This window comes from Blautia sp. CAG:237 (assembly GCF_000436615.1).
GTDB lineage: Bacteria > Bacillota > Clostridia > Lachnospirales > Lachnospiraceae > Blautia_A > Blautia_A intestinihominis.
This window is the reverse complement of sequence record NZ_FR886714.1, coordinates 11,260-52,756: the sequence shown is the minus strand read 5'-3', so window position 1 is coordinate 52,756 and position 41,497 is coordinate 11,260. Positions and strand designations below refer to the sequence as shown.

General features: G+C 47.1%; 29 protein-coding genes. 27 read left to right on the top strand and 2 right to left on the bottom strand.

What is annotated here, in order from left to right; all coding sequences use genetic code 11:
- Positions 1-302: 302 nt before the first annotated feature.
- The 10 genes from clpB (at position 303) to QZL69_RS05230 (ending at position 15,318) form a co-directional block, all read left to right on the top strand.
- Positions 303-2,885 (top strand): ATP-dependent chaperone ClpB, encoded by a 2,583-nt coding sequence (gene clpB / locus QZL69_RS05275; RefSeq protein ID WP_022214183.1) that lies wholly within the window; start codon positions 303-305, stop codon positions 2,883-2,885.
- 52 nt (positions 2,886-2,937) lie between these two features.
- The gene (locus QZL69_RS05270; protein WP_022214182.1) at positions 2,938-3,111 is read left to right on the top strand and encodes a DUF4250 domain-containing protein; all 174 of its coding nucleotides are present in this window, start codon (positions 2,938-2,940) and stop codon (positions 3,109-3,111) included.
- 351 nt (positions 3,112-3,462) lie between these two features.
- A complete protein-coding gene (locus tag QZL69_RS05265; RefSeq protein ID WP_227222012.1) occupies positions 3,463-3,924 on the top strand; it encodes a MarR family winged helix-turn-helix transcriptional regulator in 462 nt (153 codons plus the stop codon).
- On the top strand, positions 3,921-6,083 hold the full coding sequence (locus QZL69_RS05260) for an ABC transporter ATP-binding protein (protein ID WP_022214180.1): 2,163 nt from the start codon (positions 3,921-3,923) through the stop codon (positions 6,081-6,083). The genes QZL69_RS05265 and QZL69_RS05260 overlap by 4 nt, the downstream gene beginning before the upstream one ends.
- Entirely contained in the window at positions 6,080-7,924 is a 1,845-nt protein-coding gene (locus QZL69_RS05255; RefSeq protein WP_022214179.1) for an ABC transporter ATP-binding protein, read from the top strand. The genes QZL69_RS05260 and QZL69_RS05255 overlap by 4 nt, the downstream gene beginning before the upstream one ends.
- A 140-nt stretch (positions 7,925-8,064) precedes the next feature.
- Positions 8,065-10,128 carry a HelD family protein gene (locus QZL69_RS05250; protein WP_442852504.1) on the top strand — a complete coding sequence of 688 codons (2,064 nt, stop codon included), beginning with the start codon at positions 8,065-8,067 and terminating at the stop codon, positions 10,126-10,128.
- A gap of 199 nt (positions 10,129-10,327) precedes the next feature.
- The gene (locus QZL69_RS05245; protein ID WP_022214177.1) at positions 10,328-11,434 is read left to right on the top strand and encodes a hypothetical protein; all 1,107 of its coding nucleotides are present in this window, start codon (positions 10,328-10,330) and stop codon (positions 11,432-11,434) included.
- Between the two features lie 103 nt (positions 11,435-11,537).
- A complete protein-coding gene (locus QZL69_RS05240) occupies positions 11,538-12,296 on the top strand; it encodes a class I SAM-dependent DNA methyltransferase (protein ID WP_022214176.1) in 759 nt (252 codons plus the stop codon).
- 16 nt (positions 12,297-12,312) lie between these two features.
- Positions 12,313-13,191: an Hsp33 family molecular chaperone HslO gene (hslO, locus tag QZL69_RS05235; RefSeq protein WP_022214175.1), complete on the top strand. Its 879-nt coding sequence runs from the start codon at positions 12,313-12,315 to the stop codon at positions 13,189-13,191.
- Between the two features lie 15 nt (positions 13,192-13,206).
- The gene (locus QZL69_RS05230; protein ID WP_022214174.1) at positions 13,207-15,318 is read left to right on the top strand and encodes an NAD(+) synthase; all 2,112 of its coding nucleotides are present in this window, start codon (positions 13,207-13,209) and stop codon (positions 15,316-15,318) included.
- A gap of 58 nt (positions 15,319-15,376) precedes the next feature.
- Here the strand turns inward: QZL69_RS05230 and QZL69_RS05225 are convergent, their stop codons facing one another.
- On the bottom strand, positions 15,377-15,814 hold the full coding sequence (locus tag QZL69_RS05225; protein WP_022214173.1) for a hypothetical protein: 438 nt from the start codon (positions 15,812-15,814) through the stop codon (positions 15,377-15,379).
- A 132-nt stretch (positions 15,815-15,946) separates the two neighbouring features.
- Between QZL69_RS05225 and addB the strand changes: the two genes are divergently transcribed.
- A complete protein-coding gene (gene addB, locus QZL69_RS05220) occupies positions 15,947-19,273 on the top strand; it encodes a helicase-exonuclease AddAB subunit AddB (protein ID WP_022214172.1) in 3,327 nt (1,108 codons plus the stop codon).
- 1 nt (position 19,274) lies between these two features.
- Positions 19,275-22,982 (top strand): helicase-exonuclease AddAB subunit AddA, encoded by a 3,708-nt coding sequence (gene addA, locus QZL69_RS05215; RefSeq protein WP_022214171.1) that lies wholly within the window; start codon positions 19,275-19,277, stop codon positions 22,980-22,982.
- 187 nt (positions 22,983-23,169) lie between these two features.
- Here the strand turns inward: addA and QZL69_RS05210 are convergent, their stop codons facing one another.
- Positions 23,170-24,579 (bottom strand): RsmF rRNA methyltransferase first C-terminal domain-containing protein, encoded by a 1,410-nt coding sequence (locus QZL69_RS05210; RefSeq protein ID WP_022214170.1) that lies wholly within the window; start codon positions 24,577-24,579, stop codon positions 23,170-23,172.
- A gap of 328 nt (positions 24,580-24,907) precedes the next feature.
- On the opposite strand from QZL69_RS05210, the gene QZL69_RS05205 reads away from it, so the two are divergent.
- The 15 genes from QZL69_RS05205 (at position 24,908) to QZL69_RS05135 (ending at position 41,294) form a co-directional block, all read left to right on the top strand.
- Positions 24,908-25,231 (top strand): PadR family transcriptional regulator, encoded by a 324-nt coding sequence (locus tag QZL69_RS05205; RefSeq protein WP_022214169.1) that lies wholly within the window; start codon positions 24,908-24,910, stop codon positions 25,229-25,231.
- The gene (locus tag QZL69_RS05200) at positions 25,228-25,935 is read left to right on the top strand and encodes a DUF1700 domain-containing protein (RefSeq protein WP_022214168.1); all 708 of its coding nucleotides are present in this window, start codon (positions 25,228-25,230) and stop codon (positions 25,933-25,935) included. The genes QZL69_RS05205 and QZL69_RS05200 overlap by 4 nt, the downstream gene beginning before the upstream one ends.
- Entirely contained in the window at positions 25,932-26,801 is an 870-nt protein-coding gene (locus QZL69_RS05195) for a DUF4097 family beta strand repeat-containing protein (protein ID WP_022214167.1), read from the top strand. Before QZL69_RS05200 ends, QZL69_RS05195 begins: the two co-directional genes overlap by 4 nt.
- Positions 26,802-26,828: 27 nt before the next feature.
- Positions 26,829-27,014, top strand: a complete 186-nt coding sequence (locus tag QZL69_RS05190) for a PspC domain-containing protein (RefSeq protein WP_022214166.1) — start codon at positions 26,829-26,831, stop codon at positions 27,012-27,014.
- A gap of 69 nt (positions 27,015-27,083) precedes the next feature.
- Positions 27,084-27,284, top strand: coding sequence for a small, acid-soluble spore protein, alpha/beta type (locus tag QZL69_RS05185; RefSeq protein ID WP_022214165.1), 201 nt, complete (start codon positions 27,084-27,086; stop codon positions 27,282-27,284).
- Positions 27,285-27,385: 101 nt separating this feature from the next.
- Positions 27,386-28,099, top strand: a complete 714-nt coding sequence (locus QZL69_RS05180) for an ABC transporter ATP-binding protein (protein WP_022214164.1) — start codon at positions 27,386-27,388, stop codon at positions 28,097-28,099.
- Entirely contained in the window at positions 28,093-31,935 is a 3,843-nt protein-coding gene (locus tag QZL69_RS05175) for an FtsX-like permease family protein (protein WP_022214163.1), read from the top strand. The genes QZL69_RS05180 and QZL69_RS05175 overlap by 7 nt, the downstream gene beginning before the upstream one ends.
- 163 nt (positions 31,936-32,098) lie before the next feature.
- A complete protein-coding gene (locus QZL69_RS05170) occupies positions 32,099-34,753 on the top strand; it encodes a valine--tRNA ligase (protein WP_022214162.1) in 2,655 nt (884 codons plus the stop codon).
- A gap of 15 nt (positions 34,754-34,768) precedes the next feature.
- Positions 34,769-36,784, top strand: a complete 2,016-nt coding sequence (locus QZL69_RS05165; RefSeq protein ID WP_022214161.1) for an LTA synthase family protein — start codon at positions 34,769-34,771, stop codon at positions 36,782-36,784.
- A gap of 138 nt (positions 36,785-36,922) precedes the next feature.
- Positions 36,923-38,224, top strand: a complete 1,302-nt coding sequence (locus QZL69_RS05160; RefSeq protein WP_173906592.1) for a bifunctional folylpolyglutamate synthase/dihydrofolate synthase — start codon at positions 36,923-36,925, stop codon at positions 38,222-38,224.
- Between the two features lie 12 nt (positions 38,225-38,236).
- Entirely contained in the window at positions 38,237-38,389 is a 153-nt protein-coding gene (locus QZL69_RS05155) for a hypothetical protein (RefSeq protein WP_022214159.1), read from the top strand.
- A 35-nt stretch (positions 38,390-38,424) separates the two neighbouring features.
- Positions 38,425-39,645: a hypothetical protein gene (locus QZL69_RS05150; RefSeq protein ID WP_022214158.1), complete on the top strand. Its 1,221-nt coding sequence runs from the start codon at positions 38,425-38,427 to the stop codon at positions 39,643-39,645.
- 162 nt (positions 39,646-39,807) lie between these two features.
- Positions 39,808-40,152 carry an anti-sigma factor antagonist gene (locus QZL69_RS05145; protein ID WP_022214157.1) on the top strand — a complete coding sequence of 115 codons (345 nt, stop codon included), beginning with the start codon at positions 39,808-39,810 and terminating at the stop codon, positions 40,150-40,152.
- On the top strand, positions 40,136-40,561 hold the full coding sequence (spoIIAB, locus tag QZL69_RS05140; protein WP_022214156.1) for an anti-sigma F factor: 426 nt from the start codon (positions 40,136-40,138) through the stop codon (positions 40,559-40,561). Before QZL69_RS05145 ends, spoIIAB begins: the two co-directional genes overlap by 17 nt.
- Positions 40,562-40,571: 10 nt before the next feature.
- Positions 40,572-41,294, top strand: coding sequence for a SigF/SigG family RNA polymerase sporulation sigma factor (locus QZL69_RS05135; protein WP_022214155.1), 723 nt, complete (start codon positions 40,572-40,574; stop codon positions 41,292-41,294).
- Positions 41,295-41,497 lie beyond the last annotated feature (203 nt).

Below are 41,497 nucleotides of genomic sequence, written 5' to 3'. Positions count from 1 at the left end.
CATTTTGTTGAAGTTTCTTTATATTTTATTTTATCTAGTACAACAAGTTGAATTAGAAAAGTACATACCTGAAAATTAATGAGATTAAGGCTGGCAGTTATGACAAGAATTGAGAACTGTCAGCCTCGCGTTTTCTGTATAAACGAAAATAGAAAATTCACAGAATCTTCACAAAATAATTAGCACTCACATCTTTACAGTGCTAACAACATGTGTTATATTACCAGTATAACAAAGATAACCCAAAGGGTACGGAAAGAAATTTCGGTATCCTTTTCCTACGATATAGAGGAGGAAAGCCTATGAATATCAGTAAATTTACACAGAAATCCATCCAGGCTGTTCAGGACCTTGAGAAGGTTGCTTATGAGTATGGCAACCAGGAAGTAGAGCAGGAGCACCTTTTGTATGCGCTGCTGACACAGGAAGACAGCCTGATTCTCAAGCTGATTGAGAAGATGGAGATCAATAAAGATTATTTTATCAACGTAGTAAAGAAAGCCCTGGATGCGAAGGTTAAGGTATCCGGCGGTGATCTGAGATTTGGACAGTATCTGAACAAATCTCTTGTAAATGCAGAGAACGAAGCAAAGGCAATGGGAGATGAGTACGTTTCCGTTGAGCATCTGTTCCTGTCCCTGCTGACACAGCCGAGCCCGAGCATGAAGAAGATCTTCAACGAATTCGGTATCACCCGAGAAAGATTTCTCCAGGCACTTTCTACTGTGAGAGGCAACCAGAGAGTTGTCAGCGACAATCCGGAAGCAACTTATGATACCCTGAACAAATACGGAGAGGATCTTGTCGAGAAGGCAAGAAACCAGAAACTTGATCCGGTCATCGGACGTGATGCAGAGATCCGTAACATTGTCCGTATCCTTTCTCGTAAGACTAAGAACAACCCGGTACTGATCGGTGAGCCTGGTGTCGGTAAGACAGCAGCGATCGAAGGACTGGCACAGCGTATCGTTGCCGGTGATGTCCCGGAAGGTCTTAAGAATAAGAAGATTTTTGCTCTGGATATGGGTGCACTGGTCGCAGGTGCGAAGTACCGTGGTGAATTCGAGGAACGTCTCAAAGCCGTCCTTGAAGAAGTAAAGAAAAGCGAGGGAGAGATCATCCTCTTCATCGATGAACTTCACCTGATCGTCGGAGCCGGTAAGACAGACGGAGCCATGGATGCAGGCAATATGCTGAAACCTATGCTTGCCAGAGGTGAACTGCATTGTATTGGTGCCACCACACTGGACGAGTACCGTCAGTACATTGAGAAAGATGCCGCACTGGCACGTCGTTTCCAGCCGGTTATGGTTGATGAGCCGACCGTAGAAGATACCATTTCTATCCTTCGTGGACTGAAGGAAAGATACGAAGTCTTCCATGGTGTCAAGATCACAGACAGTGCACTGGTAGCAGCAGCTACACTTTCGCACAGATACATCACAGACAGGTTCCTGCCGGATAAGGCAATCGACCTGGTAGATGAGGCCTGTGCCCTGATCAAGACAGAACTGGATTCCATGCCGACAGAGCTGGATGAGCAGAGACGTAAGATTATGCAGCTTGAGATTGAAGAGTCTGCTCTTAAGAAAGAAACAGACAATCTGAGCAAGGAGCGTCTTGCAGAACTGCAGAAAGAGCTTGCAGAGATGCGTGACACCTTCAACACTCAGAAAGCTCAGTGGGACAATGAGAAACATTCCGTAGAGAAGCTCCAGAAATTACGTGAGCAGATCGAGGATATCAATAAACAGATCCAGAAAGCAAAACAGAACTACGATCTGGAAAAAGCTGCCGAACTGCAGTATGGTGAACTTCCGAAACTCCAGAAACAGCTTGAGATCGAGGAAAAACAGGTCAAAGAAAGCGACCGCAGTCTGGTACACGAAGCTGTCACAGATGATGAGATCGCAAGGATCATCTCCCGCTGGACCGGCATTCCGGTAACGAAACTGACCGAAGGCGAGAGAACCAAACTTCTCGGACTGGAAGACGAACTTCATAAACGTGTGATCGGACAGGATGAAGGTGTACGTCTTGTAACAGATGCGATCCTTCGTTCCAAAGCAGGAATCAAAGACCCGTCCAAACCGATCGGTTCCTTCCTGTTCCTTGGACCTACCGGTGTCGGTAAGACAGAACTTGCCAAGACTCTGGCAGCAACTCTGTTTGATGACGAGCAGAATATGGTACGAATCGATATGAGTGAGTACATGGAGAAATATTCTGTATCCCGTCTGATCGGAGCGCCTCCGGGATATGTTGGATACGAAGAGGGCGGTCAGCTTACAGAGGCTGTTCGTCGTAAACCGTACAGCGTTGTCCTGTTTGATGAGATCGAGAAAGCACATCCGGATGTATTCAATGTACTGCTGCAGGTTCTGGACGATGGTCGTATCACTGATTCTCAGGGCAGAACGGTAGACTTCAAGAATACGATCCTGATCATGACATCCAACATCGGTTCCCCGTATCTTCTCGACGGTATCGACGAGAACGGAAACATCAAACCGGATGCACAGGAACTCGTTATGAACGACCTGCGTGGACACTTCCGCCCAGAGTTTCTGAACCGTCTGGATGAAATTATCATGTTCAAACCATTGACAAAAGACAACATTGGCGGCATAGTAGACCTTATGGTACGCGAACTCAGCAACCGTCTGGCAGACCAGGAGCTTTCTCTGGAACTGACCGATGCAGCAAGGACTCAGGTAATTGAGAACGGCTACGACCCGGTATACGGTGCACGTCCGCTGAAACGTTATCTGCAGAATTATGTAGAGACACTTGCAGCCAAGAAGATCCTTTCCGGTGACGTTCATGCAGGTGATACACTTGTATTGGATGTCAGAGACGGCGAGTTTGTGATCAATACGAAATAAATTGCTGCTGTGTGAGAAGTGCTCAGCGGCAGGATACCACAGGAGGTAAAATATGATACCAAGAGATCCGGTGATGCTGTTGAGCTACGTCAACACACAGCTGAGAGATTTTTATTCCTCCCTGGATGCTTTTTGCGAAGACAAAGACATATCCAGAGAGGAACTGGTAGAGAAACTGTCATCAATTGATTATCAGTACGACACAGTGACAAACCAGTTTGTATAAAACAATAACGCGAAAAGGCATTTGCTTTTCCACAGATATAAGGTGGGAGGCAGATGCCTTTTTTGATGCATTGCATATCATATCGTGGAAACACAAGCAGTGTGTCTGCTGATTATCCAGATGATTAGCCTGACAAAATAATTTCCTTTCATTGTCAGGAAATTATTCCTTTGTAAAATCTAAAAAAAATGTGAAATCTACAAAAAACAGTTGCATTTTTTGTGCAAATACATATAATAAATAATTAGTCAACTAATCAATAGCTGGCTAACGAAATAAAACAGATATTTTAACGGAGGTGAAGATGTGTTTATAGACGAAGAACCAGGGTTCGCCCCTGAAGAGCATAGAATGAGTTTTTTGTCTATGTTTATGCGGATCGACCGCCGCTTTATGGGGAAGTGCTTTGGGCAGATGCAGGAACTTGGAATTTATCCGGGACAGATCCCGGTGCTTGGACTTCTGGCATATAAAGACGGATTGAGCCAGCGCGAGATTGCAGAACATTTGAGAATCAAACCGCCGACCGTCAATGTGACCGTCCAGCGGCTGGAAAAAGCAGGATTCCTTTTCCGCAAAGCAGATGAAAAAGACCAGCGTGTCTCCAGAATCTACCTGACAGAGAAGGGCAAACAGGCCAAGGAACGCGGCATGAAACGAGTAGAAGAAAATGAGAAGATCCTTCTTGACGGTTTCAGTGATGCAGAACTTTGTCTCTTACGAAGATTTCTGGAGCAGATAACCGCAAATATCGATAAAATACCCGGATCATCCGGAAAAAATGACACAAAGAAAGCGAGGCAGCAAAAGTGATCAAACTGATGAAGTATCTGAAAAAATCAGCAGGCTATATCATCCTGATCATAGCCCTTCTGTTTCTTCAGGCATACTGTGATCTGTCTTTGCCGGACTACACTTCCAAGATCGTGAATGTAGGTATCCAGCAGAGCGGAATCGAAGACAGCGTCCCTGAAAAGATCAGAAAGACATCCATGGACAGCTTACAATTGTTTATGGATGACGACGACAAAGAAACCGTAGATTCTTTTTATGAAGAAGACGGAGACGATCTCGTACTCAAAGACGATATAACAAGTGACGAACGGGACGAACTGAACAGTATCTTCGGCAAACCGATGATGATCGTGGCAAGTCTTTCATCCGGAAGCGAAGAAGTTACAGCCATGCTCTCCCAGATGGGTGTTCCAGAGGGAACAGACCCGATGCAGGCGATCGCCATGATGCCAGAGGAAGCACTTGATGCGATGACTGAGAAGTTCAGTGAGAAGATCGACAGCATGCAGGATTCCATCATCACCCAGGCAGGTGTCGCTTATGTGAAGAGCGAATATGAGGCACTGGGAGAGGACGTAGATGCGATCCAGATGCATTACATCAAGATCTCAGGTGTCAAGATGCTTGGTATGGCACTGGTAACGATGCTCTGTGCGATCTGTGTCGTATTCCTTTCATCCAGAGTGGCAGCAGCACTTGGTCATGACCTGAGAAATGCCGTGTATCGCAAGGTTATCACCTTCTCAAGCCGTGAATACCACAAGTTTTCCACAGCATCTCTGATCACCCGCTGTACGAACGATATCCAGCAGGTGCAGCAGGTAATGGCAATGCTTTTCCGTATTGTTCTTTATGCGCCGATCCTTGGTATCGGAGGTGTGATCCGTGTACTTAATACCGATTCTTCCATGACCTGGATCCTTGGTCTGGCAGTCGGACTGATCCTGGTAGTCATTATCGTTTTGTTCCAGGTGGCAATGCCGAAATTTACCGCATTACAGACACTGGTCGATAAACTGAACCTGGTAACACGTGAGATCCTTACCGGTATCCCGGTCATCCGTGCATTCAGCCGTGAGAAACACGAAGAAGAACGTTTCGAGGAAGCAAACGAGCGACTGACAAAGACAAACCTGTTCGTCAACAGATGCATGACCTTTATGATGCCGACCATGATGCTGATCATGAACGGCGTTTCCGTACTGATCATTTACAGCGGTTCCTATGCCGTTGATAACGGAACCATGCAGGTAGGTAACGTTATGGCATTCATCCAGTACGCAATGCAGATCATCATGTCCTTCCTGATGATCACAGCCATGTCCATTATGCTCCCGAGAGCAAACGTGGCAGCACTTCGTATCAATGACGTTCTCAAGACAAAAGTAAGCGTCACAGACCCGGAGAATCCGGTTCAGCCAGCCGAGAATATCAAAGGAACGGTTGAATTTGACCATGTAAGTTTTGCTTATCCGGAAGCAGGAGAGAATGTCCTGACTGACATTTCCTTCAAGGCGGAGAAGGGTGAGACGATTGCCATCATCGGAAGTACCGGAAGCGGCAAGAGTACTCTTGTAAACCTGATCCCTCGTTTTTACGATGTGACAGAAGGTAAAGTTCTCGTGGACGGTATCGATGTCCGTGATATGACACAGAAAGAAGTCAGATCCAGACTTGGATACGTACCGCAGAAGGGAGTCCTTTTCTCAGGTACGATCGATTCCAACATCCGTTACGGCAAGACTGATATTTCAGAAGCAGAAGTAAAAGAAGCAGCAGAAGTTGCACAGGCAACGGAGTTTATCGAGACAAAACCGGAGAAATACGCATCCCCGATCGCACAGGGAGGAACCAACGTATCCGGTGGACAGAAACAGAGACTTTCGATCGCGAGAGCGATTGCCAAGAAACCGGAGATCTTTATTTTTGACGACAGCTTTTCTGCACTGGACTTCAAGACAGACAGTACCCTGCGTAAAGCACTCAAAGCACATACAAAAGATGCGACAACGATCATTGTTGCACAGCGTATCAGTACGATCCTGAATGCAGACAAGATCATTGTCCTGGATGACGGACATATGGCTGGTATCGGTTCTCACAAAGAACTGATGAAGAACTGTGAAGTTTACCGCCAGATTGCAATGAGTCAGCTGTCAGAGGAGGAATTGGCATGAGTGGACAGAGACGACGTGGACCGATGGGCGGCAGAGGAATGCGCCCGACAGAAAAAGCAAAAGACTTCAAAGGTGCGATGGGCAAACTGTTCCGCTACATGGGACGCTATAAACTGCGTTTTGTGATGGTGTTCATTTTTGCGATCGCAGGAACAATCTTTAATATTGCAGGACCTAAGATCCTTGGTAAAGCGACAACCGAACTTTATACAGGCCTGGTTGCAAAGGTAAACGGAACCGGAGGCATTGATTTCACGAAGATCGGCACGATCCTTCTGTGGACACTGGGACTGTATGTGGCAAGTGCATGCTTTTCCTTTATCCAGGGCTGGATCATGACTGGTATCTCCAATGATGTGACCTACAACCTCCGTAAAGATATTTCAAAGAAGATCAACAAACTGCCTCTGAATTATTTCGAGAGCAGGACAAACGGTGAGATCCTCTCCCGTGTAACAAACGATGTTGATACACTGCAGATGAGTCTGAACCAGAGTCTGACACAGCTGATCACATCTGTGACAACTCTGATCGGTGTATTTATCATGATGCTTTCCATCAATGTGTGGATGACACTGGCAGCACTTCTGATCCTGCCGGTTTCCATGTTTATCATCCAGGCAGTGATGAAGCATTCACAGAAATACTTCCAGGCACAGCAGAATTACCTTGGCGCAGTCAATGGTCAGATTGAAGAAAACTTCGGCGGACATGACGTAGTAAGAGTATTCAACAAAGAAAACGATGTTCTGGAAGAATTCGAAAAAGACAACAAGAAACTTTATGAATCTGCATGGAAATCACAGTTTTTCTCAGGAATGATGATGCCGATCATGCAGTTCGTAGGAAACCTCGGATATGTAATGGTAGCACTGCTTGGAGGAGTCTTTGTTATCAAAGGTTCCATCGAAGTCGGTGATATCCAGTCCTTTTTCCAGTATATCCGTAACTTTACACAGCCGATCCAGCAGATCGCGCAGGTAACAAACCTCCTGCAGTCATCCGCAGCGGCATCCGAGCGAGTATTTGAATTCCTCGAGGAAGAGGAAGAAGTACAGCAGCCGGAACATCCGGATTCTATCGAAGGTCTGAATGGAAATGTACAGTTCGAGCATGTAGAGTTCGGTTACAACCCGGATAAGATCATCGTTCATGACTTCTCCGCAGATGTACATGACGGACAGAAGATCGCAATCGTAGGTCCGACCGGAGCAGGTAAGACCACCATGGTCAAACTCCTGATGCGTTTCTATGATGTGAATAAGGGTGCAATCAAGGTAGACGGACACGATGTCAGAAACTTCAACCGAAGCGAACTTCACGAGATGTTCGGTATGGTGCTACAGGATACCTGGCTGTTCTCCGGAACGATCATGGAAAACATCCGTTATGGCCGACTGGATGCAACGGATGAAGAAGTGATCGCAGCAGCAAAAGCAGCACATATCCACAACTTCATCATGCAGCAGCCGGGCGGATACCAGATGGTACTGGATGAAGAGACCAGCAACATTTCCCAGGGACAGAAACAGCTTCTTACGATCGCGAGGGCGATCCTTGCGGACAACAAGATTCTGATCCTTGACGAAGCAACATCCTCCGTCGATACAAGAACAGAAATGCAGATCCAGAAAGCGATGGATAATCTGATGAAGGGACGAACCAGTTTCGTTATCGCACACAGACTTTCCACGATCAAGGATGCAGACCTGATCCTCGTTATGAAGGATGGAGACATCATCGAGCAGGGCGATCATGAAGAACTTCTGGCAGCCAAAGGATTCTATGCAGACCTTTACAACAGCCAGTTTGACAATGGTTCTTCAGAACTTTGCTCATAAACCCAGAAGTAAAACCAGAATTTTAAGCCATAAAAAGGCAGCCGCTGGCAGGAGACAGCTCTTGTCAACGGCTGTCTTTTTGAGTATAATAAGAAAATTACATTTAATGGAAAGTCTGGCAGGAAAGGGAGGTATTTATGATGAGCGGCAATATAGAAAATGGCAGAGAGTACCTGCTGCATGTAATGGAATGTCTGAAGAAACGTCTTGCCGAGACAGATGCTGCGATCCTTGAGGGTGAGAAAGAGATCGAGGATATGCACGAATATTACTGGGAAAACTATACAGAGATGGATGAGTACGGTTATGAAAACTTTGATAACCAGCAGGCACTTTTTCGTCAGATGAATGCGAATGAAGAACAGTTCCTTCTTCGCAAGAGATTTAAGAAGATGATGGATTCTCCGTTTTTTGGAAGAGTGGATTTTCGGTATGACGGAGATGACGAGCCGGAGCTTTTTTATATAGGGATCGGAAATCTCTCGGAGCGGGCGGGGAGCCTGCCACTGGTGTATGACTGGCGTGCTCCGGTCAGCGGACTTTTTTATGATTACGACAAGGGTTCTGCGTCCTATGAGGCACCTTCCGGTGTTTTTGAAGGCGAGATTACTTCCAAATGGCAGTACAAGATCCGCAATGGAAAAATGATCTACGAGTTTGAGAGCGATGTCAAGATCGATGATGAGATCCTGGGCGCAGAGCTTGGAAGCAAGGGCGAAGTCCAGCTCAAAAACATCGTCCGGACGATCCAGAAAGAGCAGAATACAATTATCCGAAACACAAGTGATAAGATTATGGTAATCCAGGGAGCTGCGGGAAGTGGTAAGACTTCTGTTGCACTTCACAGGATCGCGTATCTTCTGTATCACGACAGAGAAAATCTGAAATCTTCCAATATCCTGGTCCTTTCACCGAATGGTGTGTTTGCAGATTATATCTCGCACATCCTGCCGGAACTGGGAGAGGAAAATATCCGCGAGATGAGTTTTGATCTGTTTGCCTACCGTGAACTTAAGGGGATCGTTTCTGACTGTGAGGACAGGTATGACCAGATCGAGCGTTCTGTCCTTATTCCGGAATCACAGGAACTGTGCAGGGAGAAACAGTCGGCAGGATTTGCAGGTCAGATGGACGCTTACATGCTTGGCCTAGAAGATGAACTGATGAATTTCAAGGACATAGAGTACAAGGGCTGTACGCTTTCCGAGAAGGAGATCATTGATCTGTTTTACTTTAAGTTCCTGGATATTCCGCTTCTTTCCAGAATGGAGGCAGTGGCAGAATATTTCATCGATCAGGTGGAGACACTGAGGGACAGAGACCTCGTAGATGAAGAAAAGGAAGAACTGACGGAGCGTTTTCTGCGTATGTATGAGACGAGAGACTGCTATGTTCTGTACAGTCGTTTTCTTGAAGAGGCAGGCTACGATCCACTGCCGCGTGTTCCGCTGGAGAAGCGTAAGCTGCGTTATGAGGATGTCTATCCGGTCCTTTATCTGAAATATTCTCTTTTCCGCTGCAAAAATCATCATGGCATCAAGCATGTCGTGGTTGATGAGATGCAGGATTATTCCTGGATCCAGTATGTGCTCCTTCGGAAACTTTTCCCGTGCAGGATGACGATCCTCGGAGATAAGGCACAGACGATGGAAGAGCAGCAGCAGGATGTACTGAAATTTTTGCCGAAGATCTTTGGCAGGGATATCCGCAAGATCGTTATGAACAGAAGCTATCGAAACACGATGGAGATCGCAGAGTATGCCAATAAGCTTACCGGAATCCAGGATATGGAACTGTTCGAACGCCACGGCGAGCCGGTTGAGGAGCGGTCTTTTGCGAAGCTTGAGGAAGCTCTGGATCAGGTGATCGTAGACTGGGAAGTAAAGAGAGCAGACTATGAGACAGAAGCGCTGATCTTTTTTACAGAAAGAGAGGCAGAGCATGCGTATCTCTATATAGAAGAGAAATTGAAAAACCTGGACCCGGACGGAGAGCACCAGTTATCGTACATGAACCGTGACAGTCAGAATTTCAAAAAAGGTCTGACAGTGACTACGTTCTATCTTGCAAAAGGTCTGGAGTTTGATCAGGTATTCGGAGTTTTTGCAGCAGATGCAGAGGACGGACTGAGTAAACAGGCAAAATATATTGCAGCGACAAGGGCACTTCATGAGCTGCATATGTATGATTACAAAAAGCTCTGAAACCCGTATATTTTCAGGAAAAAACGCAGATAAAAGATTACAGAAAAGAAGATATCCGACACAGAAAATTCACAATATTTTACAGGATTTTCATAAACCATCAGGGAAAATTCATTGACATGCATGTAATAAAATTGTAAAATATAGCACAAAGGTTTTATTATAAACTATAATCATAACCGATATTAAGGAGGATGTTATGAGAAACAAAAGAATTCTTGCGATTTCAGCAATTGCCATATCAGCATCTGTATTTATGGCTGCCTGCAGTTTCGGCGGCAGTAATCCGGATGAGTCTGTTGCAGTAAGTGTAACACCAACACCGGTGGCAACCGAGACACCGGCTCCGACAGCCACGATCGCTCCGAATGTACAGGCTACTACCTATACATCCGCAGACAAATCCGTAGCGATCAACCTTCCAAACGCAACATGGGCAAACAAGACAGATGAAGCAGATACACTCAGCTTTGAATCTCCTGACGAGGGCAAGATTCTGATCCTTCACGGACAGGGAGCAGACACCATGGCTTCAACCGTGATTCCGAGCACACAGGACATGGCTACCTCTCTTGAGCAGGCAGACGGAGACAAGGTTGACGGAACAGACTTTGAGATCCAGGACTACACTTCTACAGATGTGAATGGCATTGGCGTGTACACCTACACAACCAAGATGCTGAACACAGAGAAGAGCAACGGAAGCTTGTATGTGATCCACAAGGTTATCGCAAACGATTCCGAATACTACAGCATCGAAGCATCTGTTAACAAAGAAGATGTTCTTTCCGCAGTGAAATCATCCGTAGATTCTTTCCAGATCCTTGGTGATTCTTCTCTGAAAGAAGCAGCTCCGAAGCAGGCAGCAGCTTCCACTCCGGCAGCCGACAATGCAAACGCAGCTTCTTCTGATGCAAACGCAAATGCAGCAGACAGCAGCGCAGCAGCAGATACTTCTGCGGCAGGAACAGACAGCAGTGCAGCCACAGATACAACAGGAAGCACAGACAGCAGCAGCGACGGATCCGAAAGCTATGACAGTTCCAGTGATTCCAGCTCTACAACAATTTCCAACTTTGCAGGATTCACAGATGAGCAGCTTTCCAACACAGATGAGACAAGAACCATCTATCGTAATTCTGATGGACATCCGCTTGTGATCACACCGGACGGAAACGGAAGCTGGGTTGACTTTGACGGAAATACCTACAACTTTACCAGCGATGAGGACGCTTACGACGAGAACGGAACAAGCTACTACTGGCATGGTGAGGGAGCAGACGTATATTATATGCCTGTTCAGTAACAACAGAACACGATCTGATTTATCGTCAGCATGAGATAAGAAGGAAAGGCAGGTGAGCGATCATCTGCCTTTTTACTCACAAAATATAAACAGGGGGACGACGATGGGAGCATATGAGAAATTTGCACAGGTGTATGACCTGTTCATGGATAATATTGATTATGAAGAATGGGCGGATTATATCACCGGTCATCTGAGAGAATATGGGATCGAGGATGGCCTGGTACTGGAACTTGGATGTGGAACAGGAACGATGACGGGATTGCTTGCGGACAAGGGTTATGATATGATTGGTGTGGACAATTCCGAGGAGATGCTTGCGGAGGCAATGGAGAAAAGAGTCGAATCCGGACAGGATATCCTGTATCTTCTGCAGGACATGCAGGAGTTTGAACTGTACGGAACGGTGCGGGCCGTTGTAAGTGTCTGCGACAGTCTCAATTATATTACAGACAGGGATGAACTGCGTCATGTTTTTGAACTGGTAAATAATTACCTTGACCCGGAGGGAATCTTCCTGTTTGATATGAATACCGTACATAAGTACAGGGATATCCTTGGGGATACGACGATCGCAGAAAACCGTGATGAGGGAAGTTTCATCTGGGACAACAGCTACGATGAGGAAGAGGGATTGAACTATTATGAACTGGCAGTTTTTCTTCCGAGAGAGGACGGACTGTATGAGAAGGCAGAGGAAGTCCACTGCCAGAAAGCATATCCGAGAGAAGAGATCGAAGAACTGATCCGCGAGGCAGGAATGGAGCTTCTCGCTGTATACGATGCCTACACAGGCAAAGCGGCATCCGAGGAGAGCGAGCGGTTATTCTTCATCGCAAGAGAAAAAGGCAAAGCAAAATAAGAAACGAGGTAAATTCATGAGTGATTATATAGTAAGAGCAATTGCGGCAGACAGCCAGATCCGTGCGTTTGCAGCAGTGACAACAGAGACAGTAGAGACAGCAAGAAAGGATCACAACACCAGCCCGGTTGCAACAGCAGCACTTGGACGTCTTCTGACAGCAGGTTCGATGATGGGCGTGATGATGAAGGGCGATAAGGATATCCTGACACTTCAAGTCAAGGGTGACGGACTGCTTCAGGGAATCACGGTTACAGCAGATTCCAAAGGCCGTGTCAAGGGATATGTCGTTGAACCGGATGTTATCATCCCGGCAAATGCCAAGGGCAAACTGGATGTTGGCGGTGCTGTTGGACACGGTTTCCTTCAGGTCATCAAGGACATGGGACTCAAAGAACCATATGTGGGACAGGTGGCACTTCAGACAGGTGAGATCGCAGAAGACCTGACTTATTATTTCGCAGCAAGTGAACAGGTTCCGTCCGCTGTAGGTCTTGGTGTTCTGATGAACAAGGATAATACCGTGCGTCAGGCAGGTGGATTTATCGTTCAGGTCATGCCGTTTGCAGAGGAAGAAACGATCGCGAAACTGGAAGCAAACGTACAGAAGATCCAGTCGGTGACTACACTTCTGGAGCAGGGACACACTCCTGAGAGTCTTCTGGAGCAGGTACTGGATGGATTTGATATTGAGATCAACGACAGGATCCCGACAGAATTTTACTGTAACTGCAGCAAAGAACGTGTAGAAAAAGCCCTGATCAGCATCGGAAGAAAAGAATTAAATGAGATGATCCAGGAAGGCAAGGAAGTAGAACTGAACTGCCATTTCTGTAACACCAATTATACATTCAGTGTAGAAGAACTCAAAGAAATCCTCAGAAAGTGCAAATAAAGGAGAAGCAGGAATATGAAGGACGGGTTTATCAAAGTAGCGGCAGGAACGCCGAATGTGCAGGTAGCAGACTGTGAATTCAATGCAGCTGAAATTATCAAAATGGTCCGTGAGATGGAAGCAGAGGGAGCCAGAGTCATGGTTTTCCCGGAACTGTGTATCACAGCATACACCTGCGGAGATCTTTTCTGGCAGGAAAATCTTCTGGAGGAAGCCAAAGTACAGCTTATGCGTATTGCAGAAGAGACTGCGGATGTAGATGCGATCATTTTTGTAGGACTTCCACTGGAATACAAGGGCAAACTTTATAATGTGGCAGCCGGACTGAACCATGGTGAGATCCTTGGGTTTGTGCCGAAGACTTATCTGCCGAATTATAATGAATTTTATGAGGCGAGATATTTCACTTCCGGAGAGGATGTAGACGGAACTGTGACGATCAGAAGGTCTGAGTATGGATTACATCATGACGAAGAGATGACGGATGAGGACGTGGAATTTGGACTTGAGGCAGAAGTCGAGGTTCTGGAGGAAGAAGATTCCTTTGAGGAACTGGAAGAGATCGATGAGGAACCGGATTATATTGATGAAGATGAAACAGAAGAGTTTGATGAAGTGGATGTCCCGATCTCCTCAAATATCCTGTTCATCTGTCAGGAAATGCCGAAACTCAAGATCGCGGCTGAGATTTGCGAGGACCTCTGGGTTCCGAATCCTCCGAGCGTAGGACATGCATATCATGGAGCAAACCTGATCGTGAACCTGTCTGCGAGTGATGAAGTTGTAGGCAAGGATTCTTATCGTAAGAGCCTTGTAAGTGCACAGTCAGCAAGACTTCTCTGCGGATATATCTATGCGACAGCAGGAGAGGGAGAATCCACCCAGGATGTTGTCTACGGCGGCCACAATCTGATTGCAGAAAACGGCACGATCCTTGCAGAGAGCAGACGCTTTGTCAATGGCGCACTTTATGCGGATCTGGATATCCACAGACTGGATAATGAGAGAAGAAGGATGACGACCTGCTGCTTTGTACCGGATCTTGCACCGGAAGGACAGGATGTTTTTTATAACGAAGTTTATTTTAATGCAGGCAGAGGAGTAACACCGCTTACCCGCAAATTTGATTCCAGACCATTCGTACCGGGGATCAAAGAAGAGAGAGAACGCCGCTGCGATGAGATTCTGAATATTCAGGCAATGGGACTCAAGAAGCGTCTGGCACATATCCACTGCCAGAATGCAGTGATCGGACTGTCCGGTGGACTGGATTCCACACTGGCACTTCTTGTGACAGTACGTGCATTTGACATGCTTGGAATGCCGAGAGAAAAGATCACAGCCGTAACAATGCCATGCTTTGGAACAACGGACAGAACTTATAACAATGCCTGCCAGTTAAGTGAATGTCTTGGTGCAACCCTCAAGGAAGTCAACATCCGCGAGGCGGTAAATCTCCATTTCCGCGATATCGGACATGATCCGGAAGTACATGATGTCACTTATGAGAATGGTCAGGCACGTGAGCGTACACAGATCCTGATGGATATTGCAAACCAGTCCGGTGGTATTGTTATTGGAACCGGTGACCTTTCGGAACTGGCACTTGGATGGGCAACTTACAATGGCGACCACATGTCCATGTATGCAGTCAATGCATCCGTACCGAAGACGCTTGTCCGTCATCTTGTAAGATATTATGCAGATACCTGTGAGGATGCGAAGCTTTCAGAGATCCTTCTGGATATCTTGGATACACCGGTAAGCCCGGAACTTCTGCCGCCGAAGGATGGCGTGATCTCACAGAAGACAGAAGATCTTGTAGGACCGTATGAGCTTCACGATTTCTTCCTGTATTACATGCTCCGCTGTACCTTCCCGCCGAAAAAGATCTTCCGTCTGGCACAGAATGCATTTGCGGGCGAGTATGATGATGAGACGATCCTGAAATGGCTTAAGACTTTCTACCGGAGATTCTTTATGCAGCAGTTCAAGCGTTCCTGCCTGCCGGATGGACCGAAAGTTGGTAGTGTGGCAGTTTCTCCGAGAGGAGACCTGAGAATGCCGAGTGATGCATGCGCGAAACTCTGGCTGAAGCAGATTGAGGAACTTGAGGCAAGAAATTAAGGTAACTTTTTGAGGTGTGATTTATCACACCTCAATGTGTTTTTGGGGATAACTGTTTTCAGGAAGAAGCTGCTTTCTGGACAGTTTCTTCAATGGCCTGAATAAGCATCTGGGCTGTATATTTCTGGTCGCTGGCGTAATCGAGATTTTCCAGAGACTGTGTAGAATAGATCTGGCTTGCAAGAGAGTCCAGGACCGGCTCTACGAGAGGAAACATAGCGGCAGTGCTCTCGCTTAAGTTTGCCAGATGGATGGAACGGATACTGTCGGCATCGACGGTCACTTCCAGGTCAAAGGAATTATTGTTGAGCTGGACAGACGTGCGGTAAATGCCGGGGGTATATCTGGAATCGGTCTTTGGAGCGGTATTCTGTGCTTTTCCGGGACCGAACATAAAAAAGACCAGTACACCCAGGATCACAAGGAGAAGAAGGAAAATACAGGTGTAGATCACCTCTTTCATATGTAGAACGATGATTTTTGTTTTGGAGCTCATAGTCTGCGCCTCCTGATTCGCGGTTACGGTTCCCCGGTATACTTTCCTTATATCCTATTAGGCTCTGTCCTGATTTATGTCAGAAATATCCCGCGAGGTGCTATTCAGAAAAAATGTTGAAAGGGGTAAGATATGTCCCTGCAGTTTATTATAGGAAATTCCGGTGCAGGCAAATCCGGCACCGCATATGAAAATATTATCCGGGAAGCGTCAGCAAATCCCGACAGACTTTATTATGTGATCGTCCCGGAGCAGTTTACGATGCAGACACAGAAAACTCTGGTGGAAATGCATCCGGATGGGGGAATCCTCAATATTGATATCTTAAGTTTTGAGCGTCTTGCGTACCGCGTTTTTGAGGAAGTTGGCGGTGATACGAGACGGATCATGGAAGAAACAGGCAAAAACATGGTGCTCCAGAAACTGGTACAGATGAACCAGAAGGATCTGGTCTATCTCAGAAATCAGATGAAGAAACCAGGCTATCTGGATGAGGTGAAGTCTCTTATTTCGGAGTTCATGCAGTACGAGATCAAAGAAGAGGAACTGGATGAGATGATCCGTGAGAGCGAGGATAAGACGCTTCTCCAGATGAAACTCCAGGATGTGAAAGTTCTGTATCAGGCGTTCCGCGAGTATCTTTCCGGACATTTTATGACAGCGGAGGAAGTTCTTGAGGTTCTGGCAAAAGAGATCCAGTTTTCTGAGAAACTTAAGGGAAGTGTCCTTCTTCTGGATGGATACACAGGATTTACACCGGTACAGCTTGAAGTCCTGCGGGAACTTCTGGCTGTCTGTGAGAGAGTTTCCGTGACGGTGACGATGGATGTCAGAGAACAGTTTCTTGCGATGGGAAAACCGCACGAGCTTTTTTATATGAGCCATAAGATGATCCGCTCTCTTGCGGAACTTACGAAGAATATCGAAGAGCCTGTCTGGGTCGCGCCGGGCAGAAAGTCCCGGTTTGCGGATGCCCCGGCACTGGATTTTCTGGAACAGCATCTGTTCCGTTACCACAGGGCTGTCTATGAGCGGGAGCAGCAGGAGATACAGATCTTTTCGGCGAGAGATCCGGAGAAAGAAATGGAGGAAACTGCCCGACGGATCCTGCGGCTGGTCAGAGAAAAGGATCATCGTTACGGACAGATTGCGGTCATCACAGGAAATCTTGAGGAATATGGAAGCGTAGCCGCACAGGTTTTTGAAGATGCCGGGATTCCATATTTTATTGATGAAAAACATTCGATCCTTATGAATCCGTTTGTGGAATATCTCCGTGCGGCACTTGAGATGGTCGTTCAGGGATTCAGTTATGAGAGTGTATTCCGTTATCTCCGCTGTGGGATGTCTGATATCTCCAGAAGTGAAGCGGATAAACTGGAAAATTATGTGATCGCGCTTGGAATCAGAGGGATCCGCAGATGGAGAGAGAAATGGGTCCGCATCTACAGAGGTATGGATCCGGACCAGATCCAGGAGATCAACGAGATCCGGGAGCGTTTTGTCGGAGAGACAGGAATCCTGGCAGATGGCTTTTCCGGAAAAAAGAAAACAGTGGAAGAATACTGTCGTTATCTGTATGAATTTATTGTACAGAGCCAGATCCAGCAGAAACTGAAAGTTCAGGAGCTCTATTTCCATGAGATCGGAAACAAGGCAATGGAAAAGGAATACGTGCAGATCTTTGGTATCATGATGGAACTTCTGGATAAGATGGCAGAGATCCTTGGGGACGAGGTGGTTTCGCCGGAGGAGTTTCAGCAGATCCTGGAAACGGGAATGACACAGGCGAAAGTTGCGCTGATCCCGCCGAGTATGGATCAGGTGCTGATCGGTGATATGGAGCGTACCAGGCTCAAAGACGTGTGTGCACTGTTTTTTGTCGGCGTAAATGAGGGAAATATCCCAAAGAACACGCAGTCCGGCGGGATCCTGACAGAGATGGACAGGGCTTTCTTTAAGGATCAGGGAATGGAACTTGCCCCGGGTCCCAAAGAACTGATGAACATGCAGAGGTTTTATCTTTACCTGAATCTGACCAAGCCGAAGGAACTCTTAAGCCTTTCCTACAGTCAGTCAAATGGAAGGGGAGAGGCATGCAGCCCTGCGTTCCTGATCCATACGATCAAAAGGCTGTTTCCGAAACTCAAAGAAACACGTGCAGATCAGCCGGAGAGCCAGATGGAACTTCTGGAGACACCGGGAACTTCCCTGGAATATCTGCTTGAGGGGCTTTCAGAGGAAAATACAGATGAGCTGGATCCTGTTTTTGAGGAACTGTACAGCTGGTATCTGAGAAGTCCAAAGTACAGGGAACTGGCAGAAAAACTGACCGATGCCGCATTTTTACGAAAGCCGGAGGACAAGGTCAGCGCGAGTGTTGCGAAAGCTTTGTACGGAGAAGTGTCTCCGCATGGAGCAACAAGACTGGAACGTTTTTCTGCGTGTGCGTTTGCACATTTCCTGAAATATGGTCTGGCTGTGACAGAGCGTGTGGAATATGAATTCAAGGCGATGGATATGGGAAATGTCATCCATCAGGCATTGGAAAATTTTGCTGTCGAACTGAGAAGGAAGAGACTGGACTGGAGTGACCTGGACGACAAAGTCCGTGATGAGATCGCAGACGAATGCCTGGACAAGGTGGCGGCAGATTATGGAAACACGATTCTTAAGAGCAGTGCCAGAAATCATTACATGGTAGAGCGTACAAGAAGAATCCTTAGAAGAACAGTCTGGGCTTTGCAGGAACAGCTTAAGAATGGCGAGTTCCATCCGGAGGGATTTGAAGTTTCCATTGGCGGCGGCAGGATCGACCGTTTGGACGTCCTCAAAGAAGACAACAAAGTTTACGTCAAGATCATTGATTATAAGACGGGCAATACTTCTTTTGACCTGGTGAGTATCTATCACGGGCTTCAGCTGCAGCTTGTCGTTTATATGGATGCGGCGGTGCAGGCAGAGCAGCGGAAATATCCGGACTGTGAAGTAGAACCGGCGGGGATTTTTTATTACAATGTCAAGGATCCGATGATCCAGAAAACGCTTCAGGAGGATCTGGATGAACTTGATCCTGAGATCATGAAGAAACTCAAGATGAACGGGCTGGTATCTTCTGACCCGGAGGTGATCCAGAAACTGGACGTTTCGTATGCATCCCTTCCGCTGGCATACACGTCAAAGGGGGCGCTGCGCAAAGGCTCGTCTGTCGCAAGCCCGGAGCGGTTCCGTCTTCTGAATGACTATGTAAAGAAAAAGATCACTGAAGTGCAGGATGCGATCCTCACAGGAAAAGCAGATGCTTCCCCGTATGAGATGGGGAACAAAAATGCCTGCACGTACTGTGCATATCAGGGAAGCTGCGGCTTTGACCGCAAGATCCCGGGATATGAATTCCGGAGACTGAAACAGTTTGCCGATGAAGAAGTCTGGAAGAATTTTGAACAGGAGGCAGAGTGATATGGGAATGAAATGGACCGAAGAACAGAGCAAAGTCATCACCCTGCGGGACCGCAATATTCTGGTCAGTGCAGCAGCGGGTTCCGGTAAGACAGCCGTGCTGGTTCAGAGGATCCTGAGTAAGATCATGGACCCCGACAGACCGGTGGATATTGACCGGCTTCTGATCATGACGTTTACCAGGGCAGCAGCGGGCGAGATGAAGGAGCGAATCTCCAATGCGATCGATCAGGCACTGTACGAAAACCCGGATAATGAACATCTCCAGAGACAGGCAGCACTGATCCATAACGCACAGATCACAACGATCGATGGTTTCTGTTCTTATATCATCCGGAACTATTTTCACATGGTGGAACTTGATCCGGGATATCGAACAGCGGAGGAGGGTGAGCTGAAACTTCTGCAGGAAGATGTCATGAAAGACCTTCTCGAAGAAGCATACGAAAAGGCTGATCCGAAGTTTCTGAGTCTGGTAGAATGTTATGCATCGGGGAAATCCGATGATGAGATCCGTGATATGGTATACAAACTCTACCAGGCGGCAATGAGCCATCCGTACCCGGAAGAATGGCTGGAAGAATGCATGGAAGTCTACCGCGTGCAGACGATCGAAGAACTCCGTGAAACAAGCTGGATACAGCTCCTCTGGGAAACGCTGGATGAAAAACTGGATCAGGCAGAGGCACTGACAGAGAGTGCAAGAAAAATCTGCAATGAGCCGGACGGCCCTTGTTTTTATGACGAAGCACTTGTTGATGACCTGAATTTCTGGCGGGAAGTACGTCGATGCAGGGAAACCAAAGATTATGATAAGGTTGCAGATATCCTGTCCGGACATACATTCGCGAAACTTTCTGCCAAAAGGGACAGTTCCATAGACCCTGTCAAAAAAGAGCAGGCAAAAGAACTTCGCGATGAGGAAAAAGAAATCTGCAAAGATCTTTCGACGAAGTTTTTTAATCAGAAAGAGGAAATCCTTCTGGAGCTGATCGCCTGCGCACGCGAACCATTGGAAGGTCTGGTGGAACTGACATTGCAGTTTAAGGAGGCTTTTTCCAGCAAGAAGAGAGAAAAGAATCTTCTGGATTTTACGGATATGGAACATTTTGCCCTGAGGATCCTTGTGGAGAAAGTGGATGGAGAACTGATCCCGACACAGGCGGCGAGAGAATTGTCCGAGAAGTATGAAGAAGTCATGGTGGACGAATATCAGGACAGTAACTTTGTGCAGGAACTTATCACAACGATGGTGTCCGGATGGGTGGAGAAGCGCAAAAATATCTTTATGGTAGGAGATGTCAAGCAGAGCATCTATCGCTTCCGCCTTGCGAGGCCGGAGCTTTTTATGGAAAAATACCACAGCTATTCTCTGGAAGACAGCGAGGAGCAGAGGATCGACTTGCACAAAAACTTCCGAAGCCGGGCAGAGGTACTTACCTCGGTGAATTATATTTTCCGCCAGATCATGGGTGAGGATCTGGGAGGGATCACTTACGATGATGACAATGCACTGTATCCGGGAGCATCTTTCCCGGAGGGAGCAGACCCGGAATTCACCCGGACAGAGGTCCTTATCGTAGAAAAAGACGGCGAGGAACTGGAAGACGAACAGGGACAGAAGAATGCACAGGAGCTGGAAGCACTGGCGATCGCACAGCGAATCCAGAAGATGGTCGGAAACGACAGGATCCTGGACAAAGAAACGGGAGAATACCGCGAGATCGGATATGGCGATATCGTGATCCTTCTGCGAAGTGCGACGGGATGGTCAGAGACGTTCAGCCAGGTTTTGAGCTCCAGAGGGATCCCTGTCTATTCGGCATCCAGAACGGGATATTTTTCCGCGCAGGAAGTGGTGACGCTTCTGAATTATCTGCGAGTCTGCGACAATCCGCTTCAGGATATCCCGCTGACAGGTGTTCTGCATTCCCCGATCGTCGGATGTGATGCACAGGAGCTTGCAATGATTCGAAGTGAATGTCCGGAAGGGATGATCTACGACAGCATCTGCGCTTATGCGGATAAAAATGAGGGAAGCCAGGAAGAAGAGGAAGAGAAGATCAGGCTCAGAAAAAAACTCCGCACTTTTCTGGAACAGCTTCACATGATCCGGGATATGGCGACGTATACACCGATCCATGAGCTTATCATGTACATCCTCAAAGAGACAGGTTACGGCACTTATGCGAAAGCGATCCCGGGCGGTGCACAGAGAGGCGCAAACCTCCATATGCTGGTCGAAAAAGCGATGGATTATGAGAAGACAAGTTACCGTGGACTGTTTAACTTTATCCGCTATATTGAGAAACTTCAGAAATACGAGGTGGATTTCGGCGAGGTCAATCTGGCAGATGCGGGAAGTGGCGCGGTGCAGATCATGACGATCCACAAAAGCAAGGGACTGGAATTTCCGGTCGTGTTTGCAGCAGGAATGGGCAAGCAGTTCAATTTTCAGGACATCAATGCCAGGTTCCTGATCCATCCGGAACTTGGTTTCGGCGTGGATGCGATCTTCCCGGAAAGACGACTGATCGTATCGGCAATGCAGAAACAGATCATCCGAAGGGCACTGAAACGAGAAAGTCTTGGAGAGGAACTTCGAGTTTTGTACGTTGCGCTGACAAGAGCGAAGGAAAAACTCATCATCACAGGCTCTATGGGGAATATAGAAGCAGCTCTGCGTTCTGTGTCCCGTTATATGGACAGTGAAGAGACCTTACTTCCACTGGGCGTGCGCTCTGAGGCAAAAAGTTACTGGTCCTATATCCTTCCGGCACTGGTGCGCCATCCGGCTGTGAAAGAACTTCTGGCAGAGTACGGTATCTTTGGAAAACAAGCGAAGATCTGTGAGAAAGAAAATGCAGATTTTCTGATCCACAGGGTAACGCTTGGGGAACTGGTGCAGGGTGAGATCCTGGGACAGACGGATGCACAGATGAGAGAAGCATTTTTCAGAGAATGGGACAGCCAGAGAGTATATGACGAAACGATCCGTCAGACGCTGGAGGCGAAGTTTGGCTTTGCGTATCCGTATGCATATCTTGAAGAGCTTCCGGTCAAGGTTGGCGTTTCGGAACTTAAGAAACGCAAGTATGCAGATGAAGAGGAGATAGAATCTGCACTTTATCCGGAACCGGAGATCGAGGAGATCGTCCCGGCGTTTATTTCCGGTGAGAAAGAAGTAACGCGAGGGGCTGCGCGGGGAACCGCTTACCATTGTGTGATGGAATGCCTTGATTATACGCAGGTAAAAACCTACCAGGAGATAGACAGACAGATACAGACACTTGTCGAAAACCACAAGATGTCGCCGGAAGAAGGCGAAAGTATCCGAAGAAAGGATATTCTGGCTTTTTCAGGTTCAGAGCTGGGAATGCGGATGCAAAGGGCGGCACTGGACAAGAAACTTCACCGCGAGCAGCCATTTGTCATGAAAGTGGATATGAAAAATCTGGATGATTCCTGGAACGGAGATGAGACGGTTCTTGTACAGGGAATCATTGATGCGTATTTTATAGAAGGAGAAGAGATCGTTCTGGTGGATTACAAGACAGACAGGATCGGTCAGGGAGAAGAATCGAAACTGATCGAACGCTACCGAACACAGCTTGAAGATTATGCACTGGCACTGGAACGGATGCTTCATAAGAAAGTAAAGCAGAAATATATTTATTCATTTGCCCTGCAGAAAGCAATAGAAATATAAGGTTACTATTCACAGGGTAGTATCCCGCGAGGTGTTTTGCCATGAATATGGCAAAATCCCGAGACATACAGGGCAAAATCCCATCACCGAAGGTGATTTGGAATGGAGTTTGACCAAGTTACTGTGAACGGAGTGAACAGTAACAATATAAGAGACAACAGAAAAATATCCCGTGGGAAGGAGAGTATCAGACTCTCCATCCTGCGGGATATTTGTTTTTGAGTGTCGCACCGACCAGCTTGCCGAATCCGATGGGATAGCCGTCCGCGCAGAGAAGATGCCAGCCTTTGGTGTGAGCTGCCTCTTCTGGTTCGATATTCAGTGTTTCGCCCTTGAGATAGCGGGTCAGGCGCTCGTCCGATACCGGAAGGGAGATGACTGCCTCGGCGTCATCCTTATGCAGAGCCAGTGCAAAAGGTTCTGACGGCTCGAAACGGTTTTTCTTGAGGTTGCCCAGATAAAGGCCGTTTCGAAGGAAGGTCAGTCCGCGGAAATCTCCGGTGAGTGGCGGGAGATAGTAGACTTTGTCTTTGCGTGTCTCCACGCGGTTCCAGTCGAATGGTTTTCCGCCGAGGGTTTTAAGCCCGATCTCCGCAAGAAAAAGCTCCAGCCATTTGCGTGTGTCGGCGTTCGATTTTGCAGAGGACATGGTACCGATCAGATCCGTTCTGCCCTCTTTGCGGAATAATGCCATGAAATGTCCCTCGCCCTGCATGGTGTGCGGGAAGAGATGGACACAGCGCGTAAGGCGCGGATCACCGTTGCCCCATTCCGGAACGCCCGGCGTGAATCCTTCATAAGAAGGAAGTTCGATCAGTTCCATATCCGGCCGGTTTTCAAGAAGCCAGGAAACAACGCCCTCATCCTCATCCGGCGCAAAGGTACAGGTAGAATAAAGCAGCTGTCCGCCCGGACGGAGCATATCGGCTGCCTGAAGGATCAGTTCTCGCTGGATCGCGGCAAGTTCCTGTGATTTCTCAGGAGTCCAGTCTCTGGCAAGTGCTTCTTCCTTACGGAACATTCCTTCGCCGGAACATGGTGCATCCAGAAGGATCTTGTGGAAAAATTCCGGGAAGCGGTCTCTGAGACGTGCCGGAGTCTCATTGGCAACAAATGCATTCGTGAAGCCAAAAAGCTCCACGTTTCGAAGAAGGGCACGGGTACGGGAAGCACTGATGTCATTTGCGACCAGCAGTCCCTCTCCGTTCAGGCGCGCCCCCAGTTCTGTCGTTTTGCCACCCGGTGCAGCACAGAGGTCCAGTACATTCTCGCCGGGAGTGACAGGGAGGCAGGAAGCGGGTGTCATTGCGCTTGGCTCCTGGAGATAATAGAGCCCCGCCTGATAAAACGGGCAGTAGGAAGGACGGACATCTTCCGGATAAAAATAACCGTTCGGGATCCACGGGATCGGTGTCACCGGGAACGGAACAAGTTTTTCAAATTCTTCGCAGCTGATCTTGGCGGTGTTGACACGAAGCCCGTAAGTTCTGGGTACTTCGTAGCTTTTTATAAAAGAATCATATTCTTCTCCGAGCATTTCTTTCATGCGGGCGAGAAAGGCCGGATGAAGAAGTTCTGTGATATTCTGTTCTGACATGAAGTTCTCCTGTTCTGTGTAAGTTATAAAACATAGTTTATTGTGAAAGTTGTTACTGTTCACAGGTAGTATCCCGCGAGGCGTTTTGCCATGAATAATGGCAAAATCCCGAGACATACGGGGCAAAATCCCATCACCGTAGGTGATTTGGAATGGATTTTGACCGAGTTGCTGTGAACGGAGTGAACAGCAACTAAAAGTATAAATCAGGCATGGAAAATAGAAAATACTATTGACAAAACTATATTATATGATATATAGTATTACTAACAAAATAATATTATACAAAATAATAATATTATAGAATATATGAACAGGAAGTGAGAGCATGGTATTTAATACAGGTGCAGCGCTCCTGGATGCGATCGTGCTGGCGGTAGTTTCCAAGGAAGAGGAGGGAACCTACGGTTACAAGATCACCCAGGATGTGCGGAGTGTGCTGGAGGTATCTGAGTCCACGCTGTATCCGGTCCTTCGGAGATTACAGAAGGATGAATGCCTGGAGACCTATGACATGGCATATGCAGGCAGGAACCGCAGATACTACAAGATCACAGAGAAAGGAATGGCACAGCTTAATCTTTACAGAGTTGAATGGAAGAACTATTCAACCAAGATTTCGAAACTGTTTGAGGGAGGCATAGAGTTATGAACAGAGCGCAGTTTATGGAACAACTGGAGAAGCTGCTTTCTGACATCTCTGAGGAGGAAAGGCAGGAGGCTCTTGATTATTACGAGAGTTACTTCGACGACGCCGGAGAGGATCAGGAGGCAAATGTGATCAGGGAGCTTGGAAGTCCGGGCAAGGTAGCTGCTATCATCAAGGCAGACCTCAGGGAAAGCTCACAGAATTACGGGGAATACACGGAGAATGGCTTTCAGGATGACCGTGTAAAGGAGGATATGCAGATGCCGGAGCAGAGAGGCAGCCGTGCGGAGCGTGGATACCACGCAGAGCGTAAGGGCAGTAATGCAGGAGTGATCCTGGTATTGATCCTGCTGGTATTTATCTCACCGCTGATCAAGGGTGCAGTCGGAGGAGTCCTCGGATTTATCGTTGCACTGGCACTTCTTCCGTTTCTGATCGTATTTGGGATCGGGGCAGCGGTCGTAGGGCTTTTTGCAGCAGGGATCGCAGTCATTGGAGCAGGGATCGGGGCATGCTTTTCCGCCAGCATCGGATTTGGAATCCTTGGGATCGGGGTCGGACTTCTGATCCTTGCACTTGCACTGGTCGGACTTGTATTTCTGGTCTGGGCAGCAACGAAAGTACTTCCGGCGATCCTGCGGAAATTTATAGATTTCTGCAGCCGGCTTGTAAACAGAGGAAGTAAGAAGAAGGAGGCGGGATTATGAGAAAATTTTCTAAACGGATTCTTAAACTTGCATTAGTCCTTGCTGTTGTCGGACTGGGACTCAGCATAGGAGGCGTTGCCATGGGAGCAACGATCACAGGCATCAATCTTACGAAATATGGACTGAATGGAAATATCAGGAAAATTGCGAATTCTGCCTTACAGGAGAGCCATGATTCCTGGGACGAAGACTGGGATGAGATCACACAGCTTAAGCCGGTCATGACAGAGGATGACAAAGAAATCTTTGAGATTGATCCGGTATCGGATCTGGATTTTTCCCTGAGTGGAGATGCACTTAAGCTTCAGAACTGTGACGGAGACAAGATCCGCGTAGAAGTGTCCGGTTCGAAGAAAGACAAAGTAAGGATCGGTACAGATGATGACAGCCTGGTCATCGAGTCACTTGGCAGGACACAGGAACGTGAGATCACTGTGAGTTATCCGAAGGACCTGAGGTTTAAGGACACTTCCATAGAGGTTGCAGCAGGTACTGTTACGATGTGTGATGATTTCAGAACAGATGACCTGGATGTGTCTGTAGGAGCAGGCGAGTTTACAAATACAGGGAAGATCAGCGTAGCTAACGATATCTCGGTTGAAGTCGGCACCGGAAATGTAGAAATATCAGAACTGGATATACACGATCTGGAAGTTGACTGCGGTATCGGAAATGTTGACCTTGACATTCTTGGCAAAGAAGCCGACTATAATTATGAGATTTCCTGTGCGGCAGGAAATGTGGACATCGGTGACAGTTCGTACAGCGGCATCGGCCACGACAAAAATATCACGAATCCAAATGCCAAAGGAGATATGGAATTGAACTGCGGCGTTGGTAATATTACAGTTAGTTTTAGTAAATAAATTTTTTTGAGAAAGAAGGCAGATTTTATGAATAACAAACGACTTTACAAATCTTCCGCAAATTATATGCTGTGCGGTGTATGCGGAGGCATCGCTGAATATTTTGACATTGATCCGACACTGGTGCGTCTTGCATGGGTCATCCTCACCTGCTTCGGCGGCGCGGGAATCTGGGCGTACATCATTGCAGCCATCGTTATTCCGAAAGGCTGATCCTGAGTGAATAAATTTTCTTCAAACTGTCCATACTCCAAAAGAAAAGCAACAAAGGAGTGAAAGGACATGAACAAGGAGAAAGAAGTGGAGGCATATCTGCGGGGCGAACTTCCCGAAGAAGAAAAGATCAAGTATGAGATCGCAGAAGAAATGGGAATTCTTGACAAGGTCCTCGAGAGCGGCTGGAAAAGCCTCTCGGCCAAAGAAACCGGAAGGATCGGAGGCCTGATGACCGGCCGCAGGAAAGAAAAGGATTCCACACTTTAGAAAAATTTCACAAAAGGCATTGTCTGGAAGCTGTTCCGGGCAGTGCTTTTTTGTGTTATACTTAAGGGTAACTACAACGGTATAACGACAGGGAGAGGCCGATGAATAATACAGAAGCATATGTAAAATTAGATAAAGTTTCCAAAATATACAAGATGGGTGAAGTCGAAATCCGTGCAGTCGATGAGATCAGTTTTGAGATTTCCAAAGGTGAATTTGTAGTCATTGTAGGACCGAGTGGGGCCGGCAAGACGACTGTTCTGAATATTCTCGGCGGCATGGATACTGCATCGAAGGGAAAGGTTCTGGTAGATGGCAGAAATATCACAGATTATAGCGGCAGACAGCTTACGGCATATCGCCGTGATGACATCGGTTTTGTATTCCAGTTTTATAATCTGGTTCCGAACCTGACAGCACTGGAAAATGTAGAACTTGCCATGCAGATCTGCAAGAATCCTCTGGATGCGGCACAGGTCCTCAGAGAAGTCGGACTTAAGGATCGAATGGGGAATTTCCCCGCACAGCTTTCCGGTGGCGAACAGCAGCGTGTTTCCATAGCGAGAGCCCTTGCAAAGAATCCGAAGCTTCTCCTTTGTGATGAGCCGACAGGTGCACTTGATTACCAGACCGGTAAGGCAATCCTCAAACTGCTTCAGGACATGTGCAGGGAGAAGGGGATGACGGTGATCGTCATCACGCATAATTCTGCGCTGACACCTATGGCAGACCGTGTGATCCATATCAAAAATGGAACCGTTTCTTCGATGGAACTGAATGACCATCCGACACCGGTGGAGGAGATCGAATGGTAGGAAAACGCAGAAAAAAAGCATTACACAAAGATTTCTGGCAGGAGATCCGAAAGAGCAGGGCACGTTTTATTTCCATCTTCTGTATCGTGGCACTGGGTGTTGCTTTCTTTTCCGGTATTCAGGCAGCGTCGCCGGATATGCGTCTTTCGGGAGATGCTTATTATAACGAAGCCAGCCTCATGGATCTCAAGGTCATGGCAACTCTGGGGCTTACCGAAGATGATGTAAAAGCGATCCAGTCGATCGATGGTGTGGAGAGTGCGGAAGGTGCATATTCGACGGATGCCATTTGTGGAGAGAATGAGAAACAGAAAGTTCTTCATATCGAATCTATGAATCAGAAGGTCAATCAGCTTACCGTAACAGAAGGCCGTCTTCCGGAAAAAAGCGGCGAGTGCTTTCTGGACTCGACGTTTGCCGCGAATCAGGGATATGAGATCGGCAGCACGATCAATATGCGCCAGGACGGGGACAGTAAGCTTCTGTTGACAGAAACCTATACGGTAGTCGGACTTGGCAAAAGCCCGCTGTACATTTCGTTCAACAGAGGAAATACGACAGTCGGTTCCGGTGAGGTGAATGGATTTGCCTATGTGATGCCGGAGGATTTTGACCAGGAGATCTTTACACAGATCTATATCCGGGCACATGGAACCGATCAGGTGCTCAGCTATACAGATGCCTACGATAACCTGATCGAGAAACTTCAGGATAAAGTTGAGGAGATCCAGGAGGAACGCTGCCAGATCCGTTACGACGAGATCGTTTCCGAGGCACAGGACAAGATTTCTGATGCAGAGCAGGAACTTGCCGATGGCAAAAAAGAGGCCGATGAGAAGCTTGCTGATGCAAAGAAAAAACTCGATGACGGAGAGAAAGAACTTGCCGATGGCAAAAAACAGTACGAGGATGGCAAGAAACAGCTCGAAGATGCAAAGAAAGAAATTACCGACGGCAGGAAGCAGCTCGCAGATGCCAAAACGCAGCTCGCCGACGGACGGGAACAGCTTGCTTCGGCGAAAGCCCAGCTTTCTGATGGTCAGTCCCAGTTATCTGCGGCACAGGCAAAGCTGGATGACGGATGGGCGCAGTATAATGCAGGAAAGAAAAAGTATGATGCAGGCAAAGCGAAATTCGACAAAGCAAAACAGCAGATAGAATCCGGAAAGAAACAGATCGCAGCCGGACGTACCAAGCTTGAACAGAAACAGAAAGAGCTGACGGCAGGAATCGCGCAGGTAAAGGATGGTCAGACAGCGGTGGATGCACAGATCACACAGCTGGAAAGCCAGATCGCACAGATCCAGGCGGGACTGGAGCAGCTCTCCGGTGTAGAAGATCAGCTTGCCGCGGCACAGCAGGCATACGATCAGACAAGTGGTGCAGTGCAGGCAGCACAGGAAGCTGTAAACAGTGCACAGGCAGCTTATGATGCGGCAAAGCAGCAGGTTGAGGCAGGAGAACTTTCTGAGGAAGAACTGGCAGGATATGAACAGGCTCTTGGCGAGGCACAGGGACAGCTGGAAACAGCGAACGGAACTCTCAGCCAGGCTCAGTCGGCATTGGATGCCTGTCAGCAGGCTGTAAATCAGAAAGCAGAACTTCAGAATAACTTAAGCGCAGCCCAGGGAGGACTCAGTCAGGCGCAGGCAAAGAAAACAGAGCTGGCAGCGACTATGCAAAATCTGAATGCCGGTCAGAAGACAATCGATCAGAACCGGGCACAGCTTGACAGCCAGGAGGCCAAACTTTCTTCCGGGGAAAAAGAACTTGCAGCTAATGAGCAGACTTTAACAGAGAGTAAGGAGAAACTTGATGCAAGTCTCGCACAGCTTCAGAGTGGACAGGTAGAGATCGATGCAAACCGCGAGAAATTGCAGAGTGGCCAGGCGGAGATCGAGGCTAATGAAGCGAAGCTTTCTTCTGGAGAGGCAGAGATCGCGGCCAATGAGAAGAAGCTTGCAGACGGCGAGAAAGAAATCGCAGAAAACGAACAGAAACTTAAAGATTCCGAACAGAAACTTGCCGATGCCGAGAAAGAATTAAAGGATGGAAAGAAAGAATACGAGGATGGCAGGAAAGAAGCGGAAGATGAGATCCGCGACGGTGAGCAGAAGATCAGCGATGCGAAAGAAGAACTGAACGACCTCAAAGAACCGGAATGGATCATCACAGACCGCAATGACCTTCCGGAATATTCCGATTACGGAGACAATGCAGACCGTATCAAAAATATCGGTCAGGTATTCCCTGTGATCTTTTTCCTGGTTGCAGCACTCATCAGCCTTACGACCATGACACGAATGGTCGAAGAACAGCGAACACAGATCGGAACGATGAAGGCGCTTGGCTATAAGAAACTCGATATTGCTTCCAAGTATTTAAGTTACGCATTTCTTGCAACAGCAGGAGGAAGCGTGACAGGGATCCTCATCGGCGAAAAAATTCTTCCATATATAATCATCAAGGCATATGGGATGATGTATCACAATGTTTCCAACAGCCTGCAGATCCATTATGAGTGGAAATATGCACTGACAGCTTCTGTTGCGGCACTTGTATGTACCGTAGGGGCAACGATCCTTTCCTGTCGTCAGGCACTGGCAGAGCCCCCGGCATCCCTGATGCGCCCGCCGGCACCGAAGGAGGGCAAGCGGATCCTTCTGGAGCGGATTCCGTTTTTGTGGAAACATCTGAACTTTACATGGAAATCATCGCTTCGAAATCTTTTCCGCTACAAGAAACGACTGTTTATGACGATCTTCGGCATCGCGGGAAGTATGGCACTGATGCTGGTAGGTTATGGAATCCAGGATTCTGTTTCGGATATCGTTAATCTCCAGTATGCAAATATCCAGCATTATGACGGCACGATTATCTCCGATGACGATGCGACGGAGCAGGAAAAGAAAGCACTCACAGAGGAACTGGATAAGAATGAAAAACTGGAGCACTACACGAAGATCCAGCTTTCCAAACTCACAGCACCAAATGGCAAGTCAAATTTAAGCATATATGTTTATGTTCCGGAAAATCTGGATAACTTTAAAAAGGATGTTACGCTCAGAAACCGCAAAACAAAGGAAGAATATGAGCTGACAGACGCAGGTGCGGCAGTCAGTGAAAAAACAGCCGGTCTTCTGGACCTCAAAGTGGGAGACGAACTGACAGTCAAAAAAGACGACAGGGAATATCAGGTGAAAATCGCTGTCATCACAGAGAATTATGCCGGACATTATGTTTATATGACACCGAATGTTTATAAGGAAACCTTTGGTGAAGATCCGGATTATGCAGATATTGTTTTTGCTGTCAGAGATGAATACAAGGATCAGACAGAGTCGATTGGACAGAAGATCATGGAATCTCCGGCAGTCTTGAGTATCAGCTATACGGCCAGTACCATGGATATGGTAAACCGTATGCTCAGTACACTGGGGATCGTCATCATTGTGCTGATCGTATCGGCCGGAATGCTGGCGTTTGTTGTACTTTATAATCTGAACAATATCAACATCATGGAACGCCAGAGAGAGCTGGCGACACTCAAAGTGCTGGGATTTTTTGACGGGGAAGTTTCACAGTATGTGTTGAGGGAAAATATCATCCTGACTATAGCAGGAATTCTTTTCGGTGCTGTTTTTGGAATCCTTCTGCACCGCTATATCATCGTGACCGTAGAGGTTGACGCAGTCATGTTCGGAAGGAACATCCGGCCGATAAGCTTCGTATACTGTGCGGTGATCACCTGTATTTTCTCGATCATCGTAAATATCTTTATGCACAGAAAACTCAAGAAGATCGACATGGTAGAATCACTGAAATCTGTCGAATAATAAAAATTCTGGAATATATGTGATTTTTCATCAATCCTTCTTGACAAGGTCGAAAAATGCAATTATAGTAGTTTCAGAGTTAGGCAAACATTGCCCTTCACACAAGCAGTGTGAGGGGCTGTTTTTTCAATAAAGGAATTAGCCTATATAATAGGAGGACATTATGAGCAAAGAACTTGCAAAGACTTATGACCCGAAAGGGCTGGAAGAACGTCTCTATCAGAAATGGATGGACAACGGATACTTCCACGCAAAAGTAAATCCAGACAAGAAACCATTTACCATCGTTATGCCGCCGCCGAACGTAACCGGCCAGCTTCATATGGGACATGCACTCGATGAAACCATGCAGGATATCCTGATCCGTTTCAAGAGAATGCAGGAATATGAAGCACTCTGGCAGCCGGGAACTGACCACGCAGCGATCGCAACAGAGGTCAAAGTCATCGACAAGCTGAAAAAAGAAGGAATCGACAAACACGACATCGGACGTGAAGAATTCCTCAAACATGCATGGGCATGGAAAGAAGAGTACGGCGGAAAGATCATCAACCAGCTCAAGAAGCTCGGTGCATCTGCTGACTGGGAGAGAGAACGTTTCACCATGGACGAGGGATGCTCCAAGGCAGTACAGGAAGTTTTCATCCGTCTCTACGAGAAAGGTTACATTTACAAAGGCTCCAGGATCATCAACTGGTGTCCGGTATGCCAGACTTCCATCTCTGATGCAGAAGTTGAGCATGAGGACCAGGACGGATTTTTCTGGCACATCAACTATCCGATCGTAGGCGAAGAAGGAAGATTCGTAGAAATCGCAACCACACGTCCGGAAACACTGCTCGGTGATACCGCAGTAGCAGTAAACCCGGAGGATGAGAGATACAAGGATCTGATCGGCAAGATGCTGAAACTGCCTCTGACGGACCGTGAGATCCCGGTTATCGCAGATGAGTACGTTGACAAAGAATTCGGAACAGGCTGCGTTAAGATCACACCGGCACACGACCCGAACGACTTCGAAGTAGGCAAACGCCACAATCTCGAAGAGATCAACATCCTGAACGATGACGCTACTATCAATTCCCTTGGCGGCAAATACGCAGGAATGGACCGCTACGAAGCACGTAAGGCAATGGTGGCAGACCTCGATGCACAGGGACTTCTGGTCAAAGTTGTTCCGCACAACCACAGCGTTGGTACACATGACCGCTGCGGCACAACCGTAGAGCCAATGATCAAACCACAGTGGTTCGTCCGCATGGATAAAATGGCAAAAGCAGCTATGGACGCGCTGAAACCGGGCGAACTGGAATTTGTTCCGGCAAGCTTCGGAAAGACATATCTGCACTGGCTGGAGAACATCCGTGACTGGTGTATTTCCCGTCAGCTCTGGTGGGGCCACAGGATCCCGGCTTACTACTGCGATGAGTGCGGTGAAGTAGTCGTTGCAAGAGAAATGCCGGAGAAATGCCCGAAATGCGGCTGCACACATCTCCATCAGGATGAGGACACTCTGGATACATGGTTCAGCTCCGCTCTGTGGCCGTTCTCCACACTTGGATGGCCGGACAAGACACCGGAACTGGAATACTTCTATCCGACAGATGTACTGGTAACAGGATATGATATCATCTTCTTCTGGGTTATTCGTATGGTATTCTCCGCACTGGAGCAGACAGGAGAAGTTCCGTTCCATCATGTACTGATCCATGGTCTGGTACGTGACTCTCAGGGACGCAAGATGAGTAAATCCCTCGGAAACGGTATCGATCCTCTTGAAGTTATCGACAAATACGGCGCAGATGCACTTCGTCTGACTCTGATTACAGGTAATGCACCTGGAAACGACATGCGTTTCTACTGGGAGCGTGTAGAATCCAGCCGTAACTTTGCAAACAAGATCTGGAACGCATCACGTTTCATCATGATGAACCTGGAAGGAAAGACAGTCACCGAACCGGCAGACCTTAATGAGCTCTGCTTCGAGGATAAATGGATTCTTTCCAAACTCAACACCGTGATCCGTGACGTAACAGACAACATGGATAAATATGAACTTGGAATCGCCGTACAGAAGGTTTATGATTTCCTGTGGGATGAGCTCTGTGACTGGTACATCGAGATGGCCAAGGTACGTCTCTGGAAAGCAGACGAGAATCCGAAGGCAGCCAACGATGCACTCTGGACACTGCGTACAGCCCTGACAGAAGGACTGAAACTGCTTCATCCATACATGCCGTTCATCACAGAAGAAATCTACTGTACACTTCTTCCGGAAGAAGAGTCCATCATGATCTCTGACTGGCCGGTATTCCAGGAAGCATGGGTATTCCCGGAAGCAGAAAAAGCAGTAGAGAGCTTCAAGGAAGCTGTCCGCGGAATCCGTAACACACGTACAGAAATGAACGTGCCGATGAACCGCAAGACACATCTTTACATCGTAGGTAAGGATGCAGACACCTGTGCAAGATACGAAGCCTGCAAGAAATCCTTTGTAAATCTCGCATTTGCAAAAGAGATCCACGTACAGGAAAATAAGGACGGAATCGGCGAGGACGCAGTATCCGTTGTTGTATCTGATGCAGTTGTATACATGCCTCTGGAAGACCTTGTTGACAGAGAAAAAGAGATGGAACGCCTCAAGAAAGAGCAGGAGCGTCTCACCAAAGAGATCGCAAGATGCCAGGGTATGCTCAACAATCCGAACTTTGTAAACAAAGCACCGGAAGCAAAAGTAAACGCAGAAAAAGAAAAACTTCAGAAATACGAAGAAATGATGGAAAAGGTAAACGTACAGCTGAAACAGATGGAAAAATAATAAAGGAGCATTCAGATGAAATGGTATAAAGTGTGTAACCGGATTTCCCTGCTGCTTCATGCACTGTGCAGTGCACTTGGCTATTTCCTGATCGAGATGATCAGCCGCCGTTCTTTTTCGGCAGCATGGACATATATGACCACGAAACCACTTGTCTTTGCATACAATGCTGCACTGATTTTTACAACTTCACTGATCGTGTATCTTTTCCGCAGGAGATGTTTCTGGCGAGTTCTGATCTCGATCTTGTGGCTGTTGCTTGGTATTATCAATGGAGTGATCCTGTCCAACAGGGTTACTCCGTTTACCGGACCGGATCTTCATCTTCTGACAGATGGAATGGCAGTCCTGAATAAATATCTGCCGGCGTGGGGCGTAGTGCTTGCGCTGATCCTTCTGGGATTTTTTGCACTGCTGCTTCTGATCCTTCTGATCAAGGCACCGAAGTACAAACGTAAGGTGAAGTTCCGCTATGACCTTCTCCTTGTCGTTGTCGGAGCGGCTCTTTTTGCGGGAGCGACACAGCTTGCGCTTGAGAAGAGGATCCTGTCCAACTATTTTGGAAATATTGCGTTTGCATATGAGGATTATGGATATCCTTACTGCCTCGCAGTAACGATCTTTGATACAGGGATCAGTTGTCCGAGAGATTACTCTGAGCAGGAGATCACCCGTATCGAAAAGACAGAAGACAATCTTCCGGCAACAAACGAGGACAGCAAGCCGAACATTATCTTTGTACAGCTTGAGTCTTTCTTTGATCCGACGCTGGTAGAGTATCTGAACATCTCAGAGGATCCGATCCCGAATTTCCGTAAACTCATGAAAGAATACACTTCGGGATATTACAAGGTTCCATCTGTAGGAGCAGGAACTGCCAACACAGAATTTGAATCTATCACCGGTATGAGCCTTCATTATTTCGGACCGGGTGAGTATCCATACAAGAGCATTCTCAAGGAAACCACCTGCGAAAGTGCACCGTATGTGCTCAAGAATCTTGGATATTCGACTCATGCAGTACATAATAATGAGGCGAATTTCTATGGAAGAAGGAGCATTTTCCCGAATCTTGGATTTGATACCTTCACTTCTGCAGAATACATGTCGGAGGAAGAGGACAAGAATCCGCTTGGCTGGACCAAGGATGAAGTTCTGACGGATGAAATTATCAAATGTCTGGATTCTACGGAGGAATCAGATTACATTTATACGATTTCCACGCAGGGACATGGAGCCTATCCGGAAGAACAGCTGATCGACGATCCGGAGATCACAGTTTCCGGAGCCGAGACAGAGGCTCAGAACAATCAGTGGGAATACTACTGTAATGAGATCCATGAGATGGATAACTTTGTCAAGGAACTTACAGATGCGCTTGCAGATTATCCGGAGGATGTGATCCTTGTTATGTATGGCGATCATCTTCCGACCATGGGACTTACTGTGGAAGATCTCAAGAACAAATATCTGTTCCAGACACAGTACGTTATGTGGGATAACTTCGGTCTGGAGAAAAAAGATGAAAACCTTGCAGCTTATCAGATGGCAGCAGAGGTCATGGACCGTGCCGGTATCCACGAAGGTACGATCTTCCGTTATCATCAGGCGAGAAGAAATACAAGGAATTATCAGGTGGATCTGGAGACTCTTCAGTATGACGTGCTTTACGGCAAGAAATATTCCTATGACGGAGAAAGCCCGTTCCAGAGGACCAAGATGCGGATGGGACTTTATGATGTGACACTGGATTCCATGGAAGAGATATCTACAGTGGATCATACCTACCGGCTCAAGGGAACGAATTTCACGCCATCCAGTCAGGTCAAACTGAACGGAGAATGGTATGATACAGTCTATGTAAATCCGACCACTCTGATGATCTCGGGAACAGAGATCAATGATTTTGACCGGGTTTCTGTTGTTCAGCGAAGCAACAGTTCTACCAGAAAAGCACTGAGCAAGAGTTACGATCGCTCGGCTTATATGTTGTATAACGAAAATAAATGGAAACTTCCGGCAGAAAATTAAAGATTTTGCCGAATAAAAGATTACGATTGGTACTGGACATCTTTCACCACTCATATATAATGAATATCGTAGTAGTTAAGGAGCGTATGGCTCCTTGCTGCTGCGAATACATTATAGGATAAAGTGGTGAATTTTTTTATGAATTACGAAGAGGCAGTTGCTTATATTGAAGAAACCCCGAAATTTACGACCAAGAATAAGATGGAGCATACGAAGGAATGCCTGAAACGTCTTGGTGATCCGCAGGATAAATTCCGCGTGATCCATGTGGCAGGTACAAACGGCAAGGGAAGTACCTGTGCATTCCTGACGTCTGTTCTGAGAGAGGCAGGATATTCCTGCGGACTCTTTACTTCTCCGCATCTGGTCGTGATCAATGAGCGTTTTCAGATCAATGAGAAAAATATCGATGATGAGACATTCCTGCGTGCATTCTGCAAGGTCAAAGCACTGGCAGATGAACTGGTAGAAGAAGGAAACTATCATCCGACATATTTTGAATTCCTGTTCCTGATGGGAATGGTGATCTTTGCAGATGCCGGGGTGGATTATGTAGTGCTTGAGACAGGACTTGGCGGCAGGCTGGATGCAACAACAGCAGTAGAAAATCCGGTTGCCTGTGTGATCACATCGATCAGTTTTGATCATATGCAGTATCTGGGAAATACGATCGAGGCCATCGCAGGGGAAAAAGCCGGGATCATTGTTCCGGGAGTGCCTGTGATCTACGATGGAAACGATCCAAAGGCAGCAGGAGTGATCAGAGCAAAGGCACAGGAACTGAACAGCCCATATTATGAAGTGACAAGGAAAGATACAGAAATTATCCGAAATACACGCTCTGGCATTGATTTTTCATTTAAGAATGAGTATTATGGTAACACAGTATTTTCCATTCCGTTTATTGCTGTTTATCAGGTGATGAACAGTTCTCTTGCCATCAAAACGATCGAAGTGCTGAAGGACGTCATTCCGGTATCTGCGGATGCAGTAAAGAAGGGACTTCTTGAAACGCGCTGGCAGGGAAGAATGGAAACTGTACTGCCGGGCGTGATCGTAGACGGTGCGCATAATGAGGATGGAGTTGCCAAGTTCGTGGAAACAGCGGCACATTTTCAGAAGGAGTATCCGCTTACACTGCTGTTTTCGGCAGTTGATGACAAGGATTATACAGATATGATCCATACGATCCTGGACAAGATCCAGTTCAAACATGTGGTAGTTACCCAGGTGGGAGGTTACCGTAAAGTACCTGCAGAACATCTGGCAGAGATCTTCCGTGAGAATGGCTGTCCTTCCGCTGAAGTCTGTGATGACGCGGAGGAGGCATTTAAGAAAGCACTTGCGGTCAAGGGCGAAGATGGACTGCTGTTTTGCGTAGGTTCCCTGTATCTGGTAGGCGAGATCAAGACCGCTATCCTTAAGGGAATCGGAAAATAAGGAGAATTTATTATGATCGATTATGAAGAGGAACTGAAGAAATTTGAACCCTGTCTGGATGTCACAGACGCAGAGGGTGCGATCTATGACAGAGAGCTGACTGATATTCTGGATGTCCTTCAGGAAGTCTTAAGAGAGGCAAAAAGCAATCGACGCACAAGATAAGAAGCATACGAAGTACACAAAGGGAGAAATAGTGAATGAATTGTGTGAACTGTGGGGCATTTCTTACAGACATGGATCTGGACTACTGTCCGAACTGCGGATATAATGTACTGATCCAGAAAAAAGTAGATTATCTGTCCAAGAGTTTTTACAATCAGGGTCTGGAGAAGGCAAGCATCCGTGATCTTTCCGGAGCGATCGCCTGTCTGAAACAGAGTCTGATCTATGATAAGAGAAATATCAAGGCGAGGAATCTTCTTGGGCTTGTTTATTTTGAGACAGGAGAAGTGGTTTCTGCACTCAGCGAATGGGTGATTAGTAAGAATCTTCAGCCGACGAGAAACCTTGCAACAGAATACATCAATAAACTTCAGGCGAACAGAAACCGTCTGAATGCGATCAATGAGACAATCAAGAAATATAATCACGCATTGCTTCTGTGCCGTGAAGGACATGAAGATATGGCGGCAATTCAGCTGCGCAAGATTCTTTCACAGAATCCGAAGCTTATCAAGGGATATCATCTTCTTGCATTGATCCAGATGAAAAATCATGAATGGAACAAAGCGAGAAGAACTCTTCGGAAGGCAGCGCGTATTGATAAGACGAATACGACAACGCTTCGCTTTCTGAGGGAAGTGGATGAACAGACAGGAGTTACGACCAAGCTTGAAAAGAAGGGAAAAAAGGGATTTTTCCATTCGGGCAGTTCAAAGCAGCAGGAGATGGATGTGCTGGCTCCGGATCAGGTTGTGCAGCAGCCTGTTTACAGAGAACGCTCCAGAATTTCTCTGTTTTTTGTTCTGATGACGGGAATCGTGGCTGGAGTTGGTGCTTTCTGGATGCTGGCAGTTCCGGCAATCCGTCAGGGAATTTACAAGGAAGCGAACCAGCAGATCGTCCAGTACAGTGAATCGCTTGCAAGTCAGGCGGCAGAACTTACCAAGGCGCAGAATGATGCGAAGGAAGCCACGAATTCGGCAGATGAAGTTACACAGCAGCTGACTTCTGAACAGACAAAGAGTACGAGTTATCAGGCACTTCTGCAGGCATACGCAGATTATCAGCAGAAGAATCTGGACGATGCTGCACTGGAACTGCAGAATGTACAGGCAGATGTTCTTTCAGATGCACAGAAAACAATCTATAATACGATCAGTCAGGCTGTAAGTTCCGGAAATGCCGGATCAGATGATACTTCTGGTGATGGAAGCGATGACAGCGGTGATTACGATGAATCAGATTATTATGAATAATATTATAGTGAACAGTTAGTGATAGCTGCAGGCAATGCAGGGACAAAACGCTATAAGAGGAACCTCGGAGAAGGGGATGTGTATGATGCACATCTCCTTTTTTGTATTTGTATATTGAGGATGCCTGAATGGAACAGTAAAAAAATTGCAGGGGGAATGAAAATGAATGAGCTGTTTGAATTCAAAGACGCAATCTTGACGGTACATCTTCCGCAGGATCTTGACCATCCGCAGTCGGACTGGATCCGAAAGGAGACGGACAGGATCATGAGCAGAACCTATGTCAAAAGGATTGTTTTTGATTTTGAGAATACGGAGTTTATGGACAGTTCTGGTATCGGACTGATCATGGGGCGATACCGGGCGCTGGGGATGGGGCAGAAGTGTATCATGGCAGTCAATACAGGCAGTCATATTGACAAACTGCTCCATTTATCAGGAGTCCACAGATATATGGAGATTCAGAGGGCAGAGGAAGAAGGAGAAGATTATGGAAAAAGCAAATGAAGTAACACTTGTATTTGACAGCAGGCCGGTAAATGAAGCCCTGGCAAGGATTACGGCGGCATCATTCTGTACGCAGCTCAATCCGACGCTGGAGGAAGTGGCAGATCTCAAGACCGCAGTTTCTGAGGCAGTCACCAACAGCATTATCCATGCTTATGAGGGAGAAATACATAAGATAGAGATGAAACTCTGTATTACCGGTCAGGAAATCTATGTGGAGATCACAGATCATGGGAAGGGAATCCCGGACATTCAGAAGGCAATGGAACCGATGTACACCACAAAGGCAGACACAGACCGGTCCGGTATGGGATTTACCTTTATGGAGGCATTTATGGATGACCTGAAAGTAGAATCACAGGTTGGTGCAGGAACCCGGGTGCGGATGAAAAAACTCATCGGCCGGTAAAGGATAGCTTATGGAACATACTCTTGCCCTGATCGGGCGTGCACACCAGGGGGATAAAGAGGCAAGAGATACGTTATTTGAAGAGAATACAGGACTTATTTACAGCGTGGCACGGCGTTTCCTTGGGCGAGGCGTGGAGATGGAAGATCTTTTTCAGATAGGGAGCATCGGGCTTCTCAAGGCGGTGGATAAATTTGACCCGGCATTTGAGGTGAAATTTTCCACATATGCCATCCCGATGATCTTAGGAGAACTGAAACGCTTTTTCAGGGATGATGGAATGATCAAGGTGAGCCGGTCCATCAAAGAAAACCAGCACAGAGTCTATCTGGCGAGAGAAAAGATAGAGAAAGAACTGGGCAGGGAACCGAGCCTCAAAGAAATCGCAGAAATGCTCGAAATGCCGCCCGAAGAAGTCGCGATGACGATGGACTCAGCGGCAGAAGTAGAATCCCTGTACAGAACCGTCTATCAGAGCGAGGGAACCGACATCTCCCTCATAGACAAGATCCCGGAAAAAGAAAACGCCGAAGAGCATCTCCTGAACCGGATCTTCCTCGAGGAAATCCTCGGAAAACTGGAATCCTCCGACCGCAAACTTCTCTACATGCGCTACTTCCAGGACCAGACCCAGACCCAGATCGCAGAACAGCTAGGCGTTTCCCAGGTGCAGGTGTCGCGGATGGAGAAGAGGATATTGAAGAAGCTGAGGAGTTTGTATCGAGATGGATGATTACTTTATTTCTCGATGCCCGATATGCTGATTACATTAAGCCGTCAGCATCGATTTATATGTAAAAACAGAATATTATATTCTCTTTGCGCTTGGTTTCTTTGTTTCTGAGTTTATTATAAAGATTTTCAGAAGGAAAGTCAATGAGAGGAAAGACGGAATAAGTCTTATATAAAAAACGGCTGCCAGGAAATCGCCCGGCA

Coding starts and splice junctions, on each gene's coding strand:
- QZL69_RS05175 (WP_022214163.1), top strand. CDS start 28,093: ATGGTAGGAAAACGCAGAAAAAAAGCATTACACAAAGATTTCTGGCAG.
- QZL69_RS05240 (WP_022214176.1), top strand. CDS start 11,538: ATGGGAGCATATGAGAAATTTGCACAGGTGTATGACCTGTTCATGGAT.
- addA (WP_022214171.1), top strand. CDS start 19,275: ATGGGAATGAAATGGACCGAAGAACAGAGCAAAGTCATCACCCTGCGG.
- QZL69_RS05255 (WP_022214179.1), top strand. CDS start 6,080: ATGAGTGGACAGAGACGACGTGGACCGATGGGCGGCAGAGGAATGCGC.
- QZL69_RS05190 (WP_022214166.1), top strand. CDS start 26,829: ATGAATAACAAACGACTTTACAAATCTTCCGCAAATTATATGCTGTGC.
- QZL69_RS05245 (WP_022214177.1), top strand. CDS start 10,328: ATGAGAAACAAAAGAATTCTTGCGATTTCAGCAATTGCCATATCAGCA.
- addB (WP_022214172.1), top strand. CDS start 15,947: ATGTCCCTGCAGTTTATTATAGGAAATTCCGGTGCAGGCAAATCCGGC.
- QZL69_RS05170 (WP_022214162.1), top strand. CDS start 32,099: ATGAGCAAAGAACTTGCAAAGACTTATGACCCGAAAGGGCTGGAAGAA.
- QZL69_RS05205 (WP_022214169.1), top strand. CDS start 24,908: ATGGTATTTAATACAGGTGCAGCGCTCCTGGATGCGATCGTGCTGGCG.
- QZL69_RS05195 (WP_022214167.1), top strand. CDS start 25,932: ATGAGAAAATTTTCTAAACGGATTCTTAAACTTGCATTAGTCCTTGCT.
- QZL69_RS05225 (WP_022214173.1), bottom strand. CDS start 15,814: ATGAGCTCCAAAACAAAAATCATCGTTCTACATATGAAAGAGGTGATC.
- QZL69_RS05180 (WP_022214164.1), top strand. CDS start 27,386: ATGAATAATACAGAAGCATATGTAAAATTAGATAAAGTTTCCAAAATA.
- QZL69_RS05200 (WP_022214168.1), top strand. CDS start 25,228: ATGAACAGAGCGCAGTTTATGGAACAACTGGAGAAGCTGCTTTCTGAC.
- QZL69_RS05185 (WP_022214165.1), top strand. CDS start 27,084: ATGAACAAGGAGAAAGAAGTGGAGGCATATCTGCGGGGCGAACTTCCC.
- QZL69_RS05270 (WP_022214182.1), top strand. CDS start 2,938: ATGATACCAAGAGATCCGGTGATGCTGTTGAGCTACGTCAACACACAG.
- QZL69_RS05165 (WP_022214161.1), top strand. CDS start 34,769: ATGAAATGGTATAAAGTGTGTAACCGGATTTCCCTGCTGCTTCATGCA.
- hslO (WP_022214175.1), top strand. CDS start 12,313: ATGAGTGATTATATAGTAAGAGCAATTGCGGCAGACAGCCAGATCCGT.
- clpB (WP_022214183.1), top strand. CDS start 303: ATGAATATCAGTAAATTTACACAGAAATCCATCCAGGCTGTTCAGGAC.
- QZL69_RS05135 (WP_022214155.1), top strand. CDS start 40,572: ATGGAACATACTCTTGCCCTGATCGGGCGTGCACACCAGGGGGATAAA.
- QZL69_RS05160 (WP_173906592.1), top strand. CDS start 36,923: ATGAATTACGAAGAGGCAGTTGCTTATATTGAAGAAACCCCGAAATTT.
- QZL69_RS05210 (WP_022214170.1), bottom strand. CDS start 24,579: ATGTCAGAACAGAATATCACAGAACTTCTTCATCCGGCCTTTCTCGCC.
- QZL69_RS05150 (WP_022214158.1), top strand. CDS start 38,425: ATGAATTGTGTGAACTGTGGGGCATTTCTTACAGACATGGATCTGGAC.
- QZL69_RS05250 (WP_442852504.1), top strand. CDS start 8,065: ATGAGCGGCAATATAGAAAATGGCAGAGAGTACCTGCTGCATGTAATG.
- spoIIAB (WP_022214156.1), top strand. CDS start 40,136: ATGGAAAAAGCAAATGAAGTAACACTTGTATTTGACAGCAGGCCGGTA.
- QZL69_RS05265 (WP_227222012.1), top strand. CDS start 3,463: ATGAGTTTTTTGTCTATGTTTATGCGGATCGACCGCCGCTTTATGGGG.
- QZL69_RS05155 (WP_022214159.1), top strand. CDS start 38,237: ATGATCGATTATGAAGAGGAACTGAAGAAATTTGAACCCTGTCTGGAT.
- QZL69_RS05145 (WP_022214157.1), top strand. CDS start 39,808: ATGAATGAGCTGTTTGAATTCAAAGACGCAATCTTGACGGTACATCTT.
- QZL69_RS05230 (WP_022214174.1), top strand. CDS start 13,207: ATGAAGGACGGGTTTATCAAAGTAGCGGCAGGAACGCCGAATGTGCAG.